A 54717-nucleotide genomic window follows, 5' to 3' on the forward strand; every position below is an offset into this window, starting at 1 on the left:
GTGTGGGGGGCCCCCAACCCCCCCGGCCACCCCCCTCCCCCGTCCCCCGCCCCCCCCGCGGGGCGCGGGTTCCCGGCGGGGATGGGGGTAGGTGGAGCCGGCGCCCCCGACGCCACCGCAAGCGGGGCGAACGCGCGGAGCGCGGAGCCCGGCGCGAACGCACAGGCCGGCCCCGGCGCCGCGGCGGCGCAGCAGCCTGAGCCGAGCGCGCAGGCCGGCGCCGCTGGGGCGGCGCAAGGCGCCGGCTCGCCGGACGAACTCTCTGAAACCACTCGGCTTTCCGATCGGCGGGCGCTGGTTGTTGGCGATCGGGCCTACTCGATGGGTGACGAGACCGGGCTCTACCCCGCGACCGGGTGGCACACCCGCGGGGAGATGGGTGGGATCTGGTCGCAGCCGATCAAGTTGCTGGACGGGATCTGGTTCGGGGTGGACGGTGGTTGGCTCGGGAAGCAGGTGCCGGCCAGCAAGTACACCAGTGGCTACGGCTACCAGCGGATCGACTACGGGAACGGGGTCCAGCGGACGGACTTCGTGCCGGACGGGATCCGGGCGACGGTCGTGGGGCTGACGTTCCCGGCGCAGCGGGGCAAGACGGTGACGCTGAACGTGGATGCGCACTCCGAGCTGATGCCGGCCTACCCGTGGGGTGGGACGACGCCCAGCGCCGGTCAGGCGAACCTCCAGGACACCGGCTCGTACGCCGACGGCGCGTTGCGCTTCCGGGACCAGGGCACCTCCCCGATACCCAACGCGACCAGGCACGACTACAACGCGCTGGTCGGATCGTCCCTGCGTCCGACCGGGCACACGTTGAGTGCCGACAACCGTGGACCGCAGGACCCCGCGGTGGTGTGCCCGATGGACGGCACTCCCCCGGCGCACTGTGACGACTCGGCGGTGGGCAAGGGAACCGGCGGGCGGCTCACGTACAGCGTGAAGCTGAAGCCGAACCAGAAGACCACCGTCTGGTTCGCCGTGGCCGGCTCGGACGAAGGCCGGCAGCAGGCCGAGCACGAGTACCGGAAGGCGATCAGCAACCCCGAGAAGTTGCTGAAGGCAAAGACCGACGCAAGGGAAGAACTCGCAAGCCGATCCACCGTCGATCTCCCCGGCGACAAGCTGCTGCAGCAGAGCGTCGAGTGGAGCAAGCAGAACCTCGCCGACTCCGTCCAGGAGGCGCGCGACCTGCAGATCCGCGACGTCAACGAAGGCAAGGCCTACCCGAAGCCGGCCGGTACGGTCGACAGCGCCCGCTGGTTCGGCGCCGGCTTCCCCGACTACCCGTGGATCTTCGCGACGGACGGCGAGTACACCTCGTACGCCGCGGTCGCGGCCGGCCAGTTCGACACCGTCAAGGCGCACCTGAAGTCCCTGCAGGAGATCAGCGACCTGCTGAACGACCGCAGCGGCAAGGTCGCGCACGAGATCGTGCCGACCGGTGACGTCTACTTCGGTTCGAACACGAGCGCGGGCAACACCGACGAGACGGTGAAGTTCCCGAGCATCGTCGCGCTGCTGTGGCGCTGGACCGGCGACGACCGGTTCCGCGACCAGATGTACGACTTCAGCGTACGGAACCTCGAGTACGTCTACCGCGAGCTCGACAAGGACAACGACGGCTGGCTCGAAGGGCTGGCCAACGTCGAGCGCAGCGGCATGGGCGCCGAGAAGCTCGACAGCACGGTCTACCTGGCCCGCGGGCTGCGCGACCTCGCCGACCTGGCTGCCTCGAAGCGCGACAAGGCGACGCAGCAGTGGGCGACCACGAAGGCCGACGACCTCGAGAAGCGCTTCGAGACCCAGTGGTGGGTCCAGCAGGCCTTCGGGTACGCCGACTCGGTCGACGACCCGGCGGATCCCGCGAACGACAACAAGGCGATCTTCCAGCGGCACTGGACCGGCGTCACCCCGATGGAGGCCGTGCTCACGCGCCCCGGCAAGCCGGACGCACCGCTGGCGTCGCCCGAGCACGCGAAGATCGCGCTCGACCAGCGCGAGAAGGCCTGCTACACCGGCGAGTTCGGTCTGTTCCACACCGGCACCGGCCCGACCGCGGACGCGGCCGGCAACCCGGGCGCGACCTGCGACAACGTCGTCTCGGCAGTGAAGAGCGAGCGCTCGATCTTCTCGCTCAACACCTCGATCATGGCCGTTGCCGAGGGCAACTTCGGCCGGCTGGGCAAGAACCAGCAGCAGGTTTACACGACCGGCAACGCCCGGATCCAGCTCGACCCGAAGGTGTGGGAGACCCCCGGCGCGATGCCGGAGATCGCCCCGTCGCCGGACTCGCCGGCGAACATCGACCGGCCGTTCACCGACCGCTCGATGGCGCTCCAGGCGTGGGGCACGTACGGCGTGCTGTGGCCGGTCGTGCACCAGCAGCTCGGCGTCGACCCCGACCTGGGTCACGGCAAGCTCGCCGTCGTACCGCAGGTTCCCGGTGGCCAGCAGAAGGTGGCCGGGAGCAACATCAAGGTGGGTCGTGGTGCGGTTGACGTGTCCGCACGCCTTGAAAACAAGGAACTGCGGACCGATGTCAAGGTCAAGGGTGTTCACGCCGACGTCACGGTCGGTGCGGTGCTGCCGGCCGGAGCGAAGGTCGCGAAGGTTTCGGTCGACGGCCGGAGCAGTTCGTACCAACTGGTGACGACCAGTCGCGGAACCGAGGTTCACACCTCGGCGCACAGTTCTTCGACCAGTGTGAGGATCACGTTGAAGTAGTGGCAGGACGAAGCGCTGGGCCCCTCAGAGTATGAGTCGGAGGGGCCCAGCACAGCTGAAGGGACAGTGACGTCTCCAGCTTCCCGAAGCAGTCCGTTGCGCCCGGCAGACCCCGTCACCGGTCTACTCGGTGGGGATCCCCACCGCAAGGGGGCTCGGTTTCCCTTCGACCCGCTGTCCCGGTTGGAACAGCGTGTCGTCTGTTCTACCGCCGGAGCCGGAGCCACACAACCCTTTCCGGAAAGCTCATGCGTGTCGTCCACAGTGTGTGCTCGCCCGTCCACAGAAACCGTCGCGGTTATGCACACCCCCTGTGCATAAGTCACTCCCAGCGGAAGAAGCGGGCCGCCACGGCGACGCACGCCACGATCGCGACGATCAGTGCGACCAGGCTGGTCGTGCCCGGCCACTGACCGGACCACGCGTCCTGCATGCTGGTCATTCCCGCGCCCATCGGCGTGATGTCGCGCAGCCAGCGGATCGACTCCGGCATCAGGTCGCCCGGGGTCCAGACGCCGGCGAAGAACATGCTCGGGAAGAGCAGCAGGTTGCCGATGACACTGGCGGCCTTCCCGGTCGAAACCAGTCCGGCGATCAACAGTCCGATGCTCAACTGAGCGATCGTGTACAGCAGGACGGCGACCAGGAACGGCAACGGTGCGCTCGGCAACGCCGCGTCGAAGAACACCGCGCCCGCACCCAGGATCAGGCCGATCACCAGTGCCGCGGCGACCAGGTGCAGCAGGAGTTGCGCGACGAGCAGCTTGACGGGCTTGACCGGCGTGGTCGACATCCGCCGCAGCACGCCCTTCTCGCGGTAGCCCGCCAGGATCATCGGCAGCGTCGCCATCCCGAGCAGACCGATCCCGATCCCGATCGCCATCGTGGGCAGGAAGCTGACCGGGACCCCGTCACCCGGGGTCGGGTTGTCACCGTTGATCAGCGAGAAGACCGTCAGCAGCCCGAGCGGCAGCACGAAGACGAAGAACAGTCCGGCGGGCTCGCGGACGAACAGCTTGGTCTCGATCCGGGTCAGGGTCAGGGTCTGGCTCATCAGTTCGCTCCTTCGAAGTTCTTGCCGGCGAGCAGCAGGAAGGCGTCGTCGAGGGTGGTCTGTTCGGTGTGCAGGTCGAGCGGGGCCAGGCCGCGGGCGGCCAGTTCGGTGACCACGGCCACCAGGACGTCGTCGTTGCCGGTGACAATGAAACGGTCGTTGTCGACGGCCACGGTCTTGACGGCGGGCAGCGAGGTCAGCACGGTCTCGTCGGTCAGCGGCGCGGGCAGCCGGAAGGTGATCCGCTGCTCGGAGCGGGCCGCGTCGACCAGCCCCGCCGGTGTGTCCAGGGCGACCACGCGGCCGCCGTCGATGATGGCGATCCGGTCGCAGAGGTGCTCGGCCTCCTCCATGAAGTGGGTGACCAGGATGATCGTGACGCCGGTGTCGCGGATCTTGCGGACGAGCTCCCAGGCGTCCCGCCGGGCTTGCGGGTCCAGTCCGGTGGTGAGCTCGTCGAGGATGGCGACCTTCGGGTTGCCGACCAGCGCGAGCGCGATCGAGAGCCGCTGCTTCTGCCCGCCGGACAGCTTCGCGAAGGCGGTGTTCCGCACCTTCGTCAGCCCGAGCTCCTCGAGCAGCTCGGCCGGGTCCCGCGGCGCCGGGTAGAACGAGGCGTACAGCTCGAGCGCCTCGCGGGTCTTGATCTTCTCGGGCAGCTCGCTCGACTGCAGCTGCACCCCGATCAGCGAGGTGATCTCGCTACGGCGGGCGTGCGGGTCGAGGCCGGCCACCCGGACGGTGCCACCGTCGGGCGTCCGCAGCCCGGCGATCGACTCGACCGTGGTGGTCTTGCCGGCGCCGTTCGGGCCGAGGATGCCGAAGATCTCACCGGGGTGGACGGTCAGCGACACGTCGTCGACGGCGACGGTCGCGCCGTACGTCTTGCGCAGGTTCTGGACGACAACCAGGTCGTCGAGGGTGTTTTCGGGCATGGCGAAGCCTTCCGTCGTACAGGTGGAGGTGAGAAGTGAAGGTGGGGAGGGATCAGCCCTTGGTCGGCCGGACGCCGAACGAGCGGATCATCAGGTAGCCGAAGTACAGGCCGAGGGCACTGACCGCGAGCACTCCCGGTACGGCGACCGCCAGCGACGGTCGGTGGTAGCCGGTGCTGGCGAGCGCCTCGCCGAGCCACTGCGCGACCAGCAGGAACTCCGCCGCCGCGGCCGGGATCAGGGTCAGCGGCAGCAGCAGCAGGCCCTTCCAGACACCGAAGCGCTGGAAGCTGATCCCGGTCAGCCAGCCGGCGACCTCGTGCGACAGAACCAGCAGGAAGAACTCGGTGAAGATCAGTCCGACCTGCGAGGACTTGGTGAACAGGTGCGGGTTGGCCAGGGCCTGCGTCCAGCCCTGCCAGGCGTAGAGGACGTGCTCGATCTGGTAGACGATCACCCACAGCACCGCCGTGCAGGCCGCGGCGCCGACCAGGAAGATGCTCGCGGCCACCGACAGCATCTTCCGGGTGATGCCGAGCGAGACCATCAGCGTGAAGAACGCAGGGGCGATCGTGATGCCGACCACCAGCGAGAAGTACTTGGGCGACTGGGTGCCGTAGTCCCAGATCGAGTGGCTGTCGCCGTTGCTGATCAGCTGCACGACCAGGCCGATCACCAGGAAGGACAGCACCATCACGGCCCAGTAGCCGCCCAGCATCGGCGTCATCCCGACGCGCATCGCGTGCAGCACCCGGCGCAGCCGCTGTCCCGAGGTGACGCCGTTCGGCAGGGTGGCGGCCGGGCTGGTGGTCGTGGCGGTCATCGGTTCCCCTCCTTCGAGGAGGTCGGTGCGGTCAGGTGGACGAACAGCTCCTGCAGCCCGACCGGCCCGACCTCGAGCCCGGCCGAGCGGGCCTTGGCCAGCAGGGCGTCGTCGAGATGACCGAGCACGGTCACGGACTTGGTCCCGCCGAGCCGCTGCTCGGCCAGTACGTCGAGGCCGGCGGTCAGCTCGTCGACGACGCCGGCCGGTCCGACCAGCGAGGCTCCGCGGCCGCGGAGCGCGTCGACCGGCGACTGGGTGACGAGCCGTCCCTTGTCGAGGATGACGACCTCCTCCAGCAGCGCGCTGACCTCGCTGACCAGGTGCGTGGACAGCAGGATCGTCCGTGGCGCCTCGGTGTAGTCGGCGAGCAGGGCGTCGTAGAACAGCTCCCGGGACGGCACGTCCATCCCGAGGTAGCTCTCGTCGAAGATCGTCAGCGGTGCCCGGCTGGCCATCCCGAGCACCACGCCCAGGGCGGACCGCTTGCCGCGGGACAGCTTCTGCACCCGCTTACCGGTCGGCACCTCGAACTTGTCCAGCAGTTCACCGGCCAGGTCGGGGTTCCAGTACGGCCGCAGGCTCGCGGCGTACTCCAGGACCCGCTTGACCGGCACCTGGTCGACCAGGTCGCCGGACTCCCGGATCAGGCAGATCCGGCTCGTCACGATGGCGTCCTCGTACGGCGTACGCGCTGCTCCGAGGTCACCGCCGCTGATCAGCACCCGGCCTTCGTCGGGCCTGCGGAATCCGGCCAGGAGGGCGGCCAGCGTGCTCTTGCCGGATCCGTTCCGGCCCAGCAGGCCGTGGATCTTGCCCGGCGCCAGCCGGAGGTCGAGGCCGTCGACGGCGGGGACCCCGCCGAAGGAGACGGTCAGGTTCTCGGTCCGCACTTCCAGGGCGTTCACTGCTCCTCCTTCTGGATGTGCTGGACGATCTCGGTGAGCGGGACGCCGATCGCCTTCGCCTCGGCGATCATCGGGTCGACGACGCCGGTGAAGAACGCCTCCCGGCGGCCGCCGCGCAGCAGCTCACGGGCGTCTCTGCTGACGAACATCCCGATTCCGCGCTTCTTGTAGAGCACGCCTTCGTCGACCAACTGGGCGAAGCCCTTGGCCGCGGTGGCGGGATTGATCCGGTAGAAGGCGGCGTACTGGTTCGTCGACATCACCTGCTCGTCCTCGGCGAGAGCACCCGTGACGATGTCGTTCTTGATCTGGTCCGCGATCTGGAGATAGATCGGGCTGCGATCGTCGAACATCGTGGTCCCTCGTCTCTCCCCGGTCGTGGCCGCCGTCAGGGTAGCCGTGACAGCACTCAGTTCGTAGGTTCATTACTTGACTAACGAACCGTAGCACCGACGAACCCCCTGACGTCAAGCCCCTCGCGGCTCAGCCACCGCCGCCCGAGTTGGCCGCGGCGGCGTTCCGCTGCTGGATCACCTTCCGCAGCGCCGGCACGGCCGGGCCCGCCAGGACCTCGAGCTGCGCCAGGCGGTCCTTGTGCTGCTTGCGCTGCGCCCTGGACAGCACAGGCTTCAGCTCCCCGGTCGACGCCAGTACGACGAGCGCGGCGTCGCGGGGGTCGACGCGACTGACCAAGCGGGCGGGCCGGAGCGCGTCGGTGGCCGCGTGCAGCAGTTGACGGCGTACGAGGGGCTGGCGGAGGGTGATCCGCTGGGCCGGGAAGAGACCGAAGCGGCGGTAGGGCTCGACCTTGATCAGGTGCCGGCGCTCGAGCTCGTCGCGGACCATCGGCAGGGCGTGCCGGGCCCTGCGCTCGACCCAGTACTTCCAGCGCTTGCGGCCACCGGACTCGACCTGGGCGAGAACGTCGGCGGCGAGCGGTGACGCCGCCACGCCGCGGGAGGCGACGACCCGGCCGTCCTGCTCGGTGAGCCGCCCGTCGAGCTGGAGGTCGATCAGGGCGGCGGCCCGCAGCATCAGGCCGAGGCGGGACTTGTTGGCGAGCTTGGACGTGGCGGGGTCGAACGCCAACAGGTAAAGGCGTTCCGCGAGGCCGGGCGGTGTGCCCTTGTCAGGGGCAACTGCTTGCTGTGGGCGCTCCGGCCTGCGGTTCGGACGGGCGGCACCCTGCCGGGGGTTGTTCTGACGAGCGTTCATGATTCCTCCTTGCGAGGGCGGCCCGGGCGGCGCATCTTGCCGACCTCTCCGGGCAACCGGCCGGCGTCGGCGAGCGCGCGCCGGAGCAGGAACTCGATCTGGGCGTTGGTACTGCGGAGCTCGTCGGAGGCCCAACGAGCCAGCGCGTCGTGCACCACGGGATCCAGCCGGAGCAGGATCTTCTTGCGTTCGGTCGCCATCGGAACTACTGGTACAGGGAGCCGGCGTTAACGACCGGCTGCGCGTCACGGTCGCCGCACAGCACCACCAGCAGGTTGCTCACCATGGTCGCCTTGCGTTCCTCGTCCAGTTCGACCACGTTGTGGTCGGACAGCCGGTCCAGCGCCAGCTCGACCATGCCGACCGCGCCCTCGACGATCCGCTGCCGTGCCGCCACGATCGCACCGGCCTGCTGGCGGCGCAGCATCGCGTGGGCGATCTCCGGCGCGTAGGCCAGGTGGGTGATCCGGGACTCGATCACGTGCACGCCGGCCGCCTGGACGCGGACGCCGATCTCGGTCGACAGGGTCTCGGTGATCTCGTCGGTGCTGTCCCGCAACGACAGGCCGCCCTCGTCGGTGTGCACGTCGTACGGGTAGGAGTTGGCGATGTGCCGGACCGCGGTCTCGGTCTGGATCGCGACGAACTCGACGAAGTCGTCCACCTCGAACATCGCCTGCGCGGTGTCCTCGACCTGCCAGACCACCACCGCGGCGATCTCGATCGGGTTGCCGTCGGCATCGTTGACCTTGGCAACGGCCGTCTCGTGGTTGCGGATCCGGGTCGAGACCGGGTGCCGGACCGAGATCGGGTTCACCCAGCGCAGGCCGTCGGTGCGGATCGTCCCGGCGTACCGGCCGAGGATCTGCAGGACTCGCGCCCGGCCCGGCGCCACCGCCGTCAGTCCTGCCGCCAGGATCACGCCGGCCACGAACAGCACCGCGGCCACGATGATCAGCGCCAGGTTCTCCTGGCTGATCCCCACGATGAACAGCACCACCGCGACGACCACCAGCACGAACGACAGCCCGAGCACGGGCCATCCGTTCAGATCCCGCGCCGGCCGCTCGGTCACCTTCGGCTTGGGCATCTCCACCATCACGTCAACATCAGTCATCATGCACTCCCTAGAGATTCGATGTCTCGAAGGTAGCATAGTGATATCAGTTTTTGAAAGCGGACCTCTGCTCAGATCGGGCGGGCCAGGGCAGTGAGGGCTTGTTGCCAGTCGGCGGCGGCCGAGGCGGGGAGAGGGTCGATGGGACCGTCGTGCCAGGCGTGGACCGGGCGGATGCCGTGCAGGGCGTTGAGGAGCCAGAGCTCGTCGACCTCGGCGAGGTCCTCGGGGCGGCGGGCTGTTTCGGCGACCTCGGCGCCTCGGGCTGCGGCGAGGTCGCGGACGAGGCGGGCGGTGACCGACGGGAGGAAGGCGTGGTCGGACGGCGGGAAGTGCAGGGTGTCGCCTTCCCACCAGGCCAGCGCCGAGTACGCCGCTTCGACGGCGATGCCGTCGGGGTCCATCAGCAGCACCTCGTCCGCGCCACAGTCAGCGGCGGCCTCGGCCTTCACTGCACCAAGCGCTTCCAGGTCGGGGCCTTTGACGAACGGCTGGGTCCGGGGATCGGCGCCGCTGTGCACGGCGATCCGGATCCGGCCGCCCTGGGTAGGGGCCGGGCGCAACTGAACCGACAGGCCCGCCTCGGTCAGCTCGAAGCGCGGGAACCACCGGCCGAAGCCGGGGAACCGGCCGACCTGGTCGTCGAAGTACGCGCCCGCCCCGGACTCCCCCAGCGCCGCGCACGACGCGGCGAACCGCTCGCGGTGCAGCTCCAGCCCCCGGACCTGCCCGTTGTGCACGAGAAACGAATCGGCGACCAGCACGGACCTCACCCCGACCTTCCCAGCGTTGCAGCGGCCTTCAGCACCATCTCGTCGTACTCGTCACCAGGATCGGAGTCGAGCACGATCGCCCCGCCCGCGCCGATCACGGTCTCGTGCGGAGTCAGTACGGCGGTCCGGATCACCACGCTCAGATCGGCCCGCCCATCGACGGTCAGGTAGCCGAGCGCGCCGGAGTACACCCCGCGGGCACTCGACTCCAAGGCGTCGAGGATCTCCATCGTGCGGATTTTCGGTGCCCCGGTCATCGATCCCGGCGGGAAGCACGCCCGTACGGCGGCCACGGCGTCGACACCGTCGCGCAGCTTCCCGCGCACGGTGGTGACGAGCTGGTGCACGGTTTGGTAGCTCTCGACAACCATCAGCTGCGGGACCTGGACGCTGCCCGGTTCGCTGACCCGGCCGAGGTCGTTGCGGATCAGGTCCACGATCATCAGGTTCTCGGCGCGGGTCTTCTCGTCCTCGGCCAGCGCCTTGGCGACCAGCTTGTCCTGCGCCGGGTCGGCCGACCGGGGCGCGGTGCCCTTGATCGGGCGGCACTCGGCCCAGCCGTCGCCGTCGACCGCGAGGAACCGCTCCGGCGACGAGCTGGCGATCGCGAGCTCGCCGTACCGGAGGAAGGCCGAGTACGGCGCCGGGTTGGTCGCGCGCTGCCACAGGTAGAAGTCGAGCGGCTCCGGGACCGGTGGGAGACGGACGCGGTTGGTCAGGCAGACCTCGTAGGTGTCACCGGCCTCGAGCGCGGCCATGCAGGCGTCGATGCCGGCCAGGTACGTCGCCCGGTCCTGCTCGAGGTGCTGCTCGACGTCGAGCAGCGAGATCGCCGGCGGGTCGACCCAGCCCATGAACCACGACGCCGCTGCGGACGCTGCGGTTTCGAGCCAGGCGCGCGCCTCCGCGTCGCCGGGAGCGTGGACGGCGACGAGGTACGAGCGATCGCGGTCGTGGTCGATGACGACGAAGCGGTTGGCCCAGATCCACAAGGCATCCGGAGTCTGCGCTTCGTACGCGGCGACGCCGCCGGTGAGGGACTTGAGCTCGTAGCCGAAGTAGCCGACGTACCCACCGCTGAACACGTCGGCCAACTCGCTCGGCACCTCGGTACGACGGGCAGCAAGCAACCCCTGCAGCTCGGTGAAGACATCCCCGTCGACCGCGTCCCGGACGATCACCTCGGCGTCCGGCCCGGCGCTCGTCCCGAGCACGGAGATCCGCCGCTGCGACCGGTCGGTGAGGCTGCCGTCGAGCCAGAACGCGACCGGCTCGGCGGCGAACAGCTCCCGGTAGACCGACTCGCCACCGAGTGCGTGATCGACCGAGCGAACGGACCAGGTCAGAGCGGGCACAGCAGAACGGTACCTACTGGTGAAGCTCAGTGGTCAGTGGTCTCAGCTCAGCGCGAGCGTGGTGCGCATCGCGGTGATGCGGCGGATCGGGATCGCGACCTCCAGGCCGTCCCGGTCGTCGGCCCGCTGGGCCATCCACGCGGCGGCCTGCTCGCGCCGCTTCTCCGACGTACCGGGCAGGTAGAGCGCGCCGACCATCCGCCGCGCGTCGTCGATGCTGCGGACCGTGTACGCGTACCGCTCACGCTGGCTCTCCATCACGATGAAGCCGGCCCCGCGCAGCTGCTCCTTCAGCCCGGTGATCTCCCCACCGGCCGGGAACTGTGGCCGCGACCGCAGCCGCGTCGTCAGCCCGGTCAGCGTCCGCAGGTCACCACGGCGCAGCGGCCGGACGGCCGGGATGGTCGCGGCGAGCACTCCCCCGCGACGTAGCACCCGCGCGGCCTCAGCCAGTACGTCGGGCAGCGGCTGCAGCACCATCAGGCCCATCGAGCAGGTGACCACGTCGAAGGCCTCGTTCGCGAACGGCAGGTGCAACGCGTCGGCCTGCACCTTCGGGCCGGGCGCACCGTCCAGCTGGACGGCGTTGCTGTCGACTCCCACCACCCAGCGCCCGTACAGCTCGCGGGCGACCGGGCCGTTGCCGCAGGCGAGGTCGAGCACCCGCCTGGCCTCTCCGGACACAGCGCGGACAAGCCAGCGGTACGGCGTGTGGTCGCCGGCTACCGCCCGGGACAGCAGGGCTTCCGTACTGCCCGGGGTGGCGGTGTGGAACTCCCGCAGGTACCCGGGCCAGTCGATCGGGTTCTCAGACATCGCGGACAGACGTTACCCCGTGACCACAGGCAGTACCGCATCGAGCGCAGCCAGTGGCCGCAAACTTGACGCGGACCTGACCGGACCCGTCCGGATCAGACCAGGCTGACGAAGATGTGACCCGCGGTCTCGTCGCTGATCACACCGCCGGCGTCGCGGCTGCCGACCAGGACACCCTCGGCGTCCAGCATCGAGTCGACCTCGCGGCCCGGCAGCGCGCCGGCCCGGCGGAGCACGGACATCGCGAAGTCGTCGGTCTGCACCGGCTCGGCGATCCGCCGGACGAGGACCCGGACAGCAGCCCCGGTCGCCTGGTCGAGCACCTTGTCGAGCGGCTCGACGCCGTCGCGGAACTCGCCGATCGGCGTCGCCTGGCTCTCCTTCTGCAGCTCCTCCAGGCCCGGGATCGGGTTGCCGTACGGCGACTCGGTCGGGTTGTCGAGGATCTGCATCAGCCGGAGCTCGACGGCGTCGCTCATCACGTGCTCCCAGCGGCAGGCCTCGGCGTGCACGTCCTCCCACTCGAGGCCGATCACGTCGACCAGCAGCCGCTCGGCCAGCCGGTGCTTGCGCATCACCCGGGTGGCCTGCATGCGGCCGACCTCGGTGAGCTCCAGGTGCCGGTCGCCCTCGACCGTGACCAGCCCGTCGCGCTCCATCCGCGCCACCGTCTGGCTGACCGTCGGTCCGGACTGGTGCAGGCGCTCGGCGATCCGCGCGCGCAGGGGCAGGATGCCCTCTTCTTCCAGTTCGTAGATGGTCCGCAGGTACATCTCGGTGGTATCGATCAGCTCGCTCACGACAACCATTCTCGCCTATGCAGGCAAGCCTTACCGAATCGGCGGGCGGATCCGGTCAGGCGCGCTTCAAGGACACTTCAAAGTTGTTCATCGGCAAGACTCGGCGGATGACGGCGGTGATGTGGTTCAGACGGGATCTTCGGTTGGCGGACAACCCGGCGTTGCTGGAGGCGGTGCGAGCGGGAAACGGACAGGTGTGTGGGCTGTTCGTCCTCGATCCGGCGCTCTGGGACGCGGCGGGTGATCCGCGGCGCGATCATCTGGTCAACTCGCTGAAAAGCCTGCGGGACTCGATGGGCGGCAAGCTGGTGGTCCGGCGTGGCGACCCGGCAAGGGTGGTTCCCGAGCTTGCGGACGAGCTCGGCGCGGACAGTGTGCACATCGCCGCCGACCACGGCCCGTACGGCGGACGCCGGGACGAGGCGGTCGAGAAGGCGCTGAACTGCCCGCTGGTGGTGACCGGTTCGGCGTACGCGATCGCGCCCGGCCGGGTGCTGAACGGGTCGGGCCGGCCGTACCAGGTGTTCACGCCGTACTTCCGCGCGTGGCTGGACCACGGGTGGAGACAGCCCGTCGACGCGCCGGACGGCGTGCAGTGGATCGGCAAGCGGGGCGAAGCCTTGCCGAAGGCCGCGACCAGGGAGGACGCCGGTGAGCACGCAGCGCGCGATCACTGGCACCACTGGCTCGAAGGTGTTGCGGACTACGACGACGAACGCGATCGGCCCGACCTGGACAGCACCTCGCGGATGTCGGCCCCGTTGAAGTGGGGCGAGGTTCATCCGCGCACGATGCTCGCCGACCTGGCACAGCTGCAGAGCAAGGGCGCCGAGGCCTACCGGCGGGAACTGGCGTGGCGCGAGTTCTGTGCCGACCTCCTGGTCCAGAACCCGCACGCGGCCTGGAAGCCGCTACGGTCCGAGTTCGAGAAGATGGAGTACGACGAGCCGGACGATGCCTTCGCCGCGTGGTGCGAGGGGAAAACCGGCTACCCGGTCGTCGACGCCGGGATGCGTCAGCTCGCGGAGTCGGGCTTCATGCACAACCGGATCCGGATGGTCGTCGCGTCGTTCCTGGTCAAGGACCTGCACATCCACTGGAAGTACGGCGCGCGCTGGTTCATGGCGCGGCTGCGGGACGGCGACCTCGCGTCGAACAGCCTGAACTGGCAGTGGGTCGCGGGGTGCGGCGCCGATGCTTCGCCGTACTTCCGGATCTTCAACCCGGTCACGCAGGGCAAGAAGTTCGACCCCGACGGCAGCTACGTGCGCCGCTGGGTTCCCGAGCTGGCCGGCGTCGACGGCAAGGCGGTGCACGAGCCCTGGCTGCTGGACGGGCTCGACTACCCGGCGCCGATCGTCGACCACGCCGAGGCCCGCGAGGAGTCCCTGCGCCGCTACGCCGCGATCAAGTAGCCCGATCAGGCCTTGACCGCGGGATCCCCTCTACCCCTATAGTGCTAGGTAACTAGATAAATGGGGTGACAGATGATTGAGTTCCATCTGGACGGGCGGTCGGGGGTCTCGCCGTACCAGCAGGTCGTGCAGCAGGTCCGCAACGCGTTGCGGCTCGGGCTGCTGCGCGAAGGGGATCAGCTGCCGACCGTGAAGGACGTGGTGGCGAGCCTCGCGATCAACCCGAACACGGTACTGAAGGCCTACCGCGAGCTGGAGCACGAAGGGCTGGTGGCGGCCCGGCCGGGGCGCGGCACGTTCGTGACCCGGACGCTGACCGACCACAGCCTGGCGGCGCACGGACCGCTGCGGCAGGACCTGCAGCGATGGTTGTCCAAGGCCCGTAAAGCGGGACTGGACGACGAGAGCATCGAGGCGTTGTTCAAGGCCACGTTTCGGACCGCCGCTCAGGAGGACATAGCATGACCGCCGCCATCAAGGCCCAGGGTCTGGGCAAGAAGTACGGCCGGCGCTGGGCGCTGACCGACTGCACGCTCGACGTTCCGGCCGGCCGCGTCGTCGGCCTGGTCGGCCCGAACGGCGCCGGCAAGAGCACGCTGCTGAACCTGGCGGTCGGCATGCTCACCCCGACGACCGGCAGCATCGAGGTGCTGGGGGCGCCGACCGGCGGACCGCAGCTCGCGAAGATCGGGTTCGTCGCCCAGGACACCCCGACGTACGGCCGGTTGTCGGTCGCCGACCACCTCAAGCTCGGGGCGCACCTCAACCCGGGCTGGGACGACACCCTCGCCCAGGCGAGGATCCAGCGCATCGGCCTCGATCCGAAGCAACGGGCCGGCCGGCTGTCCGGCGGTCAGCGCGCACAGCTCGCGCTCACCCTCGGCATCGCGAAACGGCCCGAGCTGCTGATCCTGGACGAGCCCGTCGCCGCGCTCGACCCGCTCGCCCGGCGCGAGTTCCTGCAGGACCTGATGGAGGCCGTCACCGAGCAGGAGCTGAGCGTCGTCCTGTCCTCGCACCTGGTCTCCGACGTCGAACGGTCCTGCGACTACCTCGTCGTCCTGGTCGACTCGCGGGTCCAGATCAGCGGTGACATCGAGACCTTGCTGGCCACGCACTACCGGCTGGTCGGTCCGCGGCGCGACGAGAAGTCGATGCCGCAGAACCAGTACGTGATCTCGGCCAGCCACACCGATCGCCAGTCGACGGTCCTGGTCCGGACCGACCAGCCGATCCTCGACCCGGCCTGGTCGGTCTCGCAGCTCACGCTCGAGGACATCGTCCTGGCCTACATGGGCCGCTCGTTCGCGACGAGGACCAAACCCGACGACCGTCCCGTCCTGGAGGTGCAGCGATGATCTGGCTGACCTGGCGGCAGTTCCGCCTGCAGGCCCTGGTGGTCGTCGGCGTGGTGCTTGCCCTCGGCATCTTCCTGGCCGTGACCGGGCCCGGGCTGCTGGACACCTACCAGCTCCGGCCCGACGAGTTCCTCAAGCAGATCCAGTTCGACCGGATCAACCAGTACCTGTACATCGCCGGGCAGGCGCTCGTCTACGCCGCTCCGCCGATCATCGGCGCCTTCTGGGGTGCGCCACTGATCGCCCGCGAGCTGGAGGCGGGAACGCACCGGCTGGTCTGGAACCAGAGCATCACCCGGACCCGCTGGCTGGTCGCGAAGCTGGCGATCACGGGACTCGGCGCGATGGCCGTGACCGGCCTGCTCAGCCTCGCGGTGACCTGGTGGTCCGACCCGATCGACGACGCGATCAACTCAGGCCAGGCGGCCGGCGTCTTCAACGTTCCCCGGCTGCTGCCCGCGGTCTTCGGCGCGCGAGGGGTCGTGCCGATCGGCTACGCGGCGTTCGCCTTCGCGCTCGGAGTCGCCGTCGGGCTCCTCGTACGGCGCAGTGTGGTGGCGATCGCGATCACGCTGGCCGGGGTGATCGCGATCCAGATCCTGTCGCCGATCCTGCTCCGGCCGCACCTGATGACGCCGGTCGAGACGACCTTCGTCGTGACCACCGAGAACATGCGCGGGCTCCAGTTGTCGGGTCCGGAGGAGAATCCGACCGTGATGCGGATCGAGGCGAAACTCGAGGGCGAGGGCAACTGGAAGCTGTCCGAGCACACCGTGAACGCGGCCGGCGTGGAGCAGAAGACCCTGCCGAGCTACGTCGCGGAGTGCGGCCCGCCTCGGCCGAACGCCACCGAGGCGGAGGCCAAGGGCCGCCAGCCGTTGAGCGCCTGCTTCCAGCGCCTCGCCGATGAGGGCTACCGGCAACAGGTCGTCTACCAGCCGGCTGATCGCTTCTGGGGTCTGCAGTGGCGCGAGGCCGGGCTGTTCCTGCTGCTCGCGCTCGGCCTGACCGGCTTCTGCTTCTGGCGGATCCGGCGCGACCTGACCTAGACCGCCTTCAGCACCGTGAGCAAGCGAGCTACCTCGGTCGCGACCGCCGTACGGGCGGGGCCGAGGTACTTGCGCGTGTCGACGAGTTTCGGCTGGTCGGCCAGGGTCTGACGGACCACGCCGGTGAACACGTTGTTCAGGTGCGTCGCGATGTTCACCTTCGTCATCCCGGCCTCGACCGCGCGGGTCAGGTCCTCGTCCGCGACACCGGAAGAACCGTGCAGCACCAGGGGAACCGGTACGGCGGCCCGCAGTTCACCGATCAGCGCGAAGTCCAGCTCGGCGGTCCGCTCGGTCATCGCGTGCGACGAGCCGACCGCGACCGCGAGCGCGTCGACACCGGTCGCCTCGGCGAAGGCGAGCGCCTCGTCGGGCCGGGTCCGCGCGCCCGGCGCGTGCACGCCGTCCTTGCCACCGACCTCACCGATCTCGGCCTCGACGAACACCCCGTGCTCGTGGCAGAACGCGGTCACCTCGGTGGTCGCGGCGACGTTGTCGGCGTACTCGAGCTTGGACGCGTCGAACATCACCGAGGTGAACCCGAGCGACACCGCCTCGGTGACCAGGTCACGGTCCATCGCGTGGTCGAGGTGCACGACGACCTGCACGCTCGACGCGGCCGCCGCCGCCAGCGTGGCGACCCCGATCGGCTTGAGCGCGCCGTGGTACTTCACGGCGTTCTCGCTGATCTGCAGGATCACCGGCGCACCGACCTGCTCGGCCCCGGCGATCAGCGCGGTCGCGTGCTCCAGCTGGATCACGTTGAACGCGCCGACTCCACGGCCCGCCTGGGCTGCGGCCAGCACGACCTCGGCTCCGGACACCAACGGCATGAGCTTCTCCTATCGAACGACGACCTGCGGCTGCCACCGCCGGTACGCCGCAAGGTCGATGTCACCGGCAACCGGTGTGAGGACGGCGGCGGCCGACGCGGCCACCGCGGACTTGAGGACCGTCGGCCAGTCGGGCTGGGCCGACTCGGCGATCGCGGCGGCGACGACGGCGGTGCACGCATCCCCTGCACCCGTGGGGTTTCCGGCCACGCGCTCGACCGGGTCCGCGCGCCAGACACCGTCCCGGCTCGCGGCGACCATGCCGCGCGGACCGTCGGTGATCACGGCGGCGGTCGCACCGAAGTCGACCAGCCGGCGGGCGCCGTCCTCGACGGTCAGGTCGTCACCGAGGGCTTCCCGCAGCTCGGCCGCGTTCGAGCGAACCACCGCGCCGGCTTCGGCGGCCGCGAGCAGCGCCTGGCCACCGGTGTCGATCACAGTCCGTACGTCGCGCTGCCACGCGAGCGTGGCGAGCTCGGAGTAGGCGTTGGCGGGCAGACCGGGCGGCAGACTGCCCGAGCACGCCAGTACGCCGAGCCGCTGCCACGGCATCCGCTCGGTCAGCGCCCGCCACTCGTCGGCGGCGACCGCCGGACCGGCTTCGTTGAAGATCGTCGCGTCGCCGTCGACACCGTTGACGATGGCAACGGTTCGACGGGTCTCGCCCTTGATCGGGGTGAGCAGCGAGGTCAGTCCGGCGTCGAAGAGCTCCTCGGCGACCTGTTCGCCGGTGACGCCACCGACGAAGCCGAGCACGAGGACCTGGTGGCCGAGGGTCGCGGCGACCCGGGCGACGTTCACCCCCTTGCCTCCGGCCCGCACCCGGATCTCGCCGACGCGGTGGCTGCCGCCGACCACGAGCTCGTCGACGGCGTAGGTGACGTCGAGCGCGAGGTTGAGGGTGACCGTTCCGATCATCAGCCGGGCTCGCCGGCTGCGCCGGCATCGGCGGGGCGGGAGGCTTCCGCGGGGCGGGATGCTTCGGCGGGCTCGCGGTCGAGCCACTCACCGTGGCGCATCACTTTCTGCACGGTGTAGTCGTCGTCGAGCACGACCAGGTCGGCGCGCTTGCCGGTCTCGATGCCGCCGACGTTGTACCAGCCGAACGCCTCGGCCGGCGTGGTCGACGCCATCCGCGACGCATCCACCAGCGAGACGCCGGCGTTCACCGCGTTGCGGTAGGCAACGTCCATGGTCAGCGTGCTGCCCGCGATCGAGTGCGAGCCGTGCGCGAGCGTGGCCAGCCCGTCCTTCACGTCGACCTCGAGGCTGCCCAGCAGGTAGCGCCCGTTGGGCATACCGGTGGCGACCATCGCGTCGGTGATCAGCGCGATCCGGTTCACCCCGGCCGCGGCCAGCGCGACCCGGACCACCTGCGGGTCCAGGTGCATCCCGTCGTTGATCACCTCGAGCAGCAGCCGCGGATCGTTGAGCGCGGCACCGACCGGCCCGGGGTCGCGGTGGTGGAACGGCCGCATCCCGTTGAACAGATGGGTCGCGACCGTCGCCCCGGCGTCCGCCCCGGCGATCATCTGCTCGTACGTCGCGTCGGTGTGCCCGAGCGCGGCGACCACTCCGGCGTCGACGACCTGACGGATCGCGTCCAGCCCGTGCTCCAGCTCCGGCGCGATCGTCACCATCTTCACCGCGTCGCTGAGCACCTTGGCGACGTCACCCTCGACCGGGTCGCGCAGCAGCGTCGGCTCGTGGGCGCCGCACCGCGCCGCCGACAGGAACGGGCCTTCGAGGTGAACGCCCGCGATCACGCCGTCGGTGACCAGGTCGGCCAGGCAGGCGGTCTGCGACACGAGCTCGTCCAGCGGCCCGGTGACCAGGCTGGCCATCGTCGTCGTGGTCCCGTGCCCGGCGTGGAAGGCCGCGACCTTGCGCGCCTCGTCCGGATCGGTCGTCGAGTACGTCGAACCGCCGCCACCGTGGGTGTGGATGTCGACGAACCCCGGGACGACGGTGGTGTCGCCGAGGTCCTGCGGCCGCAGCCCGTCGGCCGGCATGCCCTCGGACCGGCGGCCGAAGGCGATGATGTCGCCGTCCTCGATCTGGATCCACGCGGCTTCCAGGACGTCGTCCGGCGTCACCAGCCGGCCCACCCTGTACGTCGTCATTCGGTCTGCTCCCCGCTCTCGTCCACAGTTACCCGGTCCCAGGCCAGCAGCGCGGCGCCGAGGCAGCCGGCCTCCTCGCCGAGCTCCGCGGCGACGATCTCCGGCTCGCGCTGGAACGTCAGCCGCTCGTGCACCCCGGCCCGCAACGGCGCGAGCAGGGTCTCCCCTGCTCCGACCAGTCCGCCGCCGATCGCGATCCGGGTCGGCGCGACCAGTGTCGTGTAGAGCACGAGCGCGTCGATCAGCGCGGCCAGCGCGTCCTCCCACACGATCGCGGCGTCGGCGTCACCCTCGGCCAGCAGTTCCAGGACCTCGCGAGCGCCGTCGACCACGCGACCGGTGCGGACGCCGTACCGGCGGGCGAGTGCGGCCGCCGAGGCGACCGTCTCGAGGCAGCCGTACTGGCCGCAGGCGCAGAGCTCGGCGGCCTCGCCGTGCACGAACCGGGTGTGGCCGAGCTCGCCGGCGTACCCGTCGCCGCTGACCAGGGACCCGTCGACGAACATCGCGGCGGCGATGCCGGTGCCGAGCGGGAGGAAGAGTGAGTTCGTGGTGCCTCGGAGCGCGCCCTGGCGCAGCTCGGCGTAGCCGCCGGCGCGGACGTCGTGCGCCAGGTGGACCTGGTGGTCGGGGCCGAGCGCGGCCTGGATCTCGGCGCGGACCGGGGTGTTCACCCAGAGCAGGTTCTCGGCGCTGACCGTGCCCTGCTCGGCGTCGATGATGCCCGGTACGACGACACCGACCGCGCGGACCCGGTGCCCGTCGGCGGCGGCCTTCTGGCTCAGCTCGACGACGGTTTCCAGCAGGGCGTCGAGCACTGCGCGAGCGCCGGCCTCGCGGGGCGTCGACCGGGTTTCGCGGTGCAGCACGGCACCGTCGGCGGCGACCAGGCCGCACTTCATCCGGGTTCCACCGAGATCGACGGCCACCACGACTTCACAGGGCTCCACGGAGCGCCATTATGCAGCGTTACCCGGGGGTTCGAACATCCGTGAGCAGTTGATGGACAGCATTGGCCAGACCAGTGGACCTACTGGCCCGCCGCTTTTCGCCTGCTGCGACGGGCCGTCGTCCACGGTTCGTCGGGTCAGGCGCGCAGGCCGCGGTCGAAGGCGGCCACCAGGAACGCGATCAGGTTCTCGGCCAACCTACTGGCGTCGTCGACGTCCTCGGTGCCCGGGGCTCGTGACAGCGCCTGCGACTGGTGCAGCGCGAGCAGACCGAGCATGTTGACGTAGCCGAACGCGACCGACTCCGGCGCCGCTCTCGGCAACGCCTGCTGCAGCGCCGCCAGGTAACGGGCCTCGACCGGGTCCGCCTCGGCGGCGTACAGCTCCCGGATCCGGCGGCTCGGGTCGAACGCGACCCGGCCGATGAACCGGGCCACGATCGCGCCCCGCTCCCCCCGGCGCAGGACCAGGTCCAGCCCGGGCTCGATGAACGCCCTGATCAGCTGCTCGGCGGTCGGCTGCCCGCTCGCCTCGAGCTGGTCGAGCCGGCGGCGCCGCTCGGTGTTGACCGGCGCCATCGCGCGCGCCACCGCGGCCCGCAGCAAGGCCTCCTTGGAGCCGAAGTGGTAGTTCACCGCCGCGATGTTGGCGGCCGCGGCGACCGTGATCGCGCGCAGCGACGTACCTTCGTAGCCGCCCTCACCGAACCGCTGCTCGGCGATGTTGAGCAACCGCTCCCGGGTCGATTCCACGGGTGGTGTTTCCACAGAGTTCTCCTTCCCCCCGGCCACCGCTCGCGCAGGCACCCCACCTGCTCACGCGCCGTAGCCTGCAGTCAGCATAGTTCAAACGGACGTTTGAATGAGAGTGGTCGGAGCAGTAAATCTGCCGGAACGCGGGAAAACCCTTCACTGTGCAGATCCGCGACCCCGTTTCGGGCCGTTCCGGGACCCCGAGTCCCACAGAGCGGACAGACAGTTAGGGTCGGGGAGCATGAGTGCGCACGAGGTGCTGCGGATCGAACGGCGTTTCCGGGGCCCGGACAGGTCCGCGAACGGCGGCTACACGGCCGGCCTGATCGGGACCCGCCTGGGCACGTCCGACGACGCTGTCCCGCAGGTCACGCTGCGGATGCCGCCACCGCTCGAGACCGACCTCGACCTGACGACCTCCGAGGGCAGCGCGTTCCTGCGGGCCTCCGACGGCGCGGTGGTCGCGGAAGCAGAGCCGGTGTCGGTCGACGTGCTCGACGACGCGGCGATCGACCCGGTCCAGTACGACGAAGCGCTCGCGGCCGAGGCGTCGTACCGGGGACTCGAGAACCACCCGTTTCCTGGCTGCTACGCCTGCGGCCCGGACAACAAGCACGGCCTGCGCCTGCGACCCGGGCTGCTCGGCGACGGCCGGACCGCTTGCACCTGGACGCCCGCGGCCGAGTTGGCGGGCACACATGACCTGGTCGCGCCGGTCCACCTCTGGGCCGCCCTCGACTGCCCCGGCGGCTGGAGCATCGACCTGGACGGGCGGCCGTCCGTGCTCGGTCAGATGACCGCCTGCCTCGACGCGCAGCCGCAGCTCGGCGAGCCCTGCGTGATCATGGGCCGCCACCTCGGCGAGTCCGGCCGCAAGACCTTCACCGCCACGACGCTCTACGACTCCGACGGACGGATCCTGGCCCGCGCCCGGCACACCTGGATCGCCGTCGACCCAGCCCTGTTCAACTAGCGGTCAGCACGAACGTCGGCGACACCTGCCAGGCCAGCAGGCGGCCGGCGTACGTGAAGGACGGCACCAGGAAGCGGTAGGCGTAGGAGCCACGCTGGGTCGCGGCGAACGTGTAGTCGCCCCAGCCGCTCTTCAGGTCCACCCACTTGACGTCCCGCCAGGCCGTGCCGTCCCAGCGCTGCAGAGTCGATCGCACGTTCGCCGCCGGCGACACGGAGATCCGTGCCCGCGCGGCTTGGCCCAGCTTCACCGCGGGAGCCGCGAACGACGCGAGCACCTTCGGCCGGGTCAGCGTGGTCGCGGACGTCGTACCGATCGCTCCGACCGAGAAGTTGTTGCCGGCAAAGCGGTCCGGCACCGCGACGCGGTACTCCCGGGTCCCCCATGCCACCGGCGCGAAGCGGAACGACCCGCTGTCGTAGGTCGAGGTCGAGCCCACGGCGTACCAGGGTGAGGCCGCGTTGGCCCTCGCCTGCAGGACGGCCGTGCGCGGGATGTCACCGATCGGCGTCGTCACGCAGCTCTCCGGTTGGCAGGCGCGGCCCATCCGGTCGAACCGGCCGGTGATCACAGTCGGCTGCCCGTACGTCGTGGAGGTGGGCACCGAGGCCGGGCCGAGCCTCCCGCTGTAGAACTCGGTCCACAGCGCCTCCGGCTGGCGGGGCCACTCGTTGTTGTCCCGGGTCGCGACGGTGAACGGTGGCGCTCCCTGCGTCCGGAACGTGGCCGTGGCCGCCGCGCCGGTCGAGGCGACCAGGGCCCACGCGGTGATCGGCGTCGGGCGCACCAGCACCTGGTAGTTGTGCGGAGCGTTCGGCAGGTCGAGCGGGTCGCCCGGGTTCTCGTCGGCCGGAGCCGGCGCGGAGTGCCAGCGCATCGTGTAGGTGCCGTTGACGGCGACGACGTCGTCGATCACCGGGACCGGCTTCGGCATCGCGTCGAACGGTTCCGAGGACACCAGCCCGGCGGTGTTCACGCCCGCGTCGGTGATGCCGAACACGTTCATCCGGACCTCCGGGGAGGCGTAGAACTCCGACACCGGGAAGTCCACCTGGTTCGGGTCGGCCGTCTTGAGCTCCCTGCCGTCACCGGTGGTCCACGGGTACTCCGGGAAGACCCGGTTGCCGGTCGGGTCGCTCTCCTCCCAGGTCACCCGGACGTGGGTGTGCGCGGCACTGGACCACGCGACCTTCACGTTGCTGATCACGATGCCCGCCGCGTGGGCCGGGCCCACCACCCCCAGCGACGCGACCACTCCGGCCACCACTGTCAGCGCGACTCTTCGCACAGGACCCACCCCCTCGGATTACCGGTTACGAACTAGATGCACGGGTGGCGGCGGAAGTTACCGATCGGGCGCCGGGACGGGTGATATGCAGGGGGCATGGAGACGACGGAGTACGACCTGATCGTGCTGGGCGCCGGAGCTGTCGGCGAGAACGCGGCCGACCGCGCCGTGCAGGGTGGGCTGACGGTCGCGCTGGTCGAGAGCGAGCTGGTCGGCGGCGAGTGCTCGTACTGGGCCTGCATGCCGTCGAAGGCGCTGCTCCGCTCGGGCCAGGTGCTGCGCGCGGCCCAGCACGTCGGCGGCGCGGCCCAGGCGGTCACCGGCAAGCTCGACGTCCAGGCGGTGCTGGACCGGCGGAACTCGTTCGCGAGCAACTGGGACGACGCCGGCCAGGTCAAGTGGGTCGACGGCGCCGGCATCACGCTGGTCCGCGGTCACGCGCGACTGTCCGGCGTCAAGGAGGCCACGGTGACCGGACCGGACGGCGGTACGACGGTGCTGACGGCCCGGCACGCGGTGCTGGTGGCGACCGGTTCCGACCCGGTGATCCCGGACATCGACGGCCTGCACGAGTCCGAGCCGTGGGCAAGTCGCGAGGTGACCAGCGCCAAGTCCGTGCCGGACCGGATGGTGATCATCGGCGGCGGCACGGTCGCGGTCGAGATGGCCACGGCGTACGCCGGCTTCGGCACCGAGGTCACGGTGATCGCGCGCGGCAAGCTGCTGACCTCGCTGGAGCCGTTCGCGGGCGAGATGGTCGGCGACGCGTTGCGCGAGCTGGGCGCGACCGTGCTGACCGAGACCGGGACGAAGAGCGTACGGCGTACTGGCGGCACGGTGTCGGTGGAGACGTCGGACGGGCGGACGATCGAGGCCGACGAGCTCGTGGTCGCGACCGGGCGGCATCCGCGGACCGACGACATCGGGCTGGAGACGGTCGGGCTGACGCCGGGCGACTGGCTGCCGACCGACGACACGCTGCTGGTCGAGGGGTTCGACTGGCTCTACGCGGGCGGCGACGTGACGAAGCGGGCGCTGTTCACGCACCAGGGCAAGTACCAGGCGCGCGCCGCCGGTGACGTGATCGCCGCCCGGGCCAACGGCAAGCCGGTGTCGGACCAGCCGTGGGGCACGCACGTCGCGACGGCCGACCACGAGGCCGTGCCGCAGGTGACGTTCACGGATCCCGAGGTCGCGTCGATCGGGCACACGGAGAAGACTGCGCGCGAGGCCGGGTACACCACGCGGACGGTCGACTACGAGCTCGGCAACGTGGCCGGGGCGAGCGTCCGGCAGGACGGCTACAAGGGCAAGGCGCGGATGATCGTCGACGAGGACCGCAAGGTGGTTCTCGGCGTCACGTTCGTCGGGCCGGAGGTCAGCGATCTCCTGCAGGCGGCGACGTTCGCGGTGGTCGGCGAGATCCCGCTGGACCGCCTCTGGCACGCCGTACCGGCGTACCCGACGGTGAACGAGATCTGGCTGCGGCTGCTGGAGACGTACGGGCGGCCCTAACGTCCGAAGAAAGCGCTAGCGTCCGAAGAAGGCGAGGCTATAGCGCTCGGTTCTTCGGACGCATACGGATTCTTCGGACGTTGCGGGACCTCTAGCGGGTGCGGGCCGCGTGGGCCCGGACCTTGGCGCGGTTGCCGCAGGTGGCCATCGAGCACCACCGGCGGCGGCCGCGGGCGTCGAGGAAGAGCCAGCCGCACGCGTCGCCCGGGCAGCGCCGGACGTGCGCCCGCGACGAACCGGTGAGCAGGTCGGCGGCCAGCAGCGCCAGGTGATCCAGCGGGAGGTTGAGATCCTCCGGGAGGTCCCAGTTCGCGCTGAGGCCGTGCAGGGTCGGCATCGGCAGCAGCCGCCGGTGCGCGGTGGCGCGGGCGACCACCCGCTCCACCGCGGCGAACGACGACGTCGCGGTGGAGTCGGTCAGTACGTCGTACAGGTCGGCTCTGAACTCCAGCGCCGCCTCGAACCGCCGGGCCGCGTCGGTCGGACGGCCGGCGGCCAGCTCGATCAGCCGGAAGACCCCGGCGTCGGAGAGCAGGCCGACGTACCCGGTCCAGATCGCCAGCGCCTCGAAGCTGGTCAGCCACTCCGTGCGGGCCGGCCCCCGGTCGGTCCAGTCCGACCGGGTGTTGAGGAAGTCCAGGACGGGATCCGCGCCGACCGGTTTCGGCAGCACGACGCCCTGGACGAGCTCGAGGTGGGACGGCAGCGCGGACATCGGCTTGGCCATCATGCTTCTTATGGGACCACGAACCGCGTTCGTCCGTCAGCGAAAACTGGTTGAACGTGCCTGCCTCGCGACGTAAGTTCTGAGTACACGCGAAGGGAGGTGGTCCTTGCATGATGTGCAACCGGACTCGTGAGGTGGCGGCGGTCTGACCGTCAACCACTAGCAGCACGTGGGCTACGTGGTCAGGCAATTCAACGCCTGCCACCGGACCCGCAGACAGCCAGGAAAGTCCGCCTGGCCCAGCGTTCGGCCACCCGGTCGTGTCGGTGGAAGTGTCTGCGGGTCTTTTTTACTGCGCCGGTTTCATTGGGCCGGCGGGCAGTCCAGACCCAGCGCCTCGCCGATCTCCCGGAGCTGCGCGTCGAAGTACGCGCCGGCGTCGTCCAGCGCCCAGTGCAGCTGACCGAAGACCTCCATGCAGATCAGGCCGTAGAGCCTGGTCCAGTAGGTCAGCGACAGGTAGACCGCGCCGGGCGGCATCTCGCCGAAGATCTCCGACCTCTGCCCCAGCTGCGTGACCAGCTCCGGGCCGAGCAGCGTCGCGGACGGACCGGCGAACGGCTGCTGCCGGTAGACCTGCACGACCAGCTGCTCGAAGACCGCCCCGAACCGCATCGCCGCCTGATGACTGGGCGTCAGGTCGTGGCCCTCGGTCAGCGGGTTCGGCGCCGGGGCACCGAACAGCAGACCGAACTCGGCCGGGTGCTTCAGCGCCCAGGTCCGGAGTCCGCCGGCGACCAGGAACAGCTGCTCGCCCAGGTCGCCGCTCGTGTCGCGCTCGGCGACCAGGTACGCCGTCAGTTCGTCGTACAGGTCGGCGACGACGGCGGAGATCAGGTCCTCGTGGCTCGCGAAGTAGCGGTAGAGCGCGGGGGCGCTGAGGCCGAGCTCGCGGGCGACCGCGCGCAGGCCGACCGCGCTCGCGCCGCCCTCGACCAGCAGCTTGCGGGCCGCCGCCTTGATTTCGGCGACCGTCGCGGCGCGCTGGCGATCCCGTCTCGTTTCCACCTGATCTCCCTTGACAACCTGGTGAACACCGTTAACAGTTAACGGTGTTCACTACTGCGATCACTGTTCAATGTACGCCCTCGGGAGGGGTCCTGTGTTCGAGACGCTCGGACGGTTCACGTATCGACGCCGCCGCCTGGTCCTCGCCCTGACCAGCGTGTTCGTGCTGGCCGCCCTGGTCTGGGGCACGGGCGTGTTCGGCTCGCTGGCCAACGGCGGGTTCGAGGCGCCGAACACCGAGGCGGCCCGGGCGGTGAAGACGATCGAGCAGACCGTCGGCCGGACCGGGACCGACGTGATCGTGCTCTACCGCGGCTCCGAGCTGACCGTGGCTGATCCGGCGTACCGGCAGAGCGTCGAGAAGCACCTGAACGGGCTGCCGCGTGAGGACGTGGTCAGCAGCGCGACGTACTGGTCGACCGATTCGCCGGCCTTTGTCGCAACAGACCGGCGCACGACGTACGCCGTACTGACGCTGGCCGGGGCCGATCCCGAGCAGCGTCTCGAGTCGTTCCACAAGATCGCCGACGCGGTCCGGACGGCGCCGGCCGGGCTGGACGTGCAGGTCGGCGGCGAGACCGCGGTCTTCGACGAGGTGAACACCCAGACCGAGCACGACATCCTCCAGGCCGAGACCATCTCGCTGCCGATCGTGCTGGTGCTGCTCGTCGTGGTCTTCGGCGGTCTGGTCGCGGCGAGTCTGCCGCTGTTCGTCGGCGGGCTGTCGATCCTCGGCGCGTTCGTGGTGCTGCGCGGGCTGAGCCTGGTCACCGACGTGTCGGTGTTCTCGATCAACATCGTGACGATGATCGGGTTCGGGCTGGCGATCGACTACGCGTTGTTCGTGGTCACCCGGTTCCGCGAGCAGCTCGCGGCCGGCGACGACGTCGAGGCCGCGCTGGTCCGGACGATGAGCACGGCCGGGCGGACGGTCGCGTTCTCCGGGATCACTGTGGGTGTGGCGATCTCGAGCCTGGTGCTGTTCCCGGTGATGTTCCTGCGCTCGATGGCGTACGGCGGCGCGGCGGCCGTCGCGGTCGCGATGGTTGCCGCGCTCACCGCGTTGCCCGCGCTGCTGGGGGTGCTGGGGCATCGGGTGAACAAGCTGCGGCTGCCGGTCTTCCGCCGTCATACCGGCGTTTCGGATCACGGCGCCTGGTACCGGCTGGCGCAGAGCGTGATGCGGCGCCCGGTCCGGTACGTCGTGGTGCTGGTGCCGCTGATGCTCGTGCTCGGAATCCCTTTCCTGCAAGCGCAATTCGGCGGAGTGGACCACCGGGCGTTGCCGGACGGGGCTGCGAGTCGCGAGGTGACCGAGACGCTGCAGCGGGACTTCGCGGGGGCCGGCGGGTCCGACGTACTGGTGGCTGTGCGGTTCGCGTCGCCGCCTGCTGATGCTGCTGCCGCGTTGGGCGGGTACGTGGCCTCGTTGCAGCGGGTCGGTGCTGTGGAGAGCGTTCGGGTCGGCGGGTCCGCGGACGGCGTTGCGTCCGTGGTCGTGCACACGCACTACACGGCACAGGAGCTACCGGCTCGGGACGTGGTGCACGGGGTGCGTGCTGTGGCTCCGCCGCCGGGGACCTCGGTGGAGGTCGGTGGGGAGACCGCCGCTCTGGTGGATCTGCTCGACGTACTGGCGGAACGGGCGCCGTGGATGGCCGGGTTCATCGTGCTGATCACGTTCGTGCTGCTGTTCGTTGCCTTCGGCTCCTTGGTGCTGCCGGCCAAGGCGTTGCTGATGAACGTGCTGTCGCTGTCCGCGTCGTTCGGGGCGATGGTGTGGATCTTCCAGGACGGGAACCTGTCCGGGTTCCTCGACTTCACGCCGGCGGGCTTCCTCGACGCGACGAACCCGGTGCTGCTGTTCGCCGTACTGTTCGGGCTGTCGATGGACTACGAGGTGTTCCTGCTCAGCCGGATCCGCGAGGAGTACGACCGCACCGGCGACAACACCCAGGCCGTCGCGCTCGGGCTGCAGCGGACCGGCGGCATCATCACCAGCGCCGCGTTGCTGCTGATCATCGTGGTCGCGGCGTTCGCGACGTCGGGCATCGTGTTCGTCAAGATGATCGGTGTCGGCCTGGTGATCGCGATCCTGCTCGACGCGACCGTCGTACGGGCGTTGCTGGTGCCGGCGACGATGCGCCTGCTGGGCAAGGCGAACTGGTGGGCCCCCGCTCCCCTGGCCCGCTGGTGGCAGCGGCACGGCTTCCACGAGGAACCGGCCGAACAGCCGAGGGTCACGGTTGGAGCCGGAGCAGCTCCCAAGTAGTCCCCTGGCGGCGGTAGGCCAGCCGGTCGTGCAGGCGGCCGGTGCGGCCCTGCCAGAACTCGAAGGCGGTGGGCTCGATGCGGTAGCCGCCCCAGAAGTACGGGGTGGCGATCTCGGTGCCCTCGGGCCACTGGCGTTCGTACGACGTGTACTGGAGGTCCAGCTCCTCGCGGGACTCGACCGGCTGGGACTGCTGCGAGGCCCAGGCGCCCAGCTGCGAACCGCGGGGGCGGCTGGCGAAGTACGCGTCGACCTCCTCGGCGGGGAGCTTGGTCGCGGTGCCCTCGACGCGGACCTGGCGTTCCATCGCGTGCCAGGGGAAGACCAGCGCACAGGCCGGGTTGGCGGCCAGGTCGTCGGCCTTGCGGGACTGCTGGTTGGTGTAGAAGGCGAAGCCGCGCTCGTCGAGGCCCTTCAGCAGCACGGTCCGCGCCGAGGGGCGGCCCTCGGAGTTGACGGTGGCGAGCACCATCGCGTTCGGCTCGGTCAGACCGGCCTCGGTCGCCTGGGCGAGCCAGAGCCCGAACTGCTTGATCGGATCGGCGTCCACCTGCTCCTCGAGCAGCTCACCGAGGCCGTAGGTCTGCCGCATCTCTGCTAGGTCCACACCGCTGAGCCTAGTGCGGGCGGTCCTGGGAGCCGGGGAAGGTGTTGCCCGGTCGCTGCTGGCCGGGGTGGTACTGGCCCGGCTGTTGCTGGCCCGGCTGTTGCTGGCCTGGCTGCTGCTGGCCCGGGTGGTACTGACCGGGCTGGTACTGGCCAGGCTGGTACTGACCCGGGTGGAGGCCCGGCTGGGCCTGGCTGTCCAGGTAGGCCCGCGGCATCTCGCGCTTCGAGTCGGTCGCCATCCGCCGTACGCCGACCACCAGCAGCACGATCCCGAGCACCACCAGCGCGCCGTCCACCAGCAGGAGGCCTCCTCCCCCGCGGTACCTCACGCCCGGCAGCTCGAACACCTTGATCAGGTCGATCACCGACCTGATCGGCAGCACCTGGACGGCCACGCCGGCGACCGTCATCAGCAGGCCGGTCCCGGCCATCACGCCTGAGCCGAACGACCGGATCGACATCAGGCCGCCCAGCACCAGCCCGATGACCACGAGCAGCAGCAGCCAGGGCAGCGTCTCGGACTGCGCGTCGTCGAACCGCTGCAGCCGCCGCGTGTACAGCTCGGTCCCGGCGTACGAGCCGAGCGCCACCGTCAACCAGCCGAGCAGGATCCCGGCCACTACGCCGATCAATGCTTTCGGGTTCATCCGTCGAGGGTAGGCGCCGAACCGGTCACAGATCTGTCCGCGCGGCGAGGCGGCGAACTATGCTGCCGGAGCGCCTATCGAGACAAGGGAGTCACAGGCTGATGTCAGATCCGAAGACCGAAGTCCAGCACGGCCTCGAGGGAGTCGTCGCGTTCGACACTCAGATCGCCGAGCCGGACAAGGAAGGGTCGGCACTGCGCTACCGCGGCGTCGACATCGAGGATCTGGTCGGCCGGGTGCCGTTCGAGAACGTCTGGGGCCTGCTGGTCGACGGCGCCTTCACACCGGGCCTGCCGCCGGCCGAGCCGTTCCCGCTGCCGGTGCACACCGGCGACGTGCGGGTCGACGTCCAGTCCGCGCTGGCGATGCTGGCGCCCGCCTGGGGCCTGCGGCCGCTGTACGACATCGACGACGTCCAGGCCCGCGACGACCTGTCCCGCGCCGCGGTGATGGCGCTGTCGTACGTCGCCCAGGCCGCCCGCGGCATCGGCCAGCCGATGGTCCCGCAGCGCGAGGTCGACAAGGCCACGACGATCACCGAGCGGTTCATGATCCGCTGGCGCGGCGAGCCCGACCCCAAGCACGTCAAGGCCGTCGACGCGTACTGGACGTCGGCCGCCGAGCACGGCATGAACGCCTCGACCTTCACCGCCCGCGTGATCGCGTCCACCGGTGCGGACGTGGCCGCTGCGCTGTCCGGTGCGGTCGGCGCGATGTCCGGCCCGCTGCACGGCGGCGCCCCGGCGCGGGTGCTGACGATGATCGAGGGTGTCGAGAAAAACGGCGACGCCCGCGCGTACGTGAAGGGCCTGCTCGACGACGGCGAACGCCTGATGGGCTTCGGCCACCGCGTCTACCGCGCCGAGGACCCGCGCGCCCGCGTCCTTCGCCGTACGGCGCGCGAGCTGGACGCGCCGCGCTACGAGGTCGCCGAGGCGCTGGAGAAGGCCGCCCTGGCCGAGCTGCGCGAACGGCGCCCGGACCGCGTGCTCGAGACGAACGTGGAGTTCTGGGCCGCGATCGTGCTCGACTTCGCGGAGGTCCCGCCGCACATGTTCACGTCGATGTTCACCTGCGCCCGGACCGCCGGCTGGAGCGCCCACGTCCTGGAGCAGAAGCGCACCGGCCGCCTGATCCGCCCCTCGGCGATCTACTCCGGCCCGGCCACCCGCCCGGCCACGGAGATCGAGGGCTGGAAGGACAGCTGGGCCTGAGCCCTACCGCACCTGAGCCTTACCGCACCGGTCGGTCGTCGCTCGGCGACCGGCCGGTGCGTTGCTTGTACTGGCGGCTGAAATACGGCACGTCGGTGTAACCGAGCGCGGCGGCCGTCTGCGTCACCGTCATCCCGCTCTCGGTCAGCAACTGGTGGGCGCGGTCGATCCGCGCCTGGATCAGGAACTGCGCCGGCGCCTGCCCGTGCCGGGCCACGAACCGGCGGGTGAACTGCGCCCGCGACAGCGCGGCTTCGCGCGCCATCTCCGCCACCGACCACTCCCGCCCCGGGTCTTGCCGGATCGCCTGTGCCACGTCGTCGACGACGTGGTCGCCCGCCGTCCGGCCCTTGTCGTGGGCGGCTTCCCAGACCGCGGCAAGTAGTTGCTCAAGGCAAAGTTCAGCGTGCCTGAGGCCCAACCCGTCCTGCCGTCTGTACGCCGCATCGGCCGCCTTGGCGAGAGCGCCGAGCAGGACTCGATCCTGCGCCTCTCCCCAACGGACTGCCGGTACGACCTCCGGCGTACTCCACGCTTCGTCCACCGGCTCGAAGTGCATGCCGAAGACGAGCAGGCGGCGTTTCGGGTCGTGACCGGCCGTCGGCGCGTCGCCGGGAGCGAAGACCGCGCAGCTTCCCGGCGTCAGCTCCTTCACCCGCCCGTCCAGCTCCAGCCGGCCGATCCCGTCCAGCACGCACCACAGCAGGTGGTCGCCGAGCGGTCGCGACACCCACGTCCAGCTCGGCTCGCACCGCCAGAACGTCGGCGGGGACAGCAGGCGCACGCTGCTCCTGAGCCCGATCGGCTGCGTCAAAAGTTCAACCTCTTGCGTCGTTCGTCCGTCGCTGTTCGCGTTGCGGACTTCCAGACTAGAGGCAACGGAGGAGGCTGGGATGAGCGTTTCGTTCAAGGACGAGTTCGAGCGTGACGGGTACACGATGGCGCGCGGGCTGTTCGGTGCCGCGGAGGTCGAGCAGTTGCGCGAGCACTACATGGTGGTGCGCACGCGCGACCGGTACGCCAACGACCTCGTCGGCGTCGACGCCGGCCACCGCGACCCGCTCAAGCGGTACCCGCGGATGGCGCAGATGCACCGGTGGGACGAGCTCTCGCTGGAGTGGATGATCGACGACCGGCTCGACCGGGTGATGACCGCGATCCTCGGGCGTTCGCCGTACGCCGTGCAGACGATGATCTACTTCAAGCCGCCCGGCTCCCGCGGGCAGGCGCTGCACCAGGACAACTTCTACCTGAAGGCCGAGCCGGGCACGTGCGTGGCGGCGTGGATGGCGCTGGACAAGGTCGACGTCGCGAACGGGTGCCTGCAGGTCGTTCCCGGGAGCCACCGCTGGCCGATCCTGTGCACGGAGAAGGCGGACACGAAGGTCAGCTTCACCGACATCACCGTGCCGCTGCCCGCGCCGGACGCCGCCGTACCGGTGGAGATGGAGCCGGGCGACGTGCTGTTCTTCCACGGCGCGCTCGTCCACGGCAGCGCGCCGAACGTCACCGAGGACCGCTTCCGGCGGGCGCTGATCGGGCACTACATCCAGGGCGAGGCGGAGCAGGTCGCGGAGTACTACCACCCGGCGCTGCGGATGGACGGTACGGCGCTGGAGCTGGGCGTCTCCGAGGGTGGTGGCGCGTGCGGTGAGTGGGTCGAGACGGCGGACGGGCCGGTCGCCGTACTGACGGGGACGGAGTCGGTCTCCCGCAAGCACGAGTAGGTCAGGGGCGGAGACGCTTGTCCTGGTCCCGCTCGTGGCGCAGGTAGAGCCCCGCAGCTGTCGACACGCTGGTGAACAACCACGCGGCAACACCAGCGTCGTCGGCCACCCCGATGATCGGCAGCAGCTCAGGCAGTACGTCGATCGGCGAGACCAGGTAGAGCACCGCGAACCCCCACAACGCCATCCGGCTGGTCGGCAGCCCCGGGTAGTCGCCGCGGCGGGCTGCCCGGATCAACCGCGGCAACGCCTGCGCCCGCTCGAACACGTCCCCCACCGGCTCCGGCTCACCACGCTCCCGCCGGCGCCGTCGTACGACCTTCTTCCGCCACACGCCCAGCCCGATCGCGGCCGCGCCGACCAGGAGCAGCCCGACCCCGAGCCCCACCGCGGGCACGCCGGCCACCTCGCCGTCCCTGAAGACCAGCGTCACCAGCCCGATCAAGCCCAGCAGCCCACCGAAGAACACCATCCGGCAACTCTAGGGCGGCAACGCGTCGCAGGAGGTGTTCTGCGGTGTCCGCAGTTTGGGGTGGGTCGAGGGGCGTGTCGGGGGTGTGGAACACTGGCGAGTGCTGACAGCGTCGTCGGCGAGAACCAGCCAGACGACGAAGGGACACCGCTGGTGACCAGCGACATCATCATTCCCGCAGAGCTCAAGCCCGCCGACGGTCGGTTCGGCGCCGGACCGTCGAAGGTTCGCCCGGAGGCTGTCGCCGCGCTGGCGACGGAGGGCGCGAAGCTGCTCGGCACCTCGCACCGCCAGGCCCCGGTGAAGAACCTGGTCAAGCGCGTCCAGGACGGCGTCGCCGACCTGTTCACCCTGCCCGACGGGTACCAGGTGGTGCTCGGCAACGGCGGCTCGACCGCGTTCTGGGACATCGCGACGTTCGCGCTGATCCGGGAGAAGAGCCAGCACCTGAGCTTCGGTGAGTTCTCCTCGAAGTTCGCCAAGGCGTCCCAGCAGGCGCCGCACCTGGGTGAGCCGTCGGTCATCAAGGCCGACCCGGGCACCCGTCCGGTCGCGGTCGCCGAGGCCGGCGTCGACCTGTACGCGTGGCCGCACAACGAGACCTCCACCGGCGTGATGGCGCCGGTCAAGCGGGTCGAGGGTGCCGACGAGGGCGCGCTGGTCGCCATCGACGCGACCTCCGGCGCCGGCGGTCTCCCGGTCGACCTGAACGACGTCGACGCCTACTACTTCGCCCCGCAGAAGTGCTTCGCCTCCGACGGCGGCCTGTGGATCGCGATCCTGTCCCCCGCCGCGCTCGCCCGCGTCGAGGAGATCACCGCGAGCGGCCGCTGGATCCCGGCGTTCCTGGACCTGGCCACCGCGATCGACAACTCCAGCAAGAACCAGACCTACAACACGCCGTCGCTGTCGACGCTGTTCCTGATGGCCGAGCAGACCGACTGGATCAACAGCCAGGGCGGCCTGGAGTGGAGCGTCGCCCGCACCACCGACTCCAGCAACCGGCTGTACACCTGGGCCGAGAAGTCCGACTACGCCACCCCGTACGTCGAGGACGCCGACGCCCGCTCGCTGGTCATCGGCACCATCGACCTCGACGACTCCATCGACGCCGCCGCGGTCGCCAAGACCCTGCGCGCCAACGGCATCGTCGACACCGAGCCCTACCGCAAGCTCGGCCGCAACCAGCTCCGCGTGGCCATGTTCCCCGCGGTCGACCCGGACGACGTCGAGAAGCTCACCCAGGCCATCGACTTCACCGTCGACGCCCTGCGCTGACCCCGTACGCCGAGAAGCCCCCGACCCTGCGGTCGGGGGTTTCTTGCGTCCCGGCAGCAAATGCCTGCCCGCGGCGGACTCGACGCCGATACCGATCCGCTCGGCAGTACGCGATCAACGCCATACTCGACTGATGGCCGATGACGAGCTGAACGTCGTACTGCCGACACCCGACGCCCTTCCGGCCCTGCTGCTGAAGCTGGCAGTCCCGCACGAGGACATCGATCCACTGGTCGCGCACCTTCCGGACAGAGACTCCCCATCGTGGCGCGAGCTGGAGCGCTGCACCCGGTTGCTGGTGCGGGACCTCGGCCGGATCGGCGGTCCTCCCGTCACGCCCGAGCCGCCGGACGGGTCGGACATCCCGCTCGCGTACTTCCCCCTCTACGTCTTCCTGGCGGCGTACCCGCACATCACGGCGTTCCACCGCGACCGCGGAATCTCCGACGAGATCTCCTGGCACACGCTGACCGACCTGGGCCGAGTCCTCGCCGATCACCGCTACTGGCACGGTGAAGGTGGTCTCGATGCCGAGCTGACCGGCTGGCTGACGCTGCACTTCAGCGGGCAGATCTATCAGCTCGGCCGGTTGCAGTTCCAGCGCGCCAGGCTGGGCAACCGGACCGGGCGCGCGGTGGCCGCCGCGGGGCATCCGTTCGGTCCTGGCGATCCGGCGTTGTCGGTCCATGTCCCCGGGTACTACGGACCGCTCAGGCCCGAGGCCTGCTCGCGCTCCTTCGCTGCCGCGCGGGACTTCTTCGCCCGCCACTTTCCGGAGGAGACTTATCGCATCGCCGTCTGCAACTCCTGGCTGCTGGACGAGCAGCTCGGCGACTACCTCCCGGCGGAGGCGAACATCCTCCAGTTCCAGCGGCGCTTCCAGCCGGCCTACCAACCGGCGCAGGACGACGAGACGATGCGGCGCTTCGTCTTCGGCGTCCGTCGCTCCGATCGGGGCGAGCTTCCCCGGCGTACCGCGCTCGAACGGGCCATCGTCGACCACCTCGAGGCCGGCCACCACTGGCACGGCGGCGCGGGGTGGGCGTTGCTCTGATCAGTCACCCTCGGGATCGGTGAGTGCGGTTGTTCAGGCGGCGATGTACGACGTGACGATGGTGATCGCGACGGCGAGGATGAGGGTGTTGAAGAAGAACGCCAGCACGCCGTGCGCGAGGACCTGGCGGCGCATACGGGGCTTGGTGACGGTGATGTCGGTGGTGCCGAACGTGGTGCCGACGGCGAGTGCGAAGTAACCGAAGTCGACCAGCGCCGGCTCCTCGCCGCCGGGGAACTCCAGTCCGCCGTCCTCGGCGTACAGGCTCACGTAGGCGATGGCGAAGCCGGCGTGCAGCGACAGCCAGCTGCTCAGTACGGCGACCACGCAGATCGCGAGCACCAGCCCCGACGGTGCCCCCAGCTCCCGCACCTGCGGCATCGCGTAGACGGTCGCGAGCAGGGCGAAGAACGCGGCCGCCTGCGAGAGCTGCTCCGGCGGCGACGCGAACAGCCGATCGGTCAACCTCCGCCGCCGCGAAGCCAGCGCGATCGCCCGCAACCGCGCCGCGTCGGCTCCGCGGTACGCGAACCAGGTGAGCAGCAGGTACCCGCAGGCATAGAAGTCCCAGGCGACCAGCACCCGCACCAACATGTTCCCCGGCACCAGCACACACAAGAACGCCAACGGCACCGACAACAGCTGCCGAGAGGACTCACGACTCCACCAACGCATGCCGCATCCTCCCAGGCCAACAGCTCGCCACCACCACCCGACGCCAGAGCGGAGCCAGTCCGAAGCCGGTCAGACGCCCGCCCGGCAACCTCAAGGCCGACAGCCGGCTTGGCAAGCGAACGATGCTCGGCGGGGGCAGGGAGCTGGTGTGGGCAGGCCGCGCAGGTTGGTGCGGGGGGTCAGGCTGCTCGGCGGCGGCCGTGGGGGTCGGGTGGGGTTTGGCCGGTGAGGCGGGCGTTTTCGGCCATGCGGTCGAGGCGTTCGCGGCGGCCTGGGGGGAAGGTGAGGAAGGTGATGATGATGGCGAAGAGGGCGGCGCCGATGAGGATCCAGCGGAGGCTGTGGGACTTCTTGGTGGTTTCGCCGGCGTCCGCGGCGTCCTCGGCGGGGGTGGGGGTCGCCTTGGGGGTGGTGGGGTTGGCGGCCGGTTTGCGGCTGGGGACGGCGACCTCGTAGATCGCCGAGGACTTGCTGCCGATCAGGATCGCGTTGCCGGAGTCGCTGAGGGCGATCGACTCGCCCTGGGCGGACGGGGTGGTGGCGCGGGCGACCACGTTGGGCTCGTCGGACCACTCGACGGTGGCGACGTCGTTCAGGCTGCGCAGGACGGCCAGGCTGCCGTCGGGGACGAAGGTGCCGTCGGTGACGCCGGCGGGGGCGTCGGCGATCTTGCTCAGCTCGTTGGTGCCTTCGCGGGAGGCCTGCTCGGGGGCGGCGTAGATGCCGGCCTTGCCGGAGGCGACCTTGGTGACGAAGAACAGCCGGCGGGACTCCGGGTCGATCAGCAGCGTCTCGGCGTCGTGCGCGCCGTCGGGGTACTCGAAATCGTAGCGGTGGAACTTCACGCTCTCGCTGTCCTCGAGGTTGCTCGGCTCGGGGATCGTGTAGACCTCGATCAGGTCGCGGTTCTTCTTGTTGTCGCCGATGTCGGCGATGTAGATCGTGCCGCTCTTGTCGACCGCGATCGCCTCGACGTCCTTCACCGGCGCCTTCAGGCCGAGCACCGCCTGGACCTTGCCGGCGTCGTCGACGCCGATCACCTCGGGCGACGCGCCGAGGTCGTTGACCGTCCACCAGATGCCCTCGTAGTTCTGGCTCCTGGCCAGGCCCGCGGACTGGTCCACCCGGTCGTCCTTGATCGTGAACCGCTTCTTCGGCGCCGGTGGCGGGTCCGCCGCCCGCTCGGTCCCCACCACGAGCCCACTGCCGGACGCACCAGTGGCACCGGCGGGCAGAGCGGCACCGGTCAGGCTGAGCAAGCTCGCCGCCGTCACGGTCAGGACTGTGCGCAGCAAGCTCACGACACCGCCTCGCGGTCGAGATCCTGGACCAGCGTCGCCAAGCGCGGCGTGACCTGCCACGCGCCGACGAGCTCCTCGTACTCCGCCCGGACCTCAGGTCCCGCGGTCGCTCCGGTCCGGGCGGCGCGGAGCAGCAGGTTCCGTGGCGTGTGCTCACTGTCCACGAACTGCACCACCTCCACCCGGTAGCCGACCTGTCGCAGCACCGCCGCACGCAACGAGTCCGTCAGCATGTCGGCGAGCCGCTCCCGAACGATGCCATACCTCGTCATCAAGGCATAAGGCGCCGGTGGTACGACGCTCTTCAGCTGCTTCTGGATGTCGTGGTGGCAGCAAGGTGCCGCGAGCACCAGCGGCGCCTCCCAGCCGACCGCCCGGGCGAGCGCATCGTCGGTCGCCGTGTCGCACGCGTGCAGCGCGAGCACGACGTCCGGCCGGACCTCGAGCTGAGCGTCGGCGATGGTCGCGTCGACGAACCGCAGGTGGTCCTGCCAGCCGAGCGCCGCCACCCGCTTGGTGTTGCGGGCGCGGGCCGCCGGGTTGTGGTCGATCCCGGTCATCCGCACGTCGTGGCCGGCCGCCGTCAGCAGGTGGTACGCCGCGAGCGTGAGGTAGGCGTTGCCGCAGCCCAGGTCGACCACCTGCATCGGCCGTCCGGTCGCGATCCGGCCCGCCGCGATCGCCTCGTCGAGGGCCGGCGCGAGCAGCTTGCAGAACTCCTCGATCTGCTTGTACTTCGACTGCCGCGACGGCTTCACCCTGCCGTGGTGGTCGCTGATCCCGAGCTCGACCAGGAACGGTGCGGCCGGGTCGAGCACCCGCTGCTTGGTCCGGTCGTGGTCGGTCCACTGCTCGCGGGTCTCCTGCTCGCGGTGCAGCAGCAGCTTGCCCTTCTTGGTGTACCGCAGGCGCAGCGTCTCGCCGGTCGTCTCGACGTGCCAGTTCCCGTACGGCGAACGCAGCAGCTCGTCGACCACCTGCTCCGCCTCCGCGCTGTCGGCGGGCGCGTTGCGGGTGTGCGACTGCCGCTCGTCGAACTCGGTGACCTGCAGCCGACGCCCGGACTTGAGGTCGACGTACCGCAGCTCGACCCGGTGGTACGCCGGTGCTTCCGCACCCCGGCGCCGCCCGGACCCGATCGCGCGAACCAGGGTCTGCTGGGCGAGCAGAGCACCCCGGATCGCCCCCAGTGGCCCGGACCCGTCGTCCGCGGCCTCGAGGTCCATGTCCGGGGTCGAGACCGGCTCCAGCTCGGTACGCATCGGGCCATTGTCTCCGACCACTCCCTCGCGTAACAAAAGGGTCTCGCTCAGCCACGGTCCGGACACCTCTCGTCAGCTGATCTTCTCGTCCTCGCCGAGCAGGCCGAGCGATCTCAGCCGGGTGGCGATCCCGCCCGGCTGGCGGCCTAGCGCGGTCACCAGCTCGTCCAGGCCGGCCTTCTCGTGCCACAGCTTGGTGAGCAGCTCCTCCTGGTCCTCGGTCCAGACCCGGAAGGCGTTGGGATGGGCCTTGCGGGCCTCCTCGATCTTGCGGGTCATCGACCGGGCGCTGATCACCTCCAGGGAACGGATCCGGAGCTGGCGGTGGCGACCGACTTCCTCGCCCTCGCGCCAGAAGACGACCACGCCGTCGTCGAAGGTCATCAGGTCGGCCGGAACGTCGCAGTAGTCAGCGTCCTCGAGCATCACTCGCAGCATGGTCCTACCTCCAGGTGGGTGGGTTGTTCTTGCTCTCGTGAACAAGGTGCCGCGCGACCGCCCGATCCCGGAGACGGCTTCACAAGCTGTGGACAACCCTCACAACAGACCACAAAGCCGCTTTGCAAAATCTCTTTGCAAAGCGGCTTTGCAGTTCTACCGTAGGAGCCATGAGTGAGGACAAGGACGACATCGTCCGCCTGGACGGCCGGATCCTGCGGGCACTGGCCCACCCGATGCGCAACCGCATCATCGGGCTGCTGCGGATCCACGGCCCGCAGACGGCCACCACGCTGGCCGGGCGGCTCGGGGTCAACACCGGCGCCACCAGCTACCACCTGCGCCAGCTCGCCGAGGCCGGACTGGCCGAGGAGGACGAGAGCCGCGGCAACGCCCGGGACCGGTGGTGGAAGGCCTCGCACCAGAGCACCGAGTTCGACGCCGCCGCGCTGCTGCAGACCGAGCCGGAGCTCACGCTCAGCTTCCTGCACGGCATCGGCCAGACCTACGCGCAGAACATGTTCCGTGCGATCGACAGCTGGCAGACGCTCGAGCCCGAGTGGCGCGAGGCGACGCTGCTGTCCGACTGGGCCTTCCACCTCACCCCGGAGCAGCTGGAGGCGCTGACCGGCGAGGTGCTGGCCGTCTTCGACAAGTACCGCTCGGACCTGACCCAGCCGGCCCCGGAGGGGACCGAGAAGGTCACCATCCAGATCCAGGCCTTCCCCTGGGAGAACGAATGAGCACGCCCCAAGCCACCAGTACGCCGTACAGGGCGCCGCTGATCGCGTTCCTGATCGCCAACGTGGTGTCGGTCTGCGGCACCCGGGTGAGCACGATCGCGATCCCCTGGTTCGTGCTGATGAGCACCGGGTCGCCGGTCAAGACGGGCATCGTCGCGCTGGCGGAGATGCTGCCGCTGGTGCTCAGCAAGGCGCTCGGCGGTCCCCTGATCGACCGGATCGGGCCGAAGCGGGTCAGCGTCACCACTGACACCGCCAGCCTGGTGGTCGTCGCGCTCATCCCGCTGCTGCACCACCTGGAGGCGCTGAGCTTCCCAGCACTGCTGGGACTGGTCGCCGTGGCGGGTGCGCTGCGCGGCCCGGGCGACGCGGCGAAGGGCACGCTGATCCCGGACATCGCGGAGGCGGCCAGGACTCCGTTGGAGCGAGTCACCGGGCTGGAGAGCACGACCGAGCGCCTCGCGGGGTTCATCGCGTTCGCCGTAGCCGGGGCCCTGATCGCACTGGTCGGTGAGGCGAACGCGCTGCTGATCGACGCCGTGTCGTTCGGCTTCTGCGCGCTGCTGATCCAGCGCTGGATCCCGGGCCGGAAGCGACCGGCAGGAGCCACGAGCGAAGCAGCCGAGGAGCAGAGCAGCGAGGGCAGCTACCTGGAGCGTCTCCACGAGGGCTGGCGGTTCATCCGCGGCGACAAGCTGCTGTTCTCCCTGATCGTGATGATCGCCGTCACCAACCTGCTCGACGCGGCCTTCTCGGTGGTCCTGCTGCCCGTCTGGATCAGGGACCACGACTACGGCCCCGAGCACTTCAGCCTGGCGCTCGCCGTCTTCAGTCTCTTCGCCACTGTGTTCGCTCTGGTCGCGGCGGCGATCGGCGACAAGGTGCCTCGCAAGCTGGTCTTCACCGCAGCGTTCCTGATCTGCGGCGCCCCGCGCTTCCTCGTCATGGCGTTCGACAGCCCGCTGTGGGCGCTGCTGGTGGTCTGCGCCGTCGGCGGTATCGGCGCAGGCTTCATCAACCCCGTGCTCGGCGCCCTGTTCATCGAGCGGATCCCCCGCCCGCTGCTGGGCCGGGTCAACTCACTGGGCGACGCCCTGGCCTGGACCGGCGTGCCGCTGGGTGGTGTGGTCGCCGGTGCGGCCATCGCCGGGATCGGCATGGCTCCGGCCCTGCTGGCGGCCGCTGCCATCTATTTCGTCGCCACCACTTCCCCGCTGCTCTTCGGCCGCGGCGAGAACTGGGGCGGCCGGCAGCCTAGGCGGAGTCGTCTGGATCCTTCGGAAACGGCGGACCGTCCGGTGGCAACCGCTTCATCGCAGCCGTAGCCGCGGTGCGCTCGGCCTCGCGCCGCAGCCGGTCCCGCTCGGCCCCGAGCAGACCGAGCAGTACGAGGTCGAGCAGCATCCCACCGACCGCGGCGAACTGCGTCCCGGCGAACTGGAACACCTGAGTCACCAGCAACGACACCAGTACGGCGAGCTCGAACAGCCGCACCGCCCGAGCCCGGTCCCCGGCCCGCAGCCGCAGCCACCCTCGGACGGTGAAGGTGGCCGACAGCACGCTCCCGGCAGCAACCCCCAGTACGGGGAAGTCGGTCAGCAGCTGCCCCCGGTCGAACCGGATCCCAGCAGCGATCGCAGGAGCTCCCAACGCCTGCAGAGCCAGTACGACGACAGCAACGGCCGGCGCGTACGGATGCGTGGCCAGCCGGTCGAAGCCCCGCTTCGCCGCCCGCCAGGCCGCGTCGACCGGCGCGGCCAGCTCCACCTCGTCCGGCTCGACCACAGCCAGCAGAGCACGCGTCTCGCGACGCCCGACAACCTCCGGCCCGACCTGGCGCAGTTGCTCCGACGCCTGGGCCAGCCGGCGCCGGGACAGCCCACCGGCGACTCCTTCGACGGCGTGGTCGACCACGTTGGCCAGCTGCTCCCGCGGGTCGATCGGCCGCCGGGTGGTGACGAACCGGCTGCCCAGCACGATCAGCACGAACACGACGTACACGATCGCGGCGGTGGGTTGGTAGAAGTAGTTGTTGTCCGACGTGACGAACTTCAGTTTCAGGGCATGTTCCTAGCCTTGGAGGCTCCCTGTGCTACTCGAAGTGATCCGCGTATCCATGCCGCTCGCCGAGTTGGTCATCCTGATGGGCGGCGCGTTCGTCGCCGGCCTCGCGCTCGGCTTCTGGCTCTGGCGTCGCTGACCATGGACACGTTCCGCATCTACTTCACTGCCGCCGAGCACGGCGAAGAGCGCTTCATCGAGGTGAAGGCCGTGACCCCCGCCCAGGCGCTGGCCGGCTTCTACCGCGCGTGGCGCAAGACCGATCGACCCGACCCGGCCAGCGTCGAGTGCAAGCGCATGACGCAGTGACTGACAAGCCGACCACGCGTTAGGCTTCCTGACATCTCGCTCCACCGGGGGCGAGAGCGGCGACGGGCCGTGCTGAGAACACGAGCCCGCCGCCTGGACACCCTCCACGACACCTTGGAGAGCACCGTGAGCACATCTTTTCAGACGGCGCGCCCGCGCCCCGCCCGACACAAGCTGAAGCCACGCCGCCTAGGCCGCTGGGGCGGCCGGGCGGCGCTGGTCGCCGAGCTGGACCACCTGATGAACGAGCCACTGACCGACACCGAGCGGGTCACCCGGATCGCGGCCCTGATCTACCCGCCTGACCAGAGCTGACCAGCAGCACGCAGAACGACAGCACCCCCGGTGAGGAGGACACCGGGGGTGCTTGCTTGTGTGGCTGGCCGTCAGGAGACCGGGCCGCCGATGACGTACGGCGGGTCACCGAGCTGGGCGCTGCAGTCGCACGGGCCGAGCGTCTCCCAGCTCACCGAGGTGCCCTCGACGGGGACGTAGGCGGTCTGGTCGGCTTCGACGTCGTCCTGTGCCTCCTCCAGGGTCGCGCGGGTGGTCAGCGTGGTGTGGCACTCGCCGTACCGCGTGTAGTTGCGCTCGGAGCGGTAGGCGTGCCAGTGCAGCGGCGGGGGTTCGTTCGGCTCGGTCACGAGATTCCGTTCAGGGGTTCGTAGATGACTTGCCAGGTGTAGGTGTCGCCGGTCGCGACGGCGGCCGGCGCATTGAAGGCGACGCGTGCGTTGTTGTTGGTCGTCATCAGCGCGATCGACGTCGAGGACACCGGGACGACCAGGAGGCCGTGCTCAGCGCCCCCGCTGCGTCGCAGGATGCCGTACCCCTTCGGGCCGTTCAGGCTGTACGCCTCGACGGGCAGGTTGATGAAGTAGCCCGCCGAGCCGGCACCGGTGGTCGAGCCACGGACGAAGCCGTACTCCGCCACGACCTTGCCGCCCGAGTACCGCCACCGACACGTCAGCGATCCGTTGCCGATCGGGATCACGGTCGGCGCGGACAGGGTCGCGTTCTGCGTCTTCCAGAACGACTCCTGCGGCTTCCAGATGCCCGAACCCTCGTACGAGTACAGGGTGCTCGATGCGTCCGACCAGGCGTACATACCGCCCGTGCGGACGCCGGCGCCGAGGTTGGTCACCAGGGCCGTATCCGAGCTGAACCGCATGATGGTCTGGCCCATCAGGTAGCCGTCGATGTCGTCGGCGTCCAGCGTCGTCAGGTTCGCGAAGTCCTTGAATCCAGCCACGAGGGCCCTCCTTAGGTTCGGACGTAGACGCCGACGCGGCCGGGCTGTCCCTCGCGCAGTTGCGCTGACGGGTCGCCTTGGCCGGGCTCGGCGTTGGTTGAGTAGTTGACCCAGACGTTGACCGGGACGCCGAGCGGGAACAGGTTCTTGCTCACGGTGGTGATGACCGGGTCGCCGGCCTCCGCGTTGGTGACGAGGAAGCTCTTGACGTTGCTGGTCAGCTCGACGTCGAAGCTGGTCAGGCCGGAGTAGACGTCCAGGTCGGCGTAGAACACCCGGACCCACCACTGCGACACACCGGCCGGCAGGTACGGGGTCACCCACTGCAGGTCCAGGTAGTTGGGGTCCGCGTTGGGCGCGATCGTGCCGACGTCCGGGATGGGTCCGGGGTCGAGATCGGACTGACGGTCCAGCAGGTGATGCGGGCCAAGCTCGTAGTCGACCAGCCAGCGGTACGGCGTGATGCGGTGCGTCCGGCCCAGCACCGCGACGTTCTCGGTCCCGCCGTTCGCGGTGACCTTGGCCATGCCCGGGATGACGCCGTCGAGCTGGGCGATGGTCTGCAGTGGCGTGCTGAGAGTCCGAGTCGTTGCCTGCGGCCTCGACTTGATCGGCAGCGTGGACACGATGATGCGCGTCGTACGGTCGGCCTGCGGGGTCGCCTCGTGCCAGTACGACGGACCAAGGTCAACCTCGGTGTCGGTCGGATAGGCCGAGCCGGCGCGGAACGGTCCGGCGTAGAAGTCCGTGCCGCCGTTGGAGAACGTCACCTTGACGGAGTCGGTCCACAGGTCGGCGTCGGTGCCCCAGTCGCGCTCGCTGTACCCAACGCGCGCCTCCTGGCCGATGTGGTCGTCGCCGGCCAGGGCAACCGGCGTGATCGCCTCATCGGTGAACTCCAGCGGCGCGCCGGCGTCCGCTGAGACCTTGGTCAGCCAGCGGTTGTTCGGCCACAGGCTGATCCGGCCCGGTGAGGTGAGCTGGTAGGTCCGGTTCCACAGGCGCAGCGCGCTACGGATGGTCTCGCCTAGGGTCGGCGTCTGGTCGGCGATCGTGACGTACTTCCACCACGAGGCGTAGGCCGTGCCGTCGTCCTGGCCGATGTTGCGCAGGTTCAGCGGGAAATCGCCGAGGTCGAGTTGCACGTCTACCTCAAGCCCTGTCCACGAAGCGATGCGCTCTTGCACGTCGGTCGCCGTCAGGAAGTTCCTGGCCGGCGTCGCGGCGTTGGCCAGGCGCTCCTCGCCGTTGGTGGCCCGCATCGACACCCGGAACGTCTTGACGGGCGTGTTGCCGGCCAGGTGCTCTCGATCCAGGTCGACGGACTCGGTCCACGACGGGTCCTTGAGCGTGCCACGGAACACCTCGACGTCGCCGTACTTCACCGAGAGCCGCTTGCCGTCCAGCTCGACAATCTCCGGCAGCGTCGCCGAGACCGAACACACCGGGGTCTCGCGGTGCACGAACAGGCCGTCTTCGACAGTTGTGGTCTCGGTGATCGTGCACGAGGTGAAGTCGCCGGCCAGCTCGACGTCAGGGCCGTCCGCGCCGAGCAGGTCCGGGCCACCGAGCAGCGACTCACCGATCGTGAACGCCTTGGTGGCGGTGAAGAACCCGAGCTTAGTCCGGTCGTAGTTCGAGCCGTCGGCCCATCCCGGGCGCGTCACTGGAACAGCCAGACGGGCAGCGGGCCGTTCATCTTGGTGTACTCCTTGAGCGCGGCAACGACTCGCCGGCCAACGTCCGGGCCATCGGTGAGCGCGTAGACGTTGATCACCGGCACCGGCGCGATCGTGCGCGGCGGCGGGCCGATCGTGCGAGGCGCGCCGGCCGGGGCGGACTGCCGGACGCCCTTCGACTGGTCCGGCACGACACCGATCAGCTTCTCGTAGAACGTCGTGGTGACCGTGACGTTCTTGTCCTTCAGGCTGTTCAGCTTCGCCTGAGCGTTGTTCACCTGGGTCTGCAGGGCCCTGATGTCGGCGTTGAGCTTGGCCTTGCGCTCGGCGGTCAGCTTCGGGTCTTGCAGCGCGGTCTTCGCGTCGCGGAGCTTCTGATCGAGCGTCGCCTTGTCCGCGTTCAGCTTGGCCGTCAGCTTGGCCTTCTGGATCGCCGACTGAGTCGTTGCGATCCCGCCGCGCGCCTCACCGAGAGCGGTCAGGGTGCGGTCGGTGAAGCCTTCCATGGCGTCGGCAGCCTTGCCGGCGGCCTGCGACACGGGTCCCGGCACGACGGAGAACACAGCCTGGATCGTGCGCAGCGTCGTGACGCCCCAGGTGTTCAGGGTGCCCGTCATGGTCTCCAGGCCGGCCAGGAAGTTGTCCACGAAGCTCAGCACGCCGGCTGAGGCGTCCAGGGCCCACGTGGCGATGATGAACTTGCCGGGCCCGTTCAGGTACTCCAGGAAGCGAGTCACGCTCGGCAGCGCGTACTTGACGAACAGGTCCACGAACGTCTGCGTGGCTTGACGCTTGAGGGTTTCGAGCTGGGCGGTCGGGGTCGCGGACAGGGCAGCGTTCACCCTGTCGGACGCGCCGGCCACCTGCCCGAGGGAAGCGGCAGCGGTGGACAGGTCGGCCTTCTGGAACGCGCCGCCCAGGTCCTCGAACTGCGTACCGAACAGCGCGACGCCGGCAGCGTTGCGCTTCACCGGATCCTCGATCGCATTGAGCGCGGTCAGCACCTCGCCGAACGCGGTCTTGGCGGTCGGGCCGCCGGCAGCGATCTTGGCCGCCATGGTCTCGGCGTTCAGACCGATCGAGGTGAAGCCGGCCACGGTCGCCTTGCTGCCGTCCACGGCCCGGATGCTGAACTCCTTGATCGCGTCGGCGGCAACGTCGGAGTCGCGCGCGCCACCCTGTAGCAGCTGGTTGATGAGCCCGAGCGAGGCGGTGCCGTCGAGCCCGAGCTTCTGGAACTGCACGCCGTACTCGTTGAAGGTGTCCAGCAGGTCCTCAGACTTGTTGATGCCGAGCTGCTGTCCACGCGTCAGGAGGTCGAACGCTGCAGTGGCGCTCGGGGCCAGGTTGGTCTTCAGCATCTGGGCAACGGCGCGCGTCGACTCGACGGCATCGCCACCGGTCAGCTTCGAGTAGGTCGCGACCTGCGCGCCGAGTGCGGTGATCTCTTCCTTGGTGTTCTTCACCGACACAAGGCCGTTCTCGAACGCCGCCTTGGTGATGTCGGCGGTCTCCTGCAGCGACGAGCCGTAGCCCTGCTTGTACAGGTCGCCGGCCGCCTCGCCGGCCTTCTCGGCGTCGGCACCGGCAAGGCCGAGCTGCGCGCCGAGGGTCGCCTTGATCTCGGAGGTGTTCAGGGCAGCGACGACGCCGCCGACCACGACAGCACCGAGCCCGAGCGCGATGCCGGCCAGCGGCGGACCGGCGGACTTCAGGCCGGCACCGATCTTGCCGAACGACGACGTAGCGCTGTCGGCGACGGAGTTGAACTCCTTCTTGGCGTCCTTGCCATCGGCAAGAATGCTGATCCGAATCGGACCGCCCACGGCGCTACCCCCTTGTCTTATTGACGAAATCGATGAACGCGTGTCGCTGAAGTCGAGTCAGGTACGGGTAGTCCCGCGGACTAACCCCCGTGGCCACACAGAAGGCGGCCAGGTCATCGGCCGCTCGGCGTGTGGCTAGGATCCTTTTCCCACAAGGGATTCCGGCTCGTCAGGGAACGGTTCGTCCGGCTCTTCCTCGAACAGGGCCGAGACCTCGGTCTGCGCCATGCCCTGCACGCGCTTGAAGGCCTCGGCGAGCTTGATGCCCTCGTTGCGGCTGACCACCACGGCGGACAGGGCCCGGATCAGCTTGAGCTGCCGGCCCTCGCTGGTCAGCGCCTCGACAGTCTTGCCGCACACCTTCTCGATCTCGTCCTCGTCGAAGCCCGTCAGGGTCTCGATGACCTCGGTTGCAGTCTTCATTGCAGGCCCTCCTGGCCGATGAGTGAGTCGATGGCCTGCTCAAGCGATGCCAGCGCGGTGGGCTGGATCTCCTGATCGGCCTTCTGGAGAAAGCCGGACGGCTCGATGCCGCGCGACTTCCACCCGAAGTTGATCGGCCCGGCGTACGGGACGCGGGCCCGACCAACGGTCACAACCGCCTTGTTCTTGGCGCGGTTGCCTCGTGCTGAGCCAGCGAGCCGGCCAGTCCTCGACGGTGCGAGGCCGGCCGTGATGCGGGCCCCCTTGGCGGCGATCTCACCGAAGGCAGACTTCAGGTCGTCCACTCCCACACCAACCTGCGTGAGGGAGCGGACCACCTTGTTCAGCCCGACGATGCGGACGCCACCCTTGGCCATCAGACCGCGATGACCTTGGTCGGCTTGGCCGTGAGCTGCCAGACGCACTCGACGGTCATCCGCGCGGTGGTCGACACGTTGGCCTCGCCACCCAGCAGATCGCCATCCGGCTCCGTCACGACAGCGATGAAGTCGTAGTGCGGCTGGGTGGCCGACGGAACCTCGTTGCCGTAGGGGATAAAGGTCCCCGTGACCTCGGTGCCGGCGCCGGTCCAGATCAGATCCCACAGCGTGTCCGCAACGAGATCCTGCGCGGCGGTGAAGGCGAGCGCGTACTGACGCGAGCCGCCGGCCGCAGCCTGAGCGAAGGTCAGGAAGTCGCTGTCAGCGGCCCCCGTGGTGATGCGAGCATTGCTGACCTCGGCGGAGCGCTCGGCCCCGTCGATCTCCAGCTTGAGCAGTCGTGTTCCCAGTTGGGCCATGTCAGTTCTCCCGGTGTCCCGTGACGGTGAGGACAGGGAGCGCTCCGCTGTCCAGTGCTAGTGATTGGGGTTGGATGCTGGTCACCACGAGGTGGTCAGCAAGCGCGTTGTAGAGCAGAGGCGTTAGCTCGTCAGCGCGCTTCTCGGCGGTCGCGATGTCGGCCGGTAGGACGATGTAGACCTGCCAGTACGCCTCGCCACCAAAGGTGTTCGGGTACTCGATCCGGTCCAGCCGGACGAACCCGCTGCCAGCCTTGGTGGCCTGACGGAAGTACGGCGCGATGCTGATTCCGTCGATCGCGCTGACCGCGTCGGCCAGCTCGGTGCGCACTGCCTCGCTCATCAGCCGACCACCAGCCGGCGCCACGGCGCCTCAAGTCGACGGACCTCTTGATCCGTGCCGACGCGAGTGGTCTGGACGGTCGCCTCACCCATCGCGACGTTGAGCCCGAGCGGCAGGTTTCGCCTTGCCAGGTTGGCCGCAACGCGACGACAGAGAGCCTCGGCCAGGTCTGCCGGCCAGTCCTCGGGGGTCGACGGAACGCGGCAGACGCTGGACTGCGCGGCCTCTTCGGCGAGAAGGGCAGCGCTGACCTCCTCGGTGTTCCAGAGCGCGTCATCACCGAGATAGGTGGCGACGGCGGTCAGGTCCGGCTTGTTCATAGCTGCCCTCCTCTCCGTTGTGCCGTTGGGGATCCGACTCAGGCGGTCGGGTCGTAGGTGATCTCACGGACGCCGGTCAGGTCGCTGATCGCGGCGGCCGAGTAGCCCCAGATGGCCAGGTCGACGTACGCCACGCGGTACTGGAACTCCAGGCGCTGGGGCGCGGTGTTCCAGACGTGCACGTCGTTGGTGTCCACGAGGTAGCTGGACTCCGAGACGGCGCCGGACGCACCGAGCGACCAGGCCGGGACGAACTCGACGCCGGCCACGTCCAGGGACGCGAAGCGCGAGCGCGCCTGGCCGTTCGCGTTGGTCGGGCCGTAGATCGGCAGCAGCTTGCGGCCGGTCGAGTCGGTCGCGTCGGCGAGACGCTTGTAGAGGTCGACGTGCGTACCGGCGAAGTTGAAGGTGTTGCCACCCCGAACGAACTGCAGGCCGGCCAGCTCACCTTCGAGCTGATCCACGAGCGCGGCGTCGACGGCCGCCGTGGCGAGCGCGATGGCGGTCGGGGTCGCGGCGTCCAGGACGGCGACGGCCTTGGCCTCCAGCGCCTCGTACCACGCGCGGACCATCTTGTTCCAGATGAGCCCGGAGACCTGCGGGTTGCCGCCCGCATCGAACACCTCGCGGGTGATCTCAACCTTGCCGCTCGACGCGGTCGGCGTCACGGTCTGGCTGCCGGCCACGAAACTACCCGGGGTCGGCTCCACGCCCTCGGTGTGGTCGCCCACCAGGCCGGAAGCGCTGGTGAACTTCGGGAAGGTGAACGGCGTCTGGTCGGCGAGCGGACCCTTGTACAGCGCGTCGTAGAACGGCGTCACGTACGCCTTCTGGTCGACGTACATGTCAGGCCGGTTGCGGGCCGGGTTGAGGGACGCGACGTTCGCGCTGTCCACGTCGAACGTCGCGGCCTGGAAGGCTTCCTGCGTGAACTTGGTGGCGCGCTGCATCGCCTCGCTGTCGCCACGTGCGCCGGCGAACAGGTCGGACGAGAAGTCGTGTTCGCCACGGACGCCGTCGAAGCGGTACGGCGCGGCCTCGGTCACGGTGAACTGCGCGACCTTCTGCGGCTCGGGCTTGACCTCTTCGGCCGGCTTGGCAACGAGCGCGGTCAGCGCGGCGATCTGCTCGGCGGTGAACTGCGGGGTGACCGACGCGTCGGCCTCGGGGGTGACCTTGGTGTCGGTCATGGCGGTGCCTTCCTTGGAGATGTGCTTGCTCGCGGCAACGGCTGTCACGCGGGCGGAGTCGAATGCGGGAGTGGGCGTGAGGCTGACCTCGGCCAGCGGCGCCGCGACGGCGTACAGAACGCCGTCCTTCTCGTCGTAGGTGCCGCCCAGGCCGACACCGATGGACAGGCCGTCCTTGACCAGCTCGGACGCCATGAGCAGCGCCTCATCGCCGGCCGGGGTGGCGATGACCTTGAAGGTCGCCACGAGTCCGGCGTCGGTGTCTTCGAGCTTCACTGCGCGGCCGATCGGCTTACCCCAGTCGTGGCCGTCCAGGAACTTGACCCGCGACACGTCGTCCCACTTCAGGGAGCCCTTCGCGAACGACCAGTCACGGCCGTTCGAGCGGGCCACGGCGCCGTACGGGACGGCGAGACCGGTGATGGTGCGGGCGGTCAGGTCGACCTTGAACTGTGCGGCGGCGGCCGGAGCGTCAAAGGTCAGCTCGACCGACTCGTCTGCGAAGTTGCTAGCGGCAACAGTGGCCGCGGAATTAGTCACGTCGGCGTTCCTCTCGGCGCCGGCCAGCGGCTGACGGTCCTCCAGCTCGCGGACCTCGTCCACGGTCAGGAAGCCGCCGGCCAGGGCAGCGGAATAGGCGGAGTAGCGGGTAGTGGTGTCGCCACGGAGGAAGCCGTCCAGGTTGAACCGGACGTACGTGCCGCGAGGGCAGACGTCGTTCAGGGACAGGCGTTGCTCGACGGCAGAGATGAACGGCTGCAGGGTGTTGGTCACCCGCTCGCGCCGGGACTGCTCCAGGTTCTGGTAGGTCCGGCTGGTCACGGAGACGCCGAGATCGTCGGCGTCGATGCCGAACACCCGCGCGATTTCCAGTACGGCGTGCTGGCGGGCGTCGGCTAGCTGCAGGTCGCGCGGGTTGATGAGCTGGCCCTGTTCGAGCTTCAGCGCGGCCGGCACGTAGCCGGTCACGCCGGACTGCCGGGCGGCCTGCCACTCGTTGAGCAGAGTCTTGATCGCGGCGTCGTCGGCCGGGTCGGCGCCCTCGGCCGGGACGAAGTACTCCCGAGCCTGCGGGTTCTCGGCGAAGCGGCGGGCCAGGTCATCCAGCAGCAGGGCCGAGCGGATCGCGCGGGCACCAGTGGTCAGCACGCCATCGCGAGGCGAGACGAACTGAATGACGTCGAACTCGTTGACGAGCTTGCCGTCGATCCGAATCTCGTCGCGGTCTTCATCGACCTCGACGCGATGCGGCGCGATTCGCTTACCCCACAGGGGAAACAGGTCCGAACCGCGCTCGGTGACCAGCCAGAAGGCGACCCGGTCGAACAGGAGATCTTCGACGGTGCGCGTGATGGTGACGACGCGCGGCACGCCACGCTCGGGCTGCTCCAGGAAGCTGGACGGCCGCTCGGCCTTCTTGCTGTCGAGCATGTCGAGCGGGAGCGTGCCGATGGTGCCGGCGATCAGGTCGCGAGACCGGGAGACGGCCGGGACGGAGAGGGCCGACTTGCGATCAACCCGAGGCGCGTAGGCGACCGGATTGGCGTAGCCCTGTAGGCCGAAGATTTCGGCCGGGATCGAGTCGGCGTCGACCGCAAACGTCTGCTCTGCAGGGGCGGTCAGGGCATGGGCGTGCTCGACCACCGGACCGGTGAGACCAAGAGCGCGCGAGAACCATCCCATTCCCGATTATACGCGTACGTGTACGTATAGATGTGGCTCGATCGAAGGTCACGGAGAGTAGTCCGCGGGCTCACTGTCAGTCAGGCAGGATCACCCGGAGCGCGCCGACCACGGGCAGGGTGCGGGCCAGATGGACGGCGCCGGCCGCCGCGTACACCGCGTCAACGTGCCCGTCCTTGCGGGAGAACACGAAGCCATCACCCCGGCGGAGCTTGCCAGCGGCGGCGGCCTGGCTGGTCAGCAGCGGATCGCCAGGGTGCAGCAGTCGGCGGGCCGAGACCTGCTCGACAAAGCCCTGACAGACCGCCGGCACGTCGCCGGCCTTCAGCTCGTGGGCCCGCTTCAGGTCGCGCAGGTCGGCGGCCAGGGCAGCACCGGGCCCGCCAGGGAACCAGCCCAGGGCTCGCGGCCTGACCCGCTCCAGCAGGGCCGGCAGCGCCTTGCGTGCCTCGTCCGGCGACGACCAGGCCGCAACGACCTCGGCCCGGACTCGCCCGTCCGGCATGGTCGCGGCGGCCGCGAGGGTTACGTGTCGCTGGTCGGGAGCGACGTCGAGGCAGGCCACCACCCGATCACGGGCGAAGTTCAGCGAGCCGATCTTGTCCTTGCCGTCGTTCCAGGCCGCCAGGTCGATCGGGCTGTCCAGGGAGCTGACCCGCTGGCACAGCACCTCGGTCCGGAAGGTGGCCGGCGGATCAGTGGCCAGCGCGGTCCGGATCGACCGCTCGTCCACGGTGTGACCGAGGGCAGGGTTGGCCTGCTTCCACGCCTCGACGTCGTCCAGGTCACAGCCGTCCGGAGCTGACCACTCGATCAGGGCAATGCTGTCGTCGCCGGCCAGCGCTGCAGCCCGTAGCGAGTTCAGTACGACGGACTGGTCGTCGCCGGCGTTGGAGATCGCGACGATGAGTGAGCCGGGTCGGGCCATGGTGGTCTTCGACAGAGCCGACCAGGCCGCCCAGTCCCGCTGCGTGCGCAGTTCGTCCAGGATCAGCAGGTCGACGGACAGACCTCGGCCGGCCTTGGCGTTGCTGGCCGTGATCTTGTACCGGCCGCCGGCGGCCTCGAACTCCTGCTCACCGTTGACGCGTCGTACGCGGCCCAGCTCGCCGGCCAGCTCGGGTGAGTCCTCGACCACGTCGAGCGCGCCCTGCCAGGACTCTCGAGCGATGTCGAGCGACTGGGCGGCGCCGAGCACGAGCCGGGCCCCACGGAGGTAGAGGAACCACAGAGCGACCAGGCGGAGCAGGTACGTCTTGCCCTGCTGGCGGCTGAGCAGCGTGAGGATGACCGAGCGTGTAAACCGCCCATGCTCGTCCACCTCGAACGCGATGTCGGCCCAGCGACGCTGCCACGGCAGCAGATCGGCGCCGGCCAGCTCGCAGAACTCGGCGAACTGCGGGCCGAGCGTTGAGGCACCGGGCGTCGGGGCCGGCGAGATGTTCGGTTCAGGGTTGCCGACCAGCGGCTCTGTACGCCTGCCTGCGGCCACGAGCGTCGTCACCCTGCCTGAACCCCGCGTAGAGCCTGCAGACGGCTAGGGCCCTGTGCGGCGGGCTGGCCCTCGGCGTCCTGGCGGATCTGGCGAAGGACGGCGGCCAGCTTGGGACCGACCAGGGCGGTAGTCGCGGGATCTCCGGCGTACTCGTCCAGGATCGCGGCGTATCGCTTGGCAAGCTCGACGGTTCCGGCGTGCTGGTCGCTGTCCACCCGCAGGCCGGCGAGGGTCCGGGCGACCTCTTCACTCATCGTCACGCGGCTTGCCCCCTCGTCGCCAGCGTCTTAGCCAGATGATGGCGCTTGCACAGCAGTTGCAAGCGGTAGTCGGTGATGGGCTGGCCGGTGCGCACGATCCGGCGAAGCACCGCCTGCAGGGTCTCGACCTCTCGATGCGCGGCGCCGTTGTTGTCGACGTGGTCGAACTCCAGGTCTTCCACAGAACCGCACTCGATGCACTGGCCGCCGTAGATCCGCACAGCGCGAAGCACGAAGTAGGCGGCAGACATCTCGTCGCGCTTGGCCTGCCAGTAGGCCCGCCTGCGGTCACGGTTCGCTCGGTAGTAGGCGCCGGCCTTGGCTCGGTCGCATCCCTTGCAGATCGACTTGAATCCGCAGCGCTTCGAAGCGTCTCGGGCGAACTCGACGGTCGGCAGGGTCCTCTTGCACTTGGTGCAGGTCTTCGTGTCCATTCCCAATTTTACGCGAGAGGATGTCTCTCCCGTGGCCGTTTCCCCAAGTTCTAGGGGGGATACGGAGAGGGCGGCGGTGTCCTGGCCGGCCAGGCTGCGGGAAAAACCGGCCAGCTCGACGCGACTCGACGGACTCGCGATGTTCATGGGTCCCGTCACCACTTCGTCGCGGTGATGGGCTCGGGGTCACCGGTCGGTCGACCTTTGCTCGTGTTGCAGTGCTCGCATGCTGCTTGCATGTCGGTCAGGTCTTCGCTCACGCCCTTGCCGAGCTTGTGATCCACGTGAGTCGCCCGGCCAGTGCACCCGGGCCCGTTGATCTGGCAGCGGAAGCCATCGCGTTCCAGTACGACGGGACGTACGACCTCGCGCCAGTACCGCGTGCTGCCCTTGCCATCCCAGCCGGCCATGCCACCCACCTCCCTACCCGGGAATCAGAC

At 69.6% G+C, this 54717-nt stretch carries 59 protein-coding genes; 16 read left to right on the plus strand and 43 right to left on the minus strand.

All coding sequences use genetic code 11. The annotated features are described in order from the left end of the window. Positions 1-81: 81 nt before the first annotated feature. Positions 82-2724 carry a glycogen debranching protein gene (locus ACLQ2O_RS23310; protein WP_425834767.1) on the plus strand — a complete coding sequence of 881 codons (2643 nt, stop codon included), beginning with the start codon at positions 82-84 and terminating at the stop codon, positions 2722-2724. A 322-nt stretch (positions 2725-3046) separates the two neighbouring features. Here ACLQ2O_RS23310 and ACLQ2O_RS23315 read toward each other — a convergent pair whose 3' ends face one another. The 12 genes from ACLQ2O_RS23315 to ACLQ2O_RS23370 form a co-directional block, all read right to left on the minus strand. Continuing rightward, a complete protein-coding gene (locus ACLQ2O_RS23315; protein WP_425834769.1) occupies positions 3047-3778 on the minus strand; it encodes an ABC transporter permease in 732 nt (243 codons plus the stop codon). Continuing rightward, the gene (locus ACLQ2O_RS23320) at positions 3778-4713 is read right to left on the minus strand and encodes an ABC transporter ATP-binding protein (RefSeq protein ID WP_425834771.1); all 936 of its coding nucleotides are present in this window, start codon (positions 4711-4713) and stop codon (positions 3778-3780) included. The genes ACLQ2O_RS23315 and ACLQ2O_RS23320 overlap by 1 nt, the downstream gene beginning before the upstream one ends. A gap of 52 nt (positions 4714-4765) precedes the next feature. Next, the gene (locus ACLQ2O_RS23325; protein ID WP_425834773.1) at positions 4766-5536 is read right to left on the minus strand and encodes a hypothetical protein; all 771 of its coding nucleotides are present in this window, start codon (positions 5534-5536) and stop codon (positions 4766-4768) included. After that, on the minus strand, positions 5533-6444 hold the full coding sequence (locus ACLQ2O_RS23330; protein WP_425834775.1) for an ATP-binding cassette domain-containing protein: 912 nt from the start codon (positions 6442-6444) through the stop codon (positions 5533-5535). Before ACLQ2O_RS23330 ends, ACLQ2O_RS23325 begins: the two co-directional genes overlap by 4 nt. Then, positions 6441-6797: a GntR family transcriptional regulator gene (locus tag ACLQ2O_RS23335; RefSeq protein ID WP_425834777.1), complete on the minus strand. Its 357-nt coding sequence runs from the start codon at positions 6795-6797 to the stop codon at positions 6441-6443. The genes ACLQ2O_RS23330 and ACLQ2O_RS23335 overlap by 4 nt, the downstream gene beginning before the upstream one ends. Before the next feature lie 130 nt (positions 6798-6927). Then, a complete protein-coding gene (locus ACLQ2O_RS23340) occupies positions 6928-7659 on the minus strand; it encodes a GOLPH3/VPS74 family protein (protein ID WP_425834779.1) in 732 nt (243 codons plus the stop codon). Next, a complete protein-coding gene (locus ACLQ2O_RS23345) occupies positions 7656-7859 on the minus strand; it encodes a hypothetical protein (protein ID WP_344180934.1) in 204 nt (67 codons plus the stop codon). Before ACLQ2O_RS23345 ends, ACLQ2O_RS23340 begins: the two co-directional genes overlap by 4 nt. Before the next feature lie 5 nt (positions 7860-7864). Further along, complete coding sequence (locus tag ACLQ2O_RS23350; protein ID WP_425834782.1) at positions 7865-8776, minus strand: SPFH domain-containing protein; 912 nt, start codon at positions 8774-8776, stop codon at positions 7865-7867. 71 nt (positions 8777-8847) lie between these two features. Beyond that, on the minus strand, positions 8848-9540 hold the full coding sequence (locus ACLQ2O_RS23355) for an aminotransferase class IV (RefSeq protein WP_425834784.1): 693 nt from the start codon (positions 9538-9540) through the stop codon (positions 8848-8850). 5 nt (positions 9541-9545) lie between these two features. Next, complete coding sequence (gene pabB / locus ACLQ2O_RS23360; protein WP_425834786.1) at positions 9546-10904, minus strand: aminodeoxychorismate synthase component I; 1359 nt, start codon at positions 10902-10904, stop codon at positions 9546-9548. A 42-nt stretch (positions 10905-10946) separates the two neighbouring features. Then, positions 10947-11720 carry a class I SAM-dependent methyltransferase gene (locus ACLQ2O_RS23365; RefSeq protein WP_425834788.1) on the minus strand — a complete coding sequence of 258 codons (774 nt, stop codon included), beginning with the start codon at positions 11718-11720 and terminating at the stop codon, positions 10947-10949. A gap of 95 nt (positions 11721-11815) precedes the next feature. After that, entirely contained in the window at positions 11816-12529 is a 714-nt protein-coding gene (locus ACLQ2O_RS23370; protein WP_425834790.1) for a metal-dependent transcriptional regulator, read from the minus strand. A gap of 74 nt (positions 12530-12603) precedes the next feature. Here ACLQ2O_RS23370 and ACLQ2O_RS23375 point away from each other — a divergent pair, with 74 nt between their 5' ends. The 4 genes from ACLQ2O_RS23375 to ACLQ2O_RS23390 all read left to right on the plus strand — a co-directional run bounded on the left by ACLQ2O_RS23375 (position 12604) and on the right by ACLQ2O_RS23390 (position 16342). After that, a complete protein-coding gene (locus tag ACLQ2O_RS23375; protein WP_425834793.1) occupies positions 12604-13935 on the plus strand; it encodes a cryptochrome/photolyase family protein in 1332 nt (443 codons plus the stop codon). 72 nt (positions 13936-14007) lie between these two features. After that, positions 14008-14400 (plus strand): GntR family transcriptional regulator, encoded by a 393-nt coding sequence (locus ACLQ2O_RS23380; protein WP_425834795.1) that lies wholly within the window; start codon positions 14008-14010, stop codon positions 14398-14400. Further along, positions 14397-15293: an ABC transporter ATP-binding protein gene (locus ACLQ2O_RS23385; RefSeq protein WP_425834797.1), complete on the plus strand. Its 897-nt coding sequence runs from the start codon at positions 14397-14399 to the stop codon at positions 15291-15293. Before ACLQ2O_RS23380 ends, ACLQ2O_RS23385 begins: the two co-directional genes overlap by 4 nt. After that, entirely contained in the window at positions 15290-16342 is a 1053-nt protein-coding gene (locus ACLQ2O_RS23390; RefSeq protein ID WP_425834799.1) for an ABC transporter permease, read from the plus strand. Before ACLQ2O_RS23385 ends, ACLQ2O_RS23390 begins: the two co-directional genes overlap by 4 nt. On the opposite strand, the gene ACLQ2O_RS23395 is transcribed toward ACLQ2O_RS23390, so the two are convergent. From ACLQ2O_RS23395 to ACLQ2O_RS23415, 5 genes are all read right to left on the minus strand, one after another. Further along, entirely contained in the window at positions 16339-17175 is an 837-nt protein-coding gene (locus ACLQ2O_RS23395; RefSeq protein WP_425834800.1) for a class II fructose-bisphosphate aldolase, read from the minus strand. The two genes, ACLQ2O_RS23390 and ACLQ2O_RS23395, sit on opposite strands and share 4 nt — an antisense overlap. A gap of 9 nt (positions 17176-17184) precedes the next feature. Next, positions 17185-18093, minus strand: coding sequence for a 1-phosphofructokinase family hexose kinase (locus tag ACLQ2O_RS23400; RefSeq protein ID WP_425834802.1), 909 nt, complete (start codon positions 18091-18093; stop codon positions 17185-17187). Continuing rightward, positions 18093-19298, minus strand: coding sequence for an N-acetylglucosamine-6-phosphate deacetylase (gene nagA / locus ACLQ2O_RS23405; protein ID WP_425834804.1), 1206 nt, complete (start codon positions 19296-19298; stop codon positions 18093-18095). The genes ACLQ2O_RS23400 and nagA overlap by 1 nt, the downstream gene beginning before the upstream one ends. Beyond that, positions 19295-20248: an ROK family protein gene (locus ACLQ2O_RS23410; RefSeq protein WP_425834806.1), complete on the minus strand. Its 954-nt coding sequence runs from the start codon at positions 20246-20248 to the stop codon at positions 19295-19297. The genes nagA and ACLQ2O_RS23410 overlap by 4 nt, the downstream gene beginning before the upstream one ends. 137 nt (positions 20249-20385) lie before the next feature. Further along, on the minus strand, positions 20386-21015 hold the full coding sequence (locus tag ACLQ2O_RS23415; protein WP_425834808.1) for a TetR family transcriptional regulator: 630 nt from the start codon (positions 21013-21015) through the stop codon (positions 20386-20388). A gap of 226 nt (positions 21016-21241) precedes the next feature. Here ACLQ2O_RS23415 and ACLQ2O_RS23420 point away from each other — a divergent pair, with 226 nt between their 5' ends. After that, complete coding sequence (locus ACLQ2O_RS23420; RefSeq protein WP_425834810.1) at positions 21242-21973, plus strand: hypothetical protein; 732 nt, start codon at positions 21242-21244, stop codon at positions 21971-21973. On the opposite strand, the gene ACLQ2O_RS23425 is transcribed toward ACLQ2O_RS23420, so the two are convergent. Beyond that, on the minus strand, positions 21966-23261 hold the full coding sequence (locus ACLQ2O_RS23425; protein ID WP_425834812.1) for a hypothetical protein: 1296 nt from the start codon (positions 23259-23261) through the stop codon (positions 21966-21968). The two genes, ACLQ2O_RS23420 and ACLQ2O_RS23425, sit on opposite strands and share 8 nt — an antisense overlap. 96 nt (positions 23262-23357) lie before the next feature. Here ACLQ2O_RS23425 and ACLQ2O_RS23430 point away from each other — a divergent pair, with 96 nt between their 5' ends. Continuing rightward, positions 23358-24776, plus strand: coding sequence for a dihydrolipoyl dehydrogenase family protein (locus tag ACLQ2O_RS23430; protein ID WP_425834814.1), 1419 nt, complete (start codon positions 23358-23360; stop codon positions 24774-24776). A 91-nt stretch (positions 24777-24867) separates the two neighbouring features. On the opposite strand, the gene ACLQ2O_RS23435 is transcribed toward ACLQ2O_RS23430, so the two are convergent. Next, positions 24868-25506: a CGNR zinc finger domain-containing protein gene (locus ACLQ2O_RS23435; RefSeq protein ID WP_425834816.1), complete on the minus strand. Its 639-nt coding sequence runs from the start codon at positions 25504-25506 to the stop codon at positions 24868-24870. Between the two features lie 300 nt (positions 25507-25806). Further along, on the minus strand, positions 25807-26511 hold the full coding sequence (locus tag ACLQ2O_RS23440; protein ID WP_425834818.1) for a TetR/AcrR family transcriptional regulator: 705 nt from the start codon (positions 26509-26511) through the stop codon (positions 25807-25809). Between the two features lie 94 nt (positions 26512-26605). On the opposite strand from ACLQ2O_RS23440, the gene ACLQ2O_RS23445 reads away from it, so the two are divergent. Further along, the gene (locus ACLQ2O_RS23445) at positions 26606-28783 is read left to right on the plus strand and encodes an MMPL family transporter (RefSeq protein ID WP_425834820.1); all 2178 of its coding nucleotides are present in this window, start codon (positions 26606-26608) and stop codon (positions 28781-28783) included. Here ACLQ2O_RS23445 and pdxH read toward each other — a convergent pair. Together pdxH and ACLQ2O_RS23455 are read right to left on the minus strand one after the other, a co-directional pair. After that, the gene (gene pdxH, locus ACLQ2O_RS23450; protein WP_425834822.1) at positions 28752-29390 is read right to left on the minus strand and encodes a pyridoxamine 5'-phosphate oxidase; all 639 of its coding nucleotides are present in this window, start codon (positions 29388-29390) and stop codon (positions 28752-28754) included. The two genes, ACLQ2O_RS23445 and pdxH, sit on opposite strands and share 32 nt — an antisense overlap. Before the next feature lie 10 nt (positions 29391-29400). Further along, complete coding sequence (locus ACLQ2O_RS23455) at positions 29401-30039, minus strand: hypothetical protein (protein WP_425834824.1); 639 nt, start codon at positions 30037-30039, stop codon at positions 29401-29403. Positions 30040-30140: 101 nt separating this feature from the next. On the opposite strand from ACLQ2O_RS23455, the gene ACLQ2O_RS23460 reads away from it, so the two are divergent. Then, positions 30141-31253 carry a citrate synthase 2 gene (locus tag ACLQ2O_RS23460; RefSeq protein ID WP_425834826.1) on the plus strand — a complete coding sequence of 371 codons (1113 nt, stop codon included), beginning with the start codon at positions 30141-30143 and terminating at the stop codon, positions 31251-31253. A 19-nt stretch (positions 31254-31272) separates the two neighbouring features. On the opposite strand, the gene ACLQ2O_RS23465 is transcribed toward ACLQ2O_RS23460, so the two are convergent. Continuing rightward, positions 31273-32037 carry a helix-turn-helix domain-containing protein gene (locus tag ACLQ2O_RS23465; RefSeq protein WP_425834828.1) on the minus strand — a complete coding sequence of 255 codons (765 nt, stop codon included), beginning with the start codon at positions 32035-32037 and terminating at the stop codon, positions 31273-31275. A 109-nt stretch (positions 32038-32146) separates the two neighbouring features. On the opposite strand from ACLQ2O_RS23465, the gene ACLQ2O_RS23470 reads away from it, so the two are divergent. After that, the gene (locus ACLQ2O_RS23470) at positions 32147-32980 is read left to right on the plus strand and encodes a phytanoyl-CoA dioxygenase family protein (RefSeq protein ID WP_425834830.1); all 834 of its coding nucleotides are present in this window, start codon (positions 32147-32149) and stop codon (positions 32978-32980) included. 1 nt (position 32981) lies between these two features. Here the strand turns inward: ACLQ2O_RS23470 and ACLQ2O_RS23475 are convergent, their stop codons facing one another. After that, positions 32982-33452, minus strand: a complete 471-nt coding sequence (locus tag ACLQ2O_RS23475) for a YkvA family protein (protein WP_425834832.1) — start codon at positions 33450-33452, stop codon at positions 32982-32984. Positions 33453-33605: 153 nt separating this feature from the next. Here ACLQ2O_RS23475 and serC point away from each other — a divergent pair, with 153 nt between their 5' ends. Together serC and ACLQ2O_RS23485 are read left to right on the plus strand one after the other, a co-directional pair. Continuing rightward, positions 33606-34730: a phosphoserine transaminase gene (serC, locus tag ACLQ2O_RS23480; RefSeq protein WP_425834834.1), complete on the plus strand. Its 1125-nt coding sequence runs from the start codon at positions 33606-33608 to the stop codon at positions 34728-34730. Between the two features lie 133 nt (positions 34731-34863). After that, positions 34864-35784: an acyltransferase domain-containing protein gene (locus ACLQ2O_RS23485; protein ID WP_425834836.1), complete on the plus strand. Its 921-nt coding sequence runs from the start codon at positions 34864-34866 to the stop codon at positions 35782-35784. A 33-nt stretch (positions 35785-35817) separates the two neighbouring features. Here the strand turns inward: ACLQ2O_RS23485 and ACLQ2O_RS23490 are convergent, their stop codons facing one another. The 4 genes from ACLQ2O_RS23490 to ACLQ2O_RS23505 all read right to left on the minus strand — a co-directional run bounded on the left by ACLQ2O_RS23490 (position 35818) and on the right by ACLQ2O_RS23505 (position 39448). After that, a complete protein-coding gene (locus tag ACLQ2O_RS23490; RefSeq protein WP_425834838.1) occupies positions 35818-36459 on the minus strand; it encodes a DUF1345 domain-containing protein in 642 nt (213 codons plus the stop codon). A 179-nt stretch (positions 36460-36638) separates the two neighbouring features. Then, positions 36639-37760, minus strand: coding sequence for a hypothetical protein (locus ACLQ2O_RS23495; RefSeq protein WP_425834840.1), 1122 nt, complete (start codon positions 37758-37760; stop codon positions 36639-36641). Next, the gene (locus ACLQ2O_RS23500; RefSeq protein ID WP_425834842.1) at positions 37757-39022 is read right to left on the minus strand and encodes a class I SAM-dependent methyltransferase; all 1266 of its coding nucleotides are present in this window, start codon (positions 39020-39022) and stop codon (positions 37757-37759) included. The genes ACLQ2O_RS23495 and ACLQ2O_RS23500 overlap by 4 nt, the downstream gene beginning before the upstream one ends. A 72-nt stretch (positions 39023-39094) precedes the next feature. Then, complete coding sequence (locus ACLQ2O_RS23505; RefSeq protein ID WP_425834844.1) at positions 39095-39448, minus strand: hypothetical protein; 354 nt, start codon at positions 39446-39448, stop codon at positions 39095-39097. A gap of 182 nt (positions 39449-39630) precedes the next feature. Here ACLQ2O_RS23505 and ACLQ2O_RS23510 point away from each other — a divergent pair, with 182 nt between their 5' ends. Continuing rightward, the gene (locus ACLQ2O_RS23510) at positions 39631-40203 is read left to right on the plus strand and encodes an ArsR/SmtB family transcription factor (RefSeq protein ID WP_425834846.1); all 573 of its coding nucleotides are present in this window, start codon (positions 39631-39633) and stop codon (positions 40201-40203) included. Beyond that, entirely contained in the window at positions 40200-41528 is a 1329-nt protein-coding gene (locus tag ACLQ2O_RS23515; protein WP_425834848.1) for an MFS transporter, read from the plus strand. Before ACLQ2O_RS23510 ends, ACLQ2O_RS23515 begins: the two co-directional genes overlap by 4 nt. On the opposite strand, the gene ACLQ2O_RS23520 is transcribed toward ACLQ2O_RS23515, so the two are convergent. After that, on the minus strand, positions 41458-42195 hold the full coding sequence (locus ACLQ2O_RS23520) for a hypothetical protein (protein ID WP_425834850.1): 738 nt from the start codon (positions 42193-42195) through the stop codon (positions 41458-41460). The two genes, ACLQ2O_RS23515 and ACLQ2O_RS23520, sit on opposite strands and share 71 nt — an antisense overlap. A gap of 210 nt (positions 42196-42405) precedes the next feature. Between ACLQ2O_RS23520 and ACLQ2O_RS23525 the strand changes: the two genes are divergently transcribed. Next, positions 42406-42573, plus strand: coding sequence for a hypothetical protein (locus ACLQ2O_RS23525; protein WP_425834852.1), 168 nt, complete (start codon positions 42406-42408; stop codon positions 42571-42573). 126 nt (positions 42574-42699) lie between these two features. After that, a complete protein-coding gene (locus ACLQ2O_RS23530; protein WP_425834854.1) occupies positions 42700-42888 on the plus strand; it encodes a hypothetical protein in 189 nt (62 codons plus the stop codon). A gap of 71 nt (positions 42889-42959) precedes the next feature. On the opposite strand, the gene ACLQ2O_RS23535 is transcribed toward ACLQ2O_RS23530, so the two are convergent. From ACLQ2O_RS23535 to ACLQ2O_RS23600, 14 genes are all read right to left on the minus strand, one after another. Next, positions 42960-43217, minus strand: coding sequence for a hypothetical protein (locus tag ACLQ2O_RS23535; protein ID WP_425834856.1), 258 nt, complete (start codon positions 43215-43217; stop codon positions 42960-42962). After that, the gene (locus ACLQ2O_RS23540) at positions 43214-43825 is read right to left on the minus strand and encodes a hypothetical protein (protein ID WP_425834858.1); all 612 of its coding nucleotides are present in this window, start codon (positions 43823-43825) and stop codon (positions 43214-43216) included. Before ACLQ2O_RS23540 ends, ACLQ2O_RS23535 begins: the two co-directional genes overlap by 4 nt. Before the next feature lie 11 nt (positions 43826-43836). Then, on the minus strand, positions 43837-45492 hold the full coding sequence (locus tag ACLQ2O_RS23545) for a hypothetical protein (RefSeq protein ID WP_425834860.1): 1656 nt from the start codon (positions 45490-45492) through the stop codon (positions 43837-43839). Continuing rightward, entirely contained in the window at positions 45489-47330 is a 1842-nt protein-coding gene (locus ACLQ2O_RS23550; protein WP_425834862.1) for a phage tail tape measure protein, read from the minus strand. Before ACLQ2O_RS23550 ends, ACLQ2O_RS23545 begins: the two co-directional genes overlap by 4 nt. Before the next feature lie 135 nt (positions 47331-47465). Beyond that, positions 47466-47753 (minus strand): hypothetical protein, encoded by a 288-nt coding sequence (locus ACLQ2O_RS23555; RefSeq protein ID WP_425834864.1) that lies wholly within the window; start codon positions 47751-47753, stop codon positions 47466-47468. Continuing rightward, positions 47750-48130 carry a hypothetical protein gene (locus tag ACLQ2O_RS23560; RefSeq protein WP_425834865.1) on the minus strand — a complete coding sequence of 127 codons (381 nt, stop codon included), beginning with the start codon at positions 48128-48130 and terminating at the stop codon, positions 47750-47752. The genes ACLQ2O_RS23555 and ACLQ2O_RS23560 overlap by 4 nt, the downstream gene beginning before the upstream one ends. Further along, the gene (locus tag ACLQ2O_RS23565) at positions 48130-48552 is read right to left on the minus strand and encodes a hypothetical protein (protein ID WP_425834867.1); all 423 of its coding nucleotides are present in this window, start codon (positions 48550-48552) and stop codon (positions 48130-48132) included. Before ACLQ2O_RS23565 ends, ACLQ2O_RS23560 begins: the two co-directional genes overlap by 1 nt. A 1-nt stretch (position 48553) precedes the next feature. Beyond that, positions 48554-48895, minus strand: a complete 342-nt coding sequence (locus ACLQ2O_RS23570) for a hypothetical protein (protein ID WP_425834869.1) — start codon at positions 48893-48895, stop codon at positions 48554-48556. After that, on the minus strand, positions 48895-49215 hold the full coding sequence (locus ACLQ2O_RS23575) for a hypothetical protein (RefSeq protein ID WP_425834871.1): 321 nt from the start codon (positions 49213-49215) through the stop codon (positions 48895-48897). The genes ACLQ2O_RS23570 and ACLQ2O_RS23575 overlap by 1 nt, the downstream gene beginning before the upstream one ends. 38 nt (positions 49216-49253) lie before the next feature. After that, positions 49254-52088 carry a phage portal protein gene (locus ACLQ2O_RS23580; RefSeq protein ID WP_425834873.1) on the minus strand — a complete coding sequence of 945 codons (2835 nt, stop codon included), beginning with the start codon at positions 52086-52088 and terminating at the stop codon, positions 49254-49256. A gap of 76 nt (positions 52089-52164) precedes the next feature. After that, positions 52165-53592 (minus strand): hypothetical protein, encoded by a 1428-nt coding sequence (locus ACLQ2O_RS23585; protein WP_425834875.1) that lies wholly within the window; start codon positions 53590-53592, stop codon positions 52165-52167. Continuing rightward, positions 53589-53843 carry a hypothetical protein gene (locus tag ACLQ2O_RS23590; protein WP_425834877.1) on the minus strand — a complete coding sequence of 85 codons (255 nt, stop codon included), beginning with the start codon at positions 53841-53843 and terminating at the stop codon, positions 53589-53591. The genes ACLQ2O_RS23585 and ACLQ2O_RS23590 overlap by 4 nt, the downstream gene beginning before the upstream one ends. After that, a complete protein-coding gene (locus ACLQ2O_RS23595) occupies positions 53840-54424 on the minus strand; it encodes a hypothetical protein (RefSeq protein WP_425834879.1) in 585 nt (194 codons plus the stop codon). Before ACLQ2O_RS23595 ends, ACLQ2O_RS23590 begins: the two co-directional genes overlap by 4 nt. 8 nt (positions 54425-54432) lie before the next feature. Beyond that, positions 54433-54687 carry an HNH endonuclease gene (locus ACLQ2O_RS23600; protein WP_425834881.1) on the minus strand — a complete coding sequence of 85 codons (255 nt, stop codon included), beginning with the start codon at positions 54685-54687 and terminating at the stop codon, positions 54433-54435. Positions 54688-54717: the final 30 nt, after the last annotated feature.

The sequence above is a fragment of the Kribbella sp. DT2 genome (assembly GCF_049844575.1).
In the GTDB taxonomy this organism is placed as follows: domain Bacteria; phylum Actinomycetota; class Actinomycetes; order Propionibacteriales; family Kribbellaceae; genus Kribbella.

Excerpts from the sequence above, each read along its gene's own strand:
- ACLQ2O_RS23310 (WP_425834767.1), top strand. The coding sequence starts at position 82 with ATGGGGGTAGGTGGAGCCGGCGCCCCCGACGCCACCGCAAGCGGGGCG.
- ACLQ2O_RS23315 (WP_425834769.1), bottom strand. The coding sequence starts at position 3,778 with ATGAGCCAGACCCTGACCCTGACCCGGATCGAGACCAAGCTGTTCGTC.
- ACLQ2O_RS23320 (WP_425834771.1), bottom strand. The coding sequence starts at position 4,713 with ATGCCCGAAAACACCCTCGACGACCTGGTTGTCGTCCAGAACCTGCGC.
- ACLQ2O_RS23325 (WP_425834773.1), bottom strand. The coding sequence starts at position 5,536 with ATGACCGCCACGACCACCAGCCCGGCCGCCACCCTGCCGAACGGCGTC.
- ACLQ2O_RS23335 (WP_425834777.1), bottom strand. The coding sequence starts at position 6,797 with ATGTTCGACGATCGCAGCCCGATCTATCTCCAGATCGCGGACCAGATC.
- ACLQ2O_RS23340 (WP_425834779.1), bottom strand. The coding sequence starts at position 7,659 with ATGAACGCTCGTCAGAACAACCCCCGGCAGGGTGCCGCCCGTCCGAAC.
- ACLQ2O_RS23345 (WP_344180934.1), bottom strand. The coding sequence starts at position 7,859 with ATGGCGACCGAACGCAAGAAGATCCTGCTCCGGCTGGATCCCGTGGTG.
- ACLQ2O_RS23350 (WP_425834782.1), bottom strand. The coding sequence starts at position 8,776 with ATGACTGATGTTGACGTGATGGTGGAGATGCCCAAGCCGAAGGTGACC.
- ACLQ2O_RS23365 (WP_425834788.1), bottom strand. The coding sequence starts at position 11,720 with ATGTCTGAGAACCCGATCGACTGGCCCGGGTACCTGCGGGAGTTCCAC.
- ACLQ2O_RS23370 (WP_425834790.1), bottom strand. The coding sequence starts at position 12,529 with ATGGTTGTCGTGAGCGAGCTGATCGATACCACCGAGATGTACCTGCGG.
- ACLQ2O_RS23380 (WP_425834795.1), top strand. The coding sequence starts at position 14,008 with ATGATTGAGTTCCATCTGGACGGGCGGTCGGGGGTCTCGCCGTACCAG.
- ACLQ2O_RS23385 (WP_425834797.1), top strand. The coding sequence starts at position 14,397 with ATGACCGCCGCCATCAAGGCCCAGGGTCTGGGCAAGAAGTACGGCCGG.
- ACLQ2O_RS23390 (WP_425834799.1), top strand. The coding sequence starts at position 15,290 with ATGATCTGGCTGACCTGGCGGCAGTTCCGCCTGCAGGCCCTGGTGGTC.
- ACLQ2O_RS23395 (WP_425834800.1), bottom strand. The coding sequence starts at position 17,175 with ATGCCGTTGGTGTCCGGAGCCGAGGTCGTGCTGGCCGCAGCCCAGGCG.
- ACLQ2O_RS23400 (WP_425834802.1), bottom strand. The coding sequence starts at position 18,093 with ATGATCGGAACGGTCACCCTCAACCTCGCGCTCGACGTCACCTACGCC.
- nagA (WP_425834804.1), bottom strand. The coding sequence starts at position 19,298 with ATGACGACGTACAGGGTGGGCCGGCTGGTGACGCCGGACGACGTCCTG.
- ACLQ2O_RS23420 (WP_425834810.1), top strand. The coding sequence starts at position 21,242 with ATGAGTGCGCACGAGGTGCTGCGGATCGAACGGCGTTTCCGGGGCCCG.
- ACLQ2O_RS23430 (WP_425834814.1), top strand. The coding sequence starts at position 23,358 with ATGGAGACGACGGAGTACGACCTGATCGTGCTGGGCGCCGGAGCTGTC.
- ACLQ2O_RS23435 (WP_425834816.1), bottom strand. The coding sequence starts at position 25,506 with ATGATGGCCAAGCCGATGTCCGCGCTGCCGTCCCACCTCGAGCTCGTC.
- ACLQ2O_RS23455 (WP_425834824.1), bottom strand. The coding sequence starts at position 30,039 with ATGAACCCGAAAGCATTGATCGGCGTAGTGGCCGGGATCCTGCTCGGC.
- ACLQ2O_RS23460 (WP_425834826.1), top strand. The coding sequence starts at position 30,141 with ATGTCAGATCCGAAGACCGAAGTCCAGCACGGCCTCGAGGGAGTCGTC.
- ACLQ2O_RS23470 (WP_425834830.1), top strand. The coding sequence starts at position 32,147 with ATGAGCGTTTCGTTCAAGGACGAGTTCGAGCGTGACGGGTACACGATG.
- ACLQ2O_RS23475 (WP_425834832.1), bottom strand. The coding sequence starts at position 33,452 with ATGGTGTTCTTCGGTGGGCTGCTGGGCTTGATCGGGCTGGTGACGCTG.
- ACLQ2O_RS23485 (WP_425834836.1), top strand. The coding sequence starts at position 34,864 with ATGGCCGATGACGAGCTGAACGTCGTACTGCCGACACCCGACGCCCTT.
- ACLQ2O_RS23490 (WP_425834838.1), bottom strand. The coding sequence starts at position 36,459 with ATGCGTTGGTGGAGTCGTGAGTCCTCTCGGCAGCTGTTGTCGGTGCCG.
- ACLQ2O_RS23500 (WP_425834842.1), bottom strand. The coding sequence starts at position 39,022 with ATGCGTACCGAGCTGGAGCCGGTCTCGACCCCGGACATGGACCTCGAG.
- ACLQ2O_RS23505 (WP_425834844.1), bottom strand. The coding sequence starts at position 39,448 with ATGCTCGAGGACGCTGACTACTGCGACGTTCCGGCCGACCTGATGACC.
- ACLQ2O_RS23510 (WP_425834846.1), top strand. The coding sequence starts at position 39,631 with ATGAGTGAGGACAAGGACGACATCGTCCGCCTGGACGGCCGGATCCTG.
- ACLQ2O_RS23515 (WP_425834848.1), top strand. The coding sequence starts at position 40,200 with ATGAGCACGCCCCAAGCCACCAGTACGCCGTACAGGGCGCCGCTGATC.
- ACLQ2O_RS23525 (WP_425834852.1), top strand. The coding sequence starts at position 42,406 with ATGGACACGTTCCGCATCTACTTCACTGCCGCCGAGCACGGCGAAGAG.
- ACLQ2O_RS23555 (WP_425834864.1), bottom strand. The coding sequence starts at position 47,753 with ATGAAGACTGCAACCGAGGTCATCGAGACCCTGACGGGCTTCGACGAG.
- ACLQ2O_RS23560 (WP_425834865.1), bottom strand. The coding sequence starts at position 48,130 with ATGGCCAAGGGTGGCGTCCGCATCGTCGGGCTGAACAAGGTGGTCCGC.
- ACLQ2O_RS23565 (WP_425834867.1), bottom strand. The coding sequence starts at position 48,552 with ATGGCCCAACTGGGAACACGACTGCTCAAGCTGGAGATCGACGGGGCC.
- ACLQ2O_RS23570 (WP_425834869.1), bottom strand. The coding sequence starts at position 48,895 with ATGAGCGAGGCAGTGCGCACCGAGCTGGCCGACGCGGTCAGCGCGATC.
- ACLQ2O_RS23575 (WP_425834871.1), bottom strand. The coding sequence starts at position 49,215 with ATGAACAAGCCGGACCTGACCGCCGTCGCCACCTATCTCGGTGATGAC.
- ACLQ2O_RS23580 (WP_425834873.1), bottom strand. The coding sequence starts at position 52,088 with ATGGGATGGTTCTCGCGCGCTCTTGGTCTCACCGGTCCGGTGGTCGAG.
- ACLQ2O_RS23595 (WP_425834879.1), bottom strand. The coding sequence starts at position 54,424 with ATGAACATCGCGAGTCCGTCGAGTCGCGTCGAGCTGGCCGGTTTTTCC.
- ACLQ2O_RS23600 (WP_425834881.1), bottom strand. The coding sequence starts at position 54,687 with ATGGCCGGCTGGGATGGCAAGGGCAGCACGCGGTACTGGCGCGAGGTC.